At 38.7% G+C, this 56,588-nt stretch carries 54 protein-coding genes, 3 tRNA genes, 1 other RNA gene and 1 pseudogene; 14 read left to right on the top strand and 45 right to left on the bottom strand.

Features of this window, described 5'->3' with window-relative positions:
- The 9 genes and pseudogenes from B4N75_RS02140 to B4N75_RS02100 form a co-directional block, all read right to left on the bottom strand.
- A pseudogene (locus tag B4N75_RS02140) lies at positions 1 to 263 on the bottom strand (2,3-bisphosphoglycerate-independent phosphoglycerate mutase); the annotation flags it as partial.
- Between the two features lie 217 nt (positions 264 to 480).
- Entirely contained in the window at positions 481 to 2,484 is a 2,004-nt protein-coding gene (locus B4N75_RS02135) for an alpha-amylase/4-alpha-glucanotransferase domain-containing protein (protein WP_296666548.1), read from the bottom strand.
- Positions 2,485 to 2,870: 386 nt separating this feature from the next.
- Entirely contained in the window at positions 2,871 to 3,428 is a 558-nt protein-coding gene (locus B4N75_RS02130) for a hypothetical protein (RefSeq protein WP_296022629.1), read from the bottom strand.
- The gene (locus tag B4N75_RS02125) at positions 3,421 to 4,035 is read right to left on the bottom strand and encodes a hypothetical protein (RefSeq protein ID WP_296706487.1); all 615 of its coding nucleotides are present in this window, start codon (positions 4,033 to 4,035) and stop codon (positions 3,421 to 3,423) included. The genes B4N75_RS02130 and B4N75_RS02125 overlap by 8 nt, the downstream gene beginning before the upstream one ends.
- A complete protein-coding gene (locus B4N75_RS02120; protein ID WP_296706486.1) occupies positions 4,028 to 4,501 on the bottom strand; it encodes a hypothetical protein in 474 nt (157 codons plus the stop codon). The genes B4N75_RS02125 and B4N75_RS02120 overlap by 8 nt, the downstream gene beginning before the upstream one ends.
- Complete coding sequence (locus B4N75_RS02115) at positions 4,494 to 5,558, bottom strand: RnfABCDGE type electron transport complex subunit D (protein WP_296668667.1); 1,065 nt, start codon at positions 5,556 to 5,558, stop codon at positions 4,494 to 4,496. Before B4N75_RS02115 ends, B4N75_RS02120 begins: the two co-directional genes overlap by 8 nt.
- A complete protein-coding gene (locus B4N75_RS02110) occupies positions 5,548 to 6,840 on the bottom strand; it encodes a hypothetical protein (protein ID WP_296668665.1) in 1,293 nt (430 codons plus the stop codon). The genes B4N75_RS02115 and B4N75_RS02110 overlap by 11 nt, the downstream gene beginning before the upstream one ends.
- Positions 6,824 to 8,263: a hypothetical protein gene (locus B4N75_RS02105; protein WP_296706484.1), complete on the bottom strand. Its 1,440-nt coding sequence runs from the start codon at positions 8,261 to 8,263 to the stop codon at positions 6,824 to 6,826. The genes B4N75_RS02110 and B4N75_RS02105 overlap by 17 nt, the downstream gene beginning before the upstream one ends.
- 6 nt (positions 8,264 to 8,269) lie before the next feature.
- Positions 8,270 to 8,758: a divergent PAP2 family protein gene (locus tag B4N75_RS02100; RefSeq protein WP_296022623.1), complete on the bottom strand. Its 489-nt coding sequence runs from the start codon at positions 8,756 to 8,758 to the stop codon at positions 8,270 to 8,272.
- A 129-nt stretch (positions 8,759 to 8,887) separates the two neighbouring features.
- On the opposite strand from B4N75_RS02100, the gene B4N75_RS02095 reads away from it, so the two are divergent.
- Together B4N75_RS02095 and B4N75_RS02090 are read left to right on the top strand one after the other, a co-directional pair.
- Complete coding sequence (locus B4N75_RS02095; RefSeq protein ID WP_296668662.1) at positions 8,888 to 9,877, top strand: RluA family pseudouridine synthase; 990 nt, start codon at positions 8,888 to 8,890, stop codon at positions 9,875 to 9,877.
- A 1-nt stretch (position 9,878) separates the two neighbouring features.
- Complete coding sequence (locus B4N75_RS02090) at positions 9,879 to 10,805, top strand: hypothetical protein (protein ID WP_296022621.1); 927 nt, start codon at positions 9,879 to 9,881, stop codon at positions 10,803 to 10,805.
- Between the two features lie 70 nt (positions 10,806 to 10,875).
- Here B4N75_RS02090 and pcnB read toward each other — a convergent pair whose 3' ends face one another.
- Complete coding sequence (pcnB, locus tag B4N75_RS02085) at positions 10,876 to 12,012, bottom strand: polynucleotide adenylyltransferase PcnB (protein WP_296668661.1); 1,137 nt, start codon at positions 12,010 to 12,012, stop codon at positions 10,876 to 10,878.
- A 103-nt stretch (positions 12,013 to 12,115) separates the two neighbouring features.
- Between pcnB and rfbA the strand changes: the two genes are divergently transcribed.
- The 4 genes from rfbA to rfbB all read left to right on the top strand — a co-directional run bounded on the left by rfbA (position 12,116) and on the right by rfbB (position 15,807).
- Positions 12,116 to 12,991: a glucose-1-phosphate thymidylyltransferase RfbA gene (rfbA, locus tag B4N75_RS02080; RefSeq protein WP_296706482.1), complete on the top strand. Its 876-nt coding sequence runs from the start codon at positions 12,116 to 12,118 to the stop codon at positions 12,989 to 12,991.
- Positions 12,991 to 13,578, top strand: a complete 588-nt coding sequence (gene rfbC, locus B4N75_RS02075; protein WP_296668659.1) for a dTDP-4-dehydrorhamnose 3,5-epimerase — start codon at positions 12,991 to 12,993, stop codon at positions 13,576 to 13,578. The genes rfbA and rfbC overlap by 1 nt, the downstream gene beginning before the upstream one ends.
- 1 nt (position 13,579) lies before the next feature.
- A complete protein-coding gene (gene rfbD / locus B4N75_RS02070) occupies positions 13,580 to 14,470 on the top strand; it encodes a dTDP-4-dehydrorhamnose reductase (protein WP_296706480.1) in 891 nt (296 codons plus the stop codon).
- A gap of 200 nt (positions 14,471 to 14,670) precedes the next feature.
- Positions 14,671 to 15,807 (top strand): dTDP-glucose 4,6-dehydratase, encoded by a 1,137-nt coding sequence (rfbB, locus tag B4N75_RS02065; RefSeq protein ID WP_296706478.1) that lies wholly within the window; start codon positions 14,671 to 14,673, stop codon positions 15,805 to 15,807.
- 82 nt (positions 15,808 to 15,889) lie between these two features.
- Here the strand turns inward: rfbB and B4N75_RS02060 are convergent, their stop codons facing one another.
- From B4N75_RS02060 to rpiB, 3 genes are read right to left on the bottom strand one after another with little or no spacing between them, the layout of a single operon-like run.
- On the bottom strand, positions 15,890 to 16,756 hold the full coding sequence (locus tag B4N75_RS02060) for a phosphoribosylaminoimidazolesuccinocarboxamide synthase (protein ID WP_296668654.1): 867 nt from the start codon (positions 16,754 to 16,756) through the stop codon (positions 15,890 to 15,892).
- Between the two features lie 60 nt (positions 16,757 to 16,816).
- Positions 16,817 to 17,920: a mannose-1-phosphate guanylyltransferase gene (locus B4N75_RS02055; protein WP_296022614.1), complete on the bottom strand. Its 1,104-nt coding sequence runs from the start codon at positions 17,918 to 17,920 to the stop codon at positions 16,817 to 16,819.
- Positions 17,921 to 17,931: 11 nt separating this feature from the next.
- The gene (gene rpiB / locus B4N75_RS02050; RefSeq protein WP_296022613.1) at positions 17,932 to 18,366 is read right to left on the bottom strand and encodes a ribose 5-phosphate isomerase B; all 435 of its coding nucleotides are present in this window, start codon (positions 18,364 to 18,366) and stop codon (positions 17,932 to 17,934) included.
- Positions 18,367 to 18,609: 243 nt separating this feature from the next.
- On the opposite strand from rpiB, the gene B4N75_RS02045 reads away from it, so the two are divergent.
- The 5 genes from B4N75_RS02045 to B4N75_RS02025 all read left to right on the top strand — a co-directional run bounded on the left by B4N75_RS02045 (position 18,610) and on the right by B4N75_RS02025 (position 22,169).
- On the top strand, positions 18,610 to 18,822 hold the full coding sequence (locus tag B4N75_RS02045; protein ID WP_273065793.1) for a FeoA family protein: 213 nt from the start codon (positions 18,610 to 18,612) through the stop codon (positions 18,820 to 18,822).
- Between the two features lie 165 nt (positions 18,823 to 18,987).
- Entirely contained in the window at positions 18,988 to 19,209 is a 222-nt protein-coding gene (locus B4N75_RS02040) for a FeoA family protein (RefSeq protein WP_288516532.1), read from the top strand.
- Positions 19,210 to 19,231: 22 nt separating this feature from the next.
- Entirely contained in the window at positions 19,232 to 21,520 is a 2,289-nt protein-coding gene (gene feoB, locus B4N75_RS02035) for a ferrous iron transport protein B (RefSeq protein ID WP_296022612.1), read from the top strand.
- A gap of 125 nt (positions 21,521 to 21,645) precedes the next feature.
- On the top strand, positions 21,646 to 21,819 hold the full coding sequence (locus B4N75_RS02030; protein ID WP_296022611.1) for a hypothetical protein: 174 nt from the start codon (positions 21,646 to 21,648) through the stop codon (positions 21,817 to 21,819).
- Entirely contained in the window at positions 21,816 to 22,169 is a 354-nt protein-coding gene (locus B4N75_RS02025) for a heavy-metal-associated domain-containing protein (protein WP_296668652.1), read from the top strand. The genes B4N75_RS02030 and B4N75_RS02025 overlap by 4 nt, the downstream gene beginning before the upstream one ends.
- A 47-nt stretch (positions 22,170 to 22,216) precedes the next feature.
- On the opposite strand, the gene dnaB is transcribed toward B4N75_RS02025, so the two are convergent.
- The 5 genes from dnaB to rpsF all read right to left on the bottom strand — a co-directional run bounded on the left by dnaB (position 22,217) and on the right by rpsF (position 25,531).
- Positions 22,217 to 23,548, bottom strand: coding sequence for a replicative DNA helicase (gene dnaB, locus B4N75_RS02020; RefSeq protein ID WP_296022609.1), 1,332 nt, complete (start codon positions 23,546 to 23,548; stop codon positions 22,217 to 22,219).
- A 196-nt stretch (positions 23,549 to 23,744) separates the two neighbouring features.
- Entirely contained in the window at positions 23,745 to 24,278 is a 534-nt protein-coding gene (rplI, locus tag B4N75_RS02015) for a 50S ribosomal protein L9 (protein ID WP_296668649.1), read from the bottom strand.
- A 70-nt stretch (positions 24,279 to 24,348) separates the two neighbouring features.
- Entirely contained in the window at positions 24,349 to 24,669 is a 321-nt protein-coding gene (gene rpsR / locus B4N75_RS02010) for a 30S ribosomal protein S18 (protein WP_078930088.1), read from the bottom strand.
- Between the two features lie 37 nt (positions 24,670 to 24,706).
- Entirely contained in the window at positions 24,707 to 25,198 is a 492-nt protein-coding gene (locus B4N75_RS02005) for a single-stranded DNA-binding protein (RefSeq protein WP_296022607.1), read from the bottom strand.
- A gap of 51 nt (positions 25,199 to 25,249) precedes the next feature.
- Positions 25,250 to 25,531, bottom strand: a complete 282-nt coding sequence (gene rpsF / locus B4N75_RS02000) for a 30S ribosomal protein S6 (protein ID WP_296022606.1) — start codon at positions 25,529 to 25,531, stop codon at positions 25,250 to 25,252.
- Between the two features lie 311 nt (positions 25,532 to 25,842).
- Between rpsF and B4N75_RS01995 the strand changes: the two genes are divergently transcribed.
- Positions 25,843 to 25,926: transfer RNA gene (locus B4N75_RS01995), tRNA-Leu, on the top strand.
- 112 nt (positions 25,927 to 26,038) lie between these two features.
- Here the strand turns inward: B4N75_RS01995 and rodA are convergent.
- From rodA to B4N75_RS01915, 16 genes are all read right to left on the bottom strand, one after another.
- Positions 26,039 to 27,349 carry a rod shape-determining protein RodA gene (gene rodA / locus B4N75_RS01990; RefSeq protein WP_296668645.1) on the bottom strand — a complete coding sequence of 437 codons (1,311 nt, stop codon included), beginning with the start codon at positions 27,347 to 27,349 and terminating at the stop codon, positions 26,039 to 26,041.
- 4 nt (positions 27,350 to 27,353) lie between these two features.
- On the bottom strand, positions 27,354 to 29,252 hold the full coding sequence (mrdA, locus tag B4N75_RS01985; protein ID WP_296668643.1) for a penicillin-binding protein 2: 1,899 nt from the start codon (positions 29,250 to 29,252) through the stop codon (positions 27,354 to 27,356).
- Entirely contained in the window at positions 29,252 to 29,758 is a 507-nt protein-coding gene (mreD, locus tag B4N75_RS01980) for a rod shape-determining protein MreD (protein WP_296668642.1), read from the bottom strand. The genes mrdA and mreD overlap by 1 nt, the downstream gene beginning before the upstream one ends.
- Positions 29,759 to 30,628, bottom strand: coding sequence for a rod shape-determining protein MreC (mreC, locus tag B4N75_RS01975; protein ID WP_296706476.1), 870 nt, complete (start codon positions 30,626 to 30,628; stop codon positions 29,759 to 29,761).
- A 6-nt stretch (positions 30,629 to 30,634) separates the two neighbouring features.
- The gene (locus B4N75_RS01970) at positions 30,635 to 31,675 is read right to left on the bottom strand and encodes a rod shape-determining protein (protein ID WP_296022601.1); all 1,041 of its coding nucleotides are present in this window, start codon (positions 31,673 to 31,675) and stop codon (positions 30,635 to 30,637) included.
- Positions 31,676 to 31,735: 60 nt separating this feature from the next.
- Complete coding sequence (locus tag B4N75_RS01965; protein WP_296668638.1) at positions 31,736 to 32,692, bottom strand: tetratricopeptide repeat protein; 957 nt, start codon at positions 32,690 to 32,692, stop codon at positions 31,736 to 31,738.
- A 28-nt stretch (positions 32,693 to 32,720) separates the two neighbouring features.
- Positions 32,721 to 33,129: RNase P RNA component class A (rnpB, locus tag B4N75_RS01960), an RNA gene on the bottom strand.
- Positions 33,130 to 33,148: 19 nt separating this feature from the next.
- On the bottom strand, positions 33,149 to 34,018 hold the full coding sequence (locus tag B4N75_RS01955; RefSeq protein ID WP_296022599.1) for a zinc ribbon domain-containing protein: 870 nt from the start codon (positions 34,016 to 34,018) through the stop codon (positions 33,149 to 33,151).
- Between the two features lie 69 nt (positions 34,019 to 34,087).
- Entirely contained in the window at positions 34,088 to 35,845 is a 1,758-nt protein-coding gene (rpoD, locus tag B4N75_RS01950) for an RNA polymerase sigma factor RpoD (protein WP_296022598.1), read from the bottom strand.
- Positions 35,846 to 35,876: 31 nt separating this feature from the next.
- Positions 35,877 to 37,697, bottom strand: a complete 1,821-nt coding sequence (gene dnaG, locus B4N75_RS01945) for a DNA primase (RefSeq protein ID WP_296668635.1) — start codon at positions 37,695 to 37,697, stop codon at positions 35,877 to 35,879.
- Positions 37,697 to 38,752, bottom strand: a complete 1,056-nt coding sequence (gene mltG, locus B4N75_RS01940; protein ID WP_296706473.1) for an endolytic transglycosylase MltG — start codon at positions 38,750 to 38,752, stop codon at positions 37,697 to 37,699. The genes dnaG and mltG overlap by 1 nt, the downstream gene beginning before the upstream one ends.
- Positions 38,753 to 38,770: 18 nt before the next feature.
- The gene (locus tag B4N75_RS01935; RefSeq protein WP_296022595.1) at positions 38,771 to 38,998 is read right to left on the bottom strand and encodes a hypothetical protein; all 228 of its coding nucleotides are present in this window, start codon (positions 38,996 to 38,998) and stop codon (positions 38,771 to 38,773) included.
- A 70-nt stretch (positions 38,999 to 39,068) separates the two neighbouring features.
- Positions 39,069 to 39,150, bottom strand: a tRNA-Tyr gene (locus B4N75_RS01930).
- Positions 39,151 to 39,164: 14 nt separating this feature from the next.
- A tRNA-Thr gene (locus B4N75_RS01925) sits at positions 39,165 to 39,237 on the bottom strand.
- Between the two features lie 111 nt (positions 39,238 to 39,348).
- Entirely contained in the window at positions 39,349 to 39,750 is a 402-nt protein-coding gene (gene aroH, locus B4N75_RS01920) for a chorismate mutase (protein ID WP_296706472.1), read from the bottom strand.
- A 61-nt stretch (positions 39,751 to 39,811) separates the two neighbouring features.
- Positions 39,812 to 40,630, bottom strand: coding sequence for a hypothetical protein (locus tag B4N75_RS01915; RefSeq protein WP_296668629.1), 819 nt, complete (start codon positions 40,628 to 40,630; stop codon positions 39,812 to 39,814).
- Between the two features lie 75 nt (positions 40,631 to 40,705).
- On the opposite strand from B4N75_RS01915, the gene B4N75_RS01910 reads away from it, so the two are divergent.
- Both B4N75_RS01910 and B4N75_RS01905 read left to right on the top strand, forming a co-directional pair.
- Entirely contained in the window at positions 40,706 to 41,125 is a 420-nt protein-coding gene (locus B4N75_RS01910; RefSeq protein WP_296668627.1) for a hypothetical protein, read from the top strand.
- A 9-nt stretch (positions 41,126 to 41,134) separates the two neighbouring features.
- The gene (locus B4N75_RS01905) at positions 41,135 to 42,544 is read left to right on the top strand and encodes a CCA tRNA nucleotidyltransferase (protein ID WP_296668625.1); all 1,410 of its coding nucleotides are present in this window, start codon (positions 41,135 to 41,137) and stop codon (positions 42,542 to 42,544) included.
- Here B4N75_RS01905 and B4N75_RS01900 read toward each other — a convergent pair.
- The 11 genes from B4N75_RS01900 to prfB all read right to left on the bottom strand — a co-directional run bounded on the left by B4N75_RS01900 (position 42,537) and on the right by prfB (position 56,438).
- On the bottom strand, positions 42,537 to 43,835 hold the full coding sequence (locus B4N75_RS01900; RefSeq protein ID WP_296022590.1) for a valine--pyruvate transaminase: 1,299 nt from the start codon (positions 43,833 to 43,835) through the stop codon (positions 42,537 to 42,539). The genes B4N75_RS01905 and B4N75_RS01900 overlap by 8 nt on opposite strands.
- 188 nt (positions 43,836 to 44,023) lie before the next feature.
- Entirely contained in the window at positions 44,024 to 46,603 is a 2,580-nt protein-coding gene (locus B4N75_RS01895) for an ATP-dependent Clp protease ATP-binding subunit (RefSeq protein ID WP_296706469.1), read from the bottom strand.
- On the bottom strand, positions 46,600 to 47,724 hold the full coding sequence (locus B4N75_RS01890) for a hypothetical protein (RefSeq protein WP_296668622.1): 1,125 nt from the start codon (positions 47,722 to 47,724) through the stop codon (positions 46,600 to 46,602). Before B4N75_RS01890 ends, B4N75_RS01895 begins: the two co-directional genes overlap by 4 nt.
- Positions 47,717 to 48,220, bottom strand: a complete 504-nt coding sequence (locus B4N75_RS01885; protein WP_296022588.1) for a UvrB/UvrC motif-containing protein — start codon at positions 48,218 to 48,220, stop codon at positions 47,717 to 47,719. The genes B4N75_RS01890 and B4N75_RS01885 overlap by 8 nt, the downstream gene beginning before the upstream one ends.
- A 53-nt stretch (positions 48,221 to 48,273) precedes the next feature.
- Positions 48,274 to 49,587, bottom strand: coding sequence for an ABC transporter permease (locus tag B4N75_RS01880; RefSeq protein ID WP_296022587.1), 1,314 nt, complete (start codon positions 49,585 to 49,587; stop codon positions 48,274 to 48,276).
- Between the two features lie 25 nt (positions 49,588 to 49,612).
- A complete protein-coding gene (locus B4N75_RS01875; RefSeq protein WP_296668617.1) occupies positions 49,613 to 50,293 on the bottom strand; it encodes an ABC transporter ATP-binding protein in 681 nt (226 codons plus the stop codon).
- Positions 50,286 to 51,602 (bottom strand): ABC transporter permease, encoded by a 1,317-nt coding sequence (locus B4N75_RS01870; RefSeq protein WP_296022585.1) that lies wholly within the window; start codon positions 51,600 to 51,602, stop codon positions 50,286 to 50,288. Before B4N75_RS01870 ends, B4N75_RS01875 begins: the two co-directional genes overlap by 8 nt.
- Positions 51,586 to 52,689, bottom strand: coding sequence for a hypothetical protein (locus B4N75_RS01865; RefSeq protein WP_296668613.1), 1,104 nt, complete (start codon positions 52,687 to 52,689; stop codon positions 51,586 to 51,588). Before B4N75_RS01865 ends, B4N75_RS01870 begins: the two co-directional genes overlap by 17 nt.
- A gap of 78 nt (positions 52,690 to 52,767) precedes the next feature.
- Positions 52,768 to 53,637, bottom strand: coding sequence for a signal recognition particle-docking protein FtsY (ftsY, locus tag B4N75_RS01860; RefSeq protein ID WP_296668611.1), 870 nt, complete (start codon positions 53,635 to 53,637; stop codon positions 52,768 to 52,770).
- A gap of 31 nt (positions 53,638 to 53,668) precedes the next feature.
- Positions 53,669 to 55,264, bottom strand: a complete 1,596-nt coding sequence (locus B4N75_RS01855) for a hypothetical protein (protein ID WP_296706466.1) — start codon at positions 55,262 to 55,264, stop codon at positions 53,669 to 53,671.
- 39 nt (positions 55,265 to 55,303) lie between these two features.
- Positions 55,304 to 56,438, bottom strand: a protein-coding gene (prfB, locus tag B4N75_RS01850; protein ID WP_296668607.1) for a peptide chain release factor 2 whose coding sequence is annotated in 2 segments (ribosomal slippage) — positions 55,304 to 56,368 and positions 56,370 to 56,438 — 1,134 coding nt in all. Because the reading frame shifts where the segments join, the coding sequence is not laid out codon by codon here.
- Positions 56,439 to 56,588 lie beyond the last annotated feature (150 nt).

The following is a 56,588-nucleotide window of genomic DNA, read 5'->3' as shown; positions in this document are numbered from 1 at the left end:
CCGCAACCAATTGCATTGTGCCCAACCTCGCTGTTTCCCATATCATCATCGCTCGGAAGTCCAACCGCAGTTCCATGAGCCTTAAGTTTTGTGTGCGGGCAATTAGCCGTAAACCAGTCCAAATACTTCATTTTAGAAGCCTTTACAGCATCGCCTTCAACATATTTTCCGTAACCAACACCGTCCATAATAACCAGAACAACCGGTCCTCGGCGTCCTTTCCAATTTGGATTCTTTTCCAAAGCATGCATTGTATCTGCCATTTTTTACTCCAAAAAGTATTCTATATACAAAATAATACTTTTTTTTACGATTTTTTACAATAATTTGTAAATCTAAAAGAAAAACATAACAGATAAATAAAAAAAACTGCTTTACTTACAGATTTGAAAAAATAATATACTTATTATAATATAAGTTCTGTCTACCAATATAAAATTTCAAACACATTTTCAGAATACACGACCACACACTTTCCTCTTAATTTTTCTTTGTCCGACGTTTTTTGGGAGTGATTATTGTGAAGTTTATTGTTTTTTCTATTTCCATTCCGCCGGCAAGATCAAATTCCCAGAAAAGTGAAGCCGTAAATGTATTTTCTGCAACTTGTGCCGTTTTTGAATTTAAATTTGGTCTTTTAAAAAGCAAAGGCTGGCAGCTTATTCCCGCTTCTTCGTTTGGTTCATAAACAAAAGAAATATTGCTTGACGTATCTGTAATCTGAACAAACGAAATGTCTCTTTTTACAACCGATTCATCAACTGTTTCGTAAGAAATTCCGTTACCGTCAGAAATCAAATCCAATTTGTATGAATTTTTATTGGCTTGAGAAAAATCTGTCTGGGCAAAATTTGATTCAACTACAAAATTCCCGCTAAAAGCAATCGGCCCTTCATTTTTTAAAATATATTGAACCATAAATCCATTGGAATTTATGAGATAACGCTTTCTTAGGCTGATTGGAATATCCAGATTTGAATATGTCCCTTCACCTTTTAGCTTTATTTCTTTTTTAGTTCCGTTAAATTCGGCTTCTCTAAAAAGTGTCTTTGAAAAAACTCCGCATCCAGCCGCCGAAAGACCTTTTTTATAATCAGAAAATTCTTCTTTGCTAAAAACATGTTCAACAAAAAGTCCGCGCTCATAGTTATCATTCACTTTGTCGAATTTCTCAATCCGGCTTAAATTGTCAGCGTAATTTTCAAGATTGTGAATTACGTTGAGTTCTGTAACCTGTCCGGCTCGTGCGCTAATGCAGGCTGTGTATTTATCCATTGAGCACAGATATTCGTTGTGCCCGTCCGCATTGTAGTCAAAAGATGTTACTGATTCCTTAAAAGGAACAGCTTCGCGAATGAATTTTTCTGCTTCCGTAAGATTTTTGTAAGCGGCTTGACGCATTCTTTTGTCAGGAAACACTCCTTCTGGAGAACACAAAAATGCCTCTCCTGTCTGCGCTTTCCAAAGCGATTTTCTGGCTGCCATTTTTCTAGCTTTGTCGCCATGACAGTTTGAAACAAGCAGTGAAATATAAAGCTCCCGGTTGTAAAGTGCGAGGCATCTTGGATATGTAATTAAAAAATTGTTTATAGAAACAGGAAGTTCCGATTTTTCTCCGGAAATTTCGTAAGGCTTTAACGCCCATTTTGCAACATCATCCCGAATGCCAATTCCTGTAAATGATGGAATAAATTCTTCTGCACGATGAATGTATTCTGTTGGAAGGCAAACTCTGACTTTTCCGGCAAATTCCCGACTTATCGACTTGTATAAATTTTCAATCCAGTTGCTTTTTAATAAAATTTCCGCGCTGTCAAATTCAAAATTTACAGAAATTACCCTTTCCTGTGCATAATAATTGTATTCATCATTCTTTGTCGAATTTTCAATTTTGTCTACGAGTTCTTTTAAATATTGTTCCGGCGAAATATTCTTTTTGATTACATTCTGCAAATTTCTGTAAACAGGCAGAACTTTTATTATTTTTCCCTGTTCGCCTAAAATTTGAGGAAGAAAATGCCGGCTTTTTTCGGGAAAAACTGAAAAATCAAGTTGAACCCATTCCATTCCGCAATTTTGAAAGCACGGAATAAGCGAGCGATCCCAAACAGAACTTAAAACAGAAATTCCGCGCGGACGTTTTCCTGTAATTCTTCTAAGTTCAACTGTCAAAAGTTCAATCTGCCCTGCTCTGTCGACCGGAGATAAAAGCGGAAAAACGGGATTGTAATAACCGCCTCCTAAAAGTTCAATTTGCTTTCTGGCAACGAGCTCATGCAGAATCTGAAGAAACTCTGGATGTTCTTTTTCAAACCATTCAAGCTGCAAACCTGTAAACGAAAATGAAAATTTTGCGGTTTGATTTTGATATAAAAATGCTATAAGTTTTTTGTAGATTTTTTGATATTGCTGTTCAAAGGTCAGAGAAGTTGAAAGAACTGTCGAATTTGCGGTCAACGACAGACATAAATTTAAGACTTTCACATCTCCTCCCATAAAAAGTCAAAATTAAAACTTCAGTTTTAGGATTAACTTTTCAAGTTGTTCCGCAACGAAGTGAGAAACAACAGATGATAAGAAAGTTTGCAACGCAAACTCTTAAAGATAAAAACAGATGCCATTTTTGGCTGTTTTTATAATGCCTCCATTTTAAACTCCGCATTAGCGACGAGCCAGCCACCGGATTGGCGAGAATCACAGTTTGTAAAAGCAACGCTTGAGCAAACTGTAATGATAAAAATTACACGGAAGCAATTTTATCGTGCTTCCTTAATTACAGCCACTTTAATTTTATGAAAAAAAAGGTTCTTACAGTGTACAACAAAACCACTAAAAAAAGAAACATTTTTTTTTATTTTTTTCAAAAACCTTTATAAAATTAGCCCGAGATTAAGCCAGGAAGCATTAAAACCGTAAATTGCTATAAAAAGAACGGCAGTTCCAAGAAGAAGCATAAAAAACGGTTTTTCACCAGCATCTTTTCGATAAATTTTAAATCGAGTTCTTAAGGCAAAGACGAATAAAATGAGAAGGTAAAAAGAAAGAACTCCAGAAACACAGATTAAAATTGTGCTTAAGAAAGAGAAGCCTTCTGTCAAACTCATCAAGACAATCATAAATGGAACGATATAGTCTTCCGTAAAATCAAAAAAACTTGTTTTTATAAGCCGGTGAATGCCGTATGAAATTGCGGCAAAAAAAATCGTCATAAAAAAAGGATATATTTCGCTTATGCCAAGTCTGGCAAAAACATATTCGTCCAACAGATAAGCAACTGATGAAACAGAAACTGTAATAAAAAGCGATTTTAAGACATCTTTTAAATAACAGCGAGGAGTTTTTCTTATGGTAAGAATTTTTTTTAATCCGACACCATAATAAAGTGCTATTGAGCCAAAAAAAAGATAAAAGAAAATGATTTCAAGCATTTTTTTCTCCTGCAAAAACGCCATTTATTTTTAGGCTGGCAAAAAAAACAAGAACTGTCAAAACCATACAGCCCGGAATTGTCGCAAAAAAGGACATAAATGAATTTCCTGCAAAAAATGGAATTTCAGGTATTTTTATTACTAAGAGCGACTGCCATTTTGGAAGCGTTATTGTTCCGAATCCTAAAGTGTCTCTTAAAACAAAAATTATAAAGCAAAATGCAGAAATGCTGAGCGATTTTTTTAATTTATCAAGGCAGCTTTCTTTTATTGATTTTTTTATTCTAAGATTAAAAACCGTTATTACAACAGCGGAAACCGCAGGCAAATAAAAAGAAAAGCCGATTGTAAGGGCTGCAACAGGGCAAAAAATGACAAGCAGCTGCTTATATAAAATTGTCAAAGCAACAAGTTCAAGAGAACAAATTCCAAGACGCAGAAATTTTACATTTAATAGATTTATTGCATAAAGCATCAGCGTCAGAAGAACTACAGAGACATTAAAATGAAGCAGCGCAAAAACTCCGTATGCAATTCTTCCTGGAAAAGAAAGAACTATTGCAAGTGTTGTCCCAATGTAAATAAGAAATTTTTTATAATCAGTCATCAAAAAGTCCTGCCTTTTGTAAAATTTTCGGCAACAAAGATTTCCAATAGCGTATATGGATTTCCTGGAAATCTGGGGTCATTGTCTGTTTTAAATTTCCATTTTCAATAGCAAATCCTGCAAATTCCGCCTCATATTCAGAGCACAGAAAAACCGTTGGCGCAGGTCCCGAAATTGTAGAAATCCGCATTATTACGGCATAATAACGGCTTGAATCGTTGTTTTTTTTACAATTAAAAACTGCCGCTCCAGGTGAAAGCTGCGATTTTAATTCGACAAAGTCTCCCGTTTTATATGTGTTTTCGGAATATTTTTCGAGAGTCTGCTCCACACTAACCTTTAGACCGTTTTTCCAGAAACTTCTTGCAAGGAAAATCATTGTAATTAGAATTGCGCAGGTTATGATAAATGCTCCTGCCAGAATACTGACTTTTATTAAAATTATTTTGTTTTTTTCGCTAAGCATTTGTTCCTTCCTCAAATTCTTTTACGCGTTCAAGAAGAATTTTTTTAACTTTTTTGATTTCGGCAATTTTTTCAATATGCTGGATAAAAAGGCTTAAAACATTCATCAAAAGAACTGTAAAAACAGCTCCTGCTGGAGAAGTTCCGGCTCCAATTATCAAATATGCAAGAACTCCGGCAAAAAAAGCATAAAATGCCTTTCCTAAAAGAGACATTGGAATTGTTCCGGCAAACTGAAGCAAATAAATCGAAGAAAAAAGGAGTCCGCTAGTGCAAAATGCAAGAAGAAGGTCGCCATGTCCGCTAAATCCAAAGAAGTATGGACCTAAAAATACTAGAATACCATAGGTTAGTAAAAAAAGTCCGGGAATCATCGCCTTTACAATATCCATCGAAATTAAAACAATCGAAGAAATCAGCGTTATAAAATTGAATCTGAATGCAGGAATTAAAGAGCCGGTGTCCCAAAAAAGAGAAATATAACCGTCTGGAATTGAAAATCCAAAAAGCGAAAAAATCGTCCTGTTAAAAAACGATGTAATTTTTGAATCAAGGGCAAGCATTGGGAATGTGCCGTTTTGAATAAGTTCCAGAGATGGATTTCTTGCAAATATAATTTCATGCGTGAGCTGCCAGTCTGGAAAGAGCGAAGTTCCCAAAATCCAGCAGATGCAGACAGAAAGACAAGGAAGATTTATCCAGCAGTCTGCAAAGCTTCCGATAAAATATCTTGAACAGACAAATACAAAAAAAACTGTAAAAAAAACAGCATAAATAGGAAATGCTGAAGGTAAAAAAAGTCCAGCTAAAATTCCTTGAATAATTGAATTGAGAAAACTGTAGGAATCTTTTCTTTTTCCGTATGTTTTTTCAAAAACTTCTGCCAAAAGTGTCGCTGCGACAGCCGCCAGAATTACAAAAAGGTTTGCCCAGCTTTTTGTTATAAAAAGCATAAAAACATGGCAAGCTAAGAATGTGAGTAAAAAAATTGCATTTGTTTTTTCAGAAAAATTCAAATATGAAAAAGGATGCAATGTAATTTTTATTTTATTTTTCATTTATTTTTCCTTTTTTTAAGAGCGCAATTGTCTGGCTTAGCGGAATTCTTGATGGGCAGACAGAATTACACAAAGAACATTCTGTGCACAAAATTGCAGTTTTTTCGATTAACTGCAATTCGCTGTTGTTGTGGTCTCTATTTTTAAAGCATCTGTAAAGAGTTTCTGGCGAAAGTCCTACAGGACAGCAGCTTAGACAGTTTCCACAACGAATGCAGCTTTGTTCTGTCTGGTTATAAAGTTGTCTGAAAGGAATAAATGCCACCGATTTTATATCTTTTGAAATTGGAATATCTATATCCGAAACAGAATTTCCTGTAATTTTTCCATTTATTATAATTTTTCCAGGTTCTCTTTTAAAACCGCCGGCCTGTTCTGCAAGTTGTCGCAAACTTGTTCCTGTTTTTACACTTATTACGGCTCCGGCGTTAAGGCAGTCTCCAGTAACTTGAATTTCTGCTGTAATTTCTGGTTTTTCCAAAACAACTGCATTGTAAACATTCAGTGCCGTAACAGAATCTATGAATAAATCGCGGTTTCCTGTATTCTTAAAAATCGAATTTTTGAGCATTTTTTTTGCTGCATTGACAATCTCGTGTATAAAACCATTTGGATATTTTTTTGCATCAATCGAAACAACTGCTGTTTCTGTTTCAAAACTGTCAGCAAAATTCTGTGGAATTGATTTATTGCTGTCAAAGGCAAAAAGAATTCCTTTTGCTTCCATTGCTTTTGCAGTAATTGCTACGCCGGTCTTTATTTTTTCAAAATAATGCTCAGTAACAAAACTGTCAGTAATTCTTGAGGGATCTTCAGAGTAAAGCCGAACTACGAGAAAACGGTCTTTTGTTTTATCAAGATTTTTTATCTGAGCATTGAGCGGCTCAGGAGAAGAAAAAGTGTTTAAAACTCCTCCCTCTTTCATTAAAAAAATCAGTGTTGAAGAATCTTTTGACTTCCATTCTTTTTCGATGATTTTTTTTCCAGTAAAAGAAAAAACTCCTTCGAGCCGGATTTTTGCGGCATAACCTTCATTTCCGTCTGCAAATTTTGAATAAACGATATTTATAACAGTTCCAGGAATCGAAGAATGAATGCAGGTATCCTGAGATTTTGCAATAACCTGCCCTTCTTTTACCGTGTCTCCGGCTTTTACGAGAATTTCAATTTCATCTTGGCTGCTTTTTTTTAGAGGAATTACAACTGTTTCTGGAATAAATCCGCTTACAGTTTTAGTAATTAATCCAGTATCTTCTGAAACGAATTTATAAATTGGCCTCATTTTTTTTATTTCCCACAAAATAATATAAAAAGAGAATCAATGGAATAAATGCAAAAAAGCTCAATACTAGAGGAACTGCTTTTTCTGAACTTGTTCCTGCGCTTTTTGTGTATCCATAAGATGTATTTTTCCCCTGCAAAAGCAGAACTTTTTCAAGGGCAGGATAATCGCTTTTGTTTATCTTATCATAAATCGAGTGAACAAAGGAAGAATCATAGGTCAAAACTTTATTTTGAGATGAAAAAATCTTCTCTTTTCCAGAGGAATTGTCTTTTCCAATAAAAAAATCTGGAATAACGATGCTCTCGCCAAAAGAATTTTGAATTTCAGTCGAAGAAGAATTCAATTTTCTGAACGGAAAAGAAACTGTAAACCAGCTCCAGTCAACAAAATCTTCAAGATTTGGAAGCATTTCAGCATCTTTTGAACTTTTTGAGTTTGAAGAAAGAGGAGCCGGAAGAAAAGGTCTTTGATCAGAGAACGAAGCCTGAGAAATTCCTGAAAAAATCGACGAAAATGCAAAAAGAAACGCTATAAAGACAAAAACAATTCCAAGCAAAAAAGAATTTGATGAGGTGACGGTTTTTACGTCTGAAGATTTTTTGATGTAAACAAAATTAAACTGAAGGTTTCCATTTTTTTTGCAGAAAAATGAATAAAATTCTTCAAAAACCTTAAGTCCGAGCCAACCGCCTGCAAAAGAAACTGCAAATAAAAATGAACTTAAAACCGACGAAAAAGCAAGCGCAGTAAAAGAAAAAACAATCATTGGCATTATAAAAACAGCGTTTTTCGAATCTTTAAAAAAACCGTCTCTGCCGTAAATTTTTACGAGAAGAAAATTTGCAAAAAGTGAAAGAAAAATTGCTCCGCAGACTGTGTACAAAGGTCTTGTAATCGACAAAACAAGAAGCTCCAGAGAGACTATAAGAAATTTAAATTTCTGTTTAGAAAAATAAAAGAGAACAGCGAAAAAAATAAAAGCTAAAAAAGGACAAATCCACGGAAAAACGGCTCCCCCGTCACATGACGCAAAGGTTTGTGAAAATCCGTTTATTTCGTAAACTGCATTTTTCAGAGCGGAAGTGTTTTTTTCTGGAACATAAAATACAAAATATGTAGAAGATTTGTCTCTAAAAAATCCGTTCTTTCTGTAAATATATGAATTTTTCGGCTGAACTTGGATAGGTGAAAATTCTGAATAGACAGGGCTTTTCTGGTTCACCCTGCTCACGACATTTTTGCAGCCGTTTTTTTCAAGAATTGAACAGATATTTTGTTCAGAAAGTTTTTCGGACTTTACATAAAGAAGCCGCCAGCCTTTCCAAAGCTGGCTTTCTGGAACAGCGCGAAAACAGATTACAAAAAAAAAGGTCAATGCAAATAAAGCAGAAGAAGCCAGAAGTTTTGTCGAAATTTTCATTGCAGCCTACAAAACTAAAAAACCGATACCGACAAAAAAACCAAGAATACAGCCAACGATAACTTCCATCGGAGAATGTCCTTGAACTTCTTTTAGATTTTTGTATTCCTGGACAAGTCCCTGATCTTTTAAAAGATTTCCGATTCTGTTAATCATATTTGCCTGAATTCCATTTGCTCTTCTTACACCGACAGCATCGCGGATTGTAACCATAAAAAAACAGAAAGAAAGAACAAACAGTCCGGAATTGAATCCTTCCGTAATTCCAATGCAAGTACAAAGGCAGGCGACAAGGGCGCTATGGCTTGAAGGCATTCCTCCGGTTCGCCATATCAGAAGTTCAACAAGCTCTTTTATGCTGTGGACTTTTCCAGCAAAAAGTTTTATGAGTGTTTTTAAAAACTGAGCAAGAAACCAACTGGAAACACAGGCAAGAAATATCGGAGAAGACAAAAGAGTTTGAAACTGTACCCATACACCTTTAAACATACTCATTATTTTATCGGTATGCGCATTTTTGTCTAGTTATTTAAGCATTTTATGCAGACATTTTATATTGAGCTTGTACAAGCTTTGTTTGTCAAAATTGAAATTTTTATAGGTTCTGTTTATAGTTTATAAGTTATGGAATTTATTCGCTTAAAAACTGGAAAAGATGATGAAGGAAGAAGACTCGACAGAATTGCAAAAAAACTTCTCTCAGAAGAAAATCTTTCGCAGCTTTATAAGGCTCTCAGAAACGGATTGATAAAGGTCAATGAAAAAAAACAGAAAGGCGAATATAGAATTCAAAAAGGCGATGAAATAAAAATAGCCTCGTTTTTAGCGGAAACCGCGCTTCTAACAGACAAAAAAAATCAAAAAAAAATCACTTCTCTTCCAGAAGGATGGATAGTGCTTCGTACTCAAGAACTTCTTTTTTTAAACAAGCCTTACGATCTTCCTGTTCAAAAGTCAAAAGCCGGCGAACTGGCTCTCAATGTTTTTGTCCAAGAAGATTACGATTTTTTTAATTCTAAAAATGCTCAAAAGAGTCTTTCATTTAGAACAGGTCCTTTGCATCGTCTTGACAGAAGAACTACAGGGCTTATTGCTTTTAGCCAAAATCTCGAAGGTGCGCAGGAGTTTTCTAAGGCAATTCAGGAACACAAAATAAAAAAAACTTATATTGCAATCATTGAAGGCGCTTTGGGAAAAACAGAAATATGGACAGAAAAAATCAGCAGAAATGAAAAAGACTTAAATAGTTCAAAATTTCATACAGTTTCTGTAAATTCCGATTCAAAAAATTCAAAGGAAAGCTATACAACGGTAATTCCGGTTGCGTACGGAGAATATAAAGGCATTCAGGTTACTTTCGTAAAATTCGTAATTTCTACAGGAAGAACTCATCAAATTCGCGCAACGAGTGCTTACCACGCGCATCCTCTGCTTGGAGATACAGTTTACGGAGCAAAACAGATTTCAGAAAAACAAAATCTTTTTCTCCATTCTTATTCTTTGGAATTTCAGGAAAATCTATTCAACCTTCCGAAAAAAATAGTTTGTCCTCCAGGAGAAAATTTCGTTTCAGTTTTAAAATCCTCCTTGATAAACTTGCCTTGTGAATTATAATATGGGTATGAATATTGGAGAAATTCTTAATTTTAAACAAAAGCCTCTTCAAGTTTTTGCATTTTTCGGTCCATCTGGCACAGGAAAAAGTTTTCGCGCAAAGCTTGTCGCTCAAAAATATCATATAAAGGCGATAATTGATGACGGGCTTTTGATTTATGAAGACAATATTCTTGCCGGGCATTCCGCAAAACTTGAAAAAAGTTATATGGGGGCAGTTCGCGTTGCGCTTTTCGATGACAAAAAGCACAGAGACAGCGTAGCTCTTGCAATTCAGAAAAAACAGATAAAAAAAATTCTGCTGCTCGGCACAAGCGAAAAGATGGTCAATAAGATTGCAATGCGCCTTCAAATTCCTCTTCCGGAAAAATATATAAGAATCGAAGACATTGCCACTCCTCAGCAAATTGAAGAAGCCCGTATAAGCCGGCAGATTGAAGGAAAGCATGTAATTCCAGTCCGCTCGTACGAGGTAAAAGAAGCTGGAAATTATTCAAGAATTTTTGTTTCAAAAGTAAAAGTCAGCCTTTCAAAAAGAAAGTTTTTCCGTCATTTTTTCAAAACAGAAGAAAAGAAAACTACGGTCGAAGTAAATGCAAAGCTTTTTGAAAAATCTGTAGTCCGCCCGGCCTTCTCAGTTACTGCAAGAAAAAATATTTCTCAGGCTCATCTTGCAGGCCTTGCAGGAGATGCAGTTAAGAAATTTAACAGCTTAATCCGCTTAAAAAGTTTGAACATAAAGGCGGACAAGACAGGATACCGTTTTTTTGTGACGATAGATGTTCCTTTTGGAGAACCGCTTACAGAATTGAGTAAAAATTTAAAAAATTACGTGACTTCGTCAATCGAAAAAAATGCGGGAATTCTCCTTGAGGATATTTCGATTATTGTAGACCATATTTTGGTTTCGGATTTAAAGACTGCATAAAAAAACACCTTAAAAAACGCAATTAGCGTCTGTATTTCAAGGTGTTTTTTCTTGGATTTATTTTTTTTATTTATCTTATCTCGGCAATTTTTTCTTCTGCCGGAAGAAATTTTACAGTTTTTCGAACTTTAAATGCGCTTTTTGGGATTTTTATTGCGACTCCGAGTGTTTTTAAAGCCAGACGAATTGCGTATTCAAGTTCTGTGCGCTGTGGATTTATTGGAAGAACAAAATTTCTTACCTGAGCCCAAGTTTTTAAATAAAGTTCGCCAGTTGCCGTTTTTCCAGAAATTTCTTTTTTCCAGTCTGTAAGCGTATCGACAAAATCAATAATCAGATAGAACAGTTTTTGTCCGAGCCTTACAGTTTTGTCTTTTTGAACTATTTTGTCCATTTCTGCAAGGTGCTTCATATAGCTTTGTTCAAATTTTTTTGACTGATACATCATGCTGCTTGCGTTCGGCTGAAGGTACATATAAAGATCAGTCTTAAGGCAGGCTGCTATAATTTCAGATGAATGGCCAGAATTCAAAATTTTCAGCATTTCTTCTGTCAAACGGCTTGGACTTACAGGAAGCAAGAGATGCGCACTTTTCCTGATTTTGTGTTTTAATGCAAAGCCCATTTTGCAGCTGCAGGTCGAACTGTATTTTACTGCGCGCAACATTCTGACAGGATCTTCTTCAAAAATTCTGTTCAAAGGAATTACAGGTCTTAAAATATGATTTTTTATATCCTGCACTCCGCCGACATAATCGATAATCTGCTCTTTTGAAGGATCATAATAAAGAGCGTTTAGAGTAAAATCACGGCGCTGAACATCTTCTTCAATCGAACCAAAACTGTTTCCTACACTTCCGTCAACTGTCGAGCGGAAAGTTGAAACTTCAAAAATCTTTTCCCCGAAAAAAACATGGACAAGTCTGAATCTCTTTCCAATAATCCGGGAATTTCTAAAAAGTTTTTTAATTTTGCTTGGAGTTGCATTTGTAACAATGTCAAAATCTTTTGGAGTTTTTCCAGTAAGCAAATCTCTTACTGCCCCTCCGACGATGTAAGTGTTAAAGCCACATTCTTTTAAATGAAAAACAACTCTAAGGCAGTCTGCGTCAATTTTGTCTAAAGAAATTTTATGTTCTTTTTTTGTATAAATAGCGGCGGTTTTTACAGGCCGTCCACGTCCGTCTTTGGAATATCTGTATAACACAATGCTCCTATTCTAACGAATTGATTTATTATGCTCAATAATGGTAGAATAATAGTATAGGACTTGTATTGTTCTTGAAATTGAAAACTATGGGAGTTTTTTTATGAAGGGTATAATTCTTGCAGGAGGAAGCGGAACCCGTCTTTATCCGCTCACAAGGGCTGTTAGCAAGCAGATTCTTCCAGTTTATGACAAACCTATGATTTACTATCCGCTAAGCTGTCTTATGCTTGCAGGAATCCGCGAAGTTTTGATAATTTCAACTCCACGCGATTTGCCGGTTTTTAAGGAGCTTTTTGGCGATGGATGCCAGCTCGGAATGAAATTTGAATACGCGGTTCAGGACAAACCGAGAGGTCTTGCAGATGCTTTTATTGTTGGAAAAGAATTCATCGGAAGCGACAGCGTTGCTCTTGTTCTCGGCGATAACATTTTTTACGGCCAGCGCTTTTCAGAAAGCCTTTTAAATGCTCGCAAACGAGTGGAAACAGAAGGCGGAGCGACAATTTTCGGTTATTTTGTAAAAGATCCGACAGCCTACGGAGTTGTTGAATTTGACAAAAACGGAAAAGCTCTCGGAATTGAAGAAAAACCCGCAAAACCAAAATCAAACTATGCAGTTCCTGGACTTTATTTTTATGACAACAGCGTTGTAAAAATTGCAGAAAATGTAAAGCCTTCTGCCCGTGGTGAAATCGAAATCACTTCTGTTAATAATGAATATTTGGTTCAGCAAAAACTCAACGTAGAAATTCTGGGACGCGGTTTTGCCTGGCTTGATACAGGAACATACGAAGGCCTTTCAGAAGCCGGAAATTTCATCGAAACAATTCAAAAACGTCAGGGAATGTATGTTGCTTGTATAGAAGAAATTGCATTTAACAACGGCTGGATTACAAAAGATGCGCTTCTTGAAATTGCAAAAGGCTTTAAAACCGATTACGGCTCTTATTTAAAATATATTGCGGAGAATTTTTAATGTCTTTTGAGTTCAATAAATGCCCAATTGAAGGATTATGGGAAATTCAGCCAAAAATTTTTGGAGATGCCCGTGGTTACTTTGCAGAAACATATTCAGAAAAAGACTTTTTTGAAGCCGGTCTTACAATGAAGTTCGTTCAGGACAATCAGAGCGCTAGCAAAGGAGGCGTTTTGCGCGGGCTGCATTTTCAGACAAAGCATCCTCAAGGAAAACTCGTTCGTGCGCTTGAAGGAAAAGTTTACGATGTTGCTGTAGATTTACGAAACGGCTCTCCTGCTTTTGGAAAATCTTACGGAGTTGTTCTTGATTCTCAGAAAAACAATATGTTTTACATTCCGGAAGGTTTTGCGCACGGTTTTTATGTAATTAGCGATTTTGCAGTTTTTACATATAAATGTACGGATTTTTATCATCCGGAAGATGAAGCTGGTCTTATGTGGAACGACAAGACTATTAGCATTGACTGGCATTCAATCTGTGGAGATGTAGAGCCTCTTTTGAGCGAAAAAGACAAAAAACATCCAGCCTTTGATTTTTCAAAAAAATATTTTGATATGAGCGCCCATTGGATTGGAGAAAACTGAGATGATTTGGGTTCTAGGTTGCAGGGGAATGCTCGGTTCTCAGCTTTGTGAGCTTTTTCAAAAGAATAAAATTGCTTATGCAGGAACAGGCAGCGAAGTCGATGTCGCAGATTTTTCTGAGCTTGAAAATTTTGCGAATAAACTTGAGATAAGTTCTGGTTCTAAAATCGATTTTATCGTAAATTGTTCTGCTTATACGGCTGTTGACAAGGCAGAAGACGAAAAAGAATCTGCTCAAAAAATTAATTCGGCAGGACCTCTTAATTTGGCGCGGATTGCTGAAAAAAAAGACGCTGCAATTATTCACATAAGCACAGATTACGTTTTTGACGGAAATGCTGTTCAGCCAATTTTGGAAACTGAAAAAAAATCTCCGGCCAGCGTTTATGGAAAAACAAAAGCCAGTGGCGAAGACAATATAATTTCATCAACTCAAAGGTATTATATTCTTCGTACAGCGTGGCTCTACGGTTTTTATGGAAAGAATTTTGTATACACAATGACAAAAGCCATGAACAGCAGGGAAAGCGTCAGAGTTGTCTGCGACCAAAAAGGAACTCCGACAAACTGTTCGACTTTAGCTCAAGTCATTTTTGAAATTTGCAACAAAAAAACTGTTCCATACGGAATTTACAACGTGACCGATGCCGGCCAGACCACCTGGTTTGATTTTTGCAGAGAAATTTATTCACTTGGAACAAAATACGGACGAATTTCAAATAACTGCGCAATCAACAGCTGCACGACAGACGATTATCCTGTAAAGGCAAAGCGTCCTGCTTACAGCGTGCTTGATACTTCAAAAATCCAGTCAGCTTTGAACATAAAACTTCCAGATTGGAAACTTTCTCTCGAAGATTTTATAAAAGATGAAAGGTTTAGTGTAAAATAGTCAAATTTTTTTATTTTATGCTTTTTATTATGCACGAGGAGATAAGATAAAAACAGCCGAAAATGTCGTCTGTTTTTATCCTAAAAAGTTTGCGTTGCAAACTTTCTTATCATCGGTTGTTTCTCAGTTCGTTGCGAAACAACTTAAAAAGTCAATCCTAAAACTGAAGTTTTAATCTTGACTTTTTATGGGAGAAAAATATGAGAAAACTTAAGAATGTGCTTGTTACAGGCGGAGCCGGCTTTATCGGTTCAAACTTTATTCATTATCTTTTTGGAAAATCAACAAGCGGCGAGAAGGCCTTTGAAGATGCAAATTTTTCAGGAAGAATAATCAACGTTGACTGCCTTACTTACGCAGGAAATGGAGAAACTCTAGAAGACATTGACAAAACTTTTGGTTCAGGCGAAAAAGATCCTTCAAAACGCCGTTATTTTTTTGAAAAAGTAAACATCTGTGATAGAAGCGAGATCGAAAGAATTTTTAAGCAGTATGATATTGATACAGTTGTTCATTTTGCGGCAGAAAGCCATGTAGACCGCTCGATTTTGGGACCTGAAACTTTTATAAAAACGAACATATTCGGTACTTATACTCTTTTGGATGTTGCCCGCAGCTACTGGGGAGTAAGTCTCGACAATCCTCGCGACGATGTTCTGTTCCACCATATTTCTACTGATGAAGTTTACGGTTCTTTGGGACCTACGGGATATTTTACAGAAAAAACTGCTTATGATCCCCGTTCACCTTATTCTTCAAGCAAAGCTTCGAGCGACCATCTTGTAATGGCGTATTATCACACTTACGGGCTTCCAATTACTCTTTCAAACTGTACAAACAATTACGGTCCGTATCAGTTCCCGGAAAAACTTATTCCGCTGATGATTTTAAATATGCAGGAAAAGAAAAATCTTCCTGTCTATGGCGAAGGAAAAAATATCCGCGACTGGATTTATGTTGAAGATCACAACCGCGCAGTTTGGCTCATTTTGAATAATGGAAAAACAGGCGAAAAATACAATATCGGCGGCGAAAATGAATGGCAGAATATTACGCTTCTCGACAAGCTTATCGAGCTTACAGCTAAAGAAACCGACATGAGCGAATCTGACATAAAAAACACCATTACTCACGTAAAAGACAGACCTGGACATGACCAGCGTTATGCAATCGATTGTACAAAAATAAAAACTGAACTCGGCTGGGAAAGAAAAATGTCTTTTGAGCAGGGACTTTTGCTGACTGTAAAATGGAACCTGAACAATAAAGCTTGGATTAACCATATTCTTTCAGGAGAATATCTTAACTGGGTAGAAAAAAACTATTCAAAAAGATAAATCTGAATAAAACAAAAGGCTGTCTTATGGAAACAACTTCATAAAGACAGCCTTTTTTATTCTTTAATCTGATTTGAAAAAGTTACAGGTCTTTTCCAGTGATTTTTTTTACACATTCGTGATAGAGCTTTGAAGTTTCTGCAACAACTTCTGCTGGAACGCTTTTTATCGTCGGATCACCGGCAAGGTTGTTTTCTTTGAGCCAGTCGCGGATAAACTGCTTGTCGTAGCTTGCAGGACTTGTTCCTGCTTTGTAAGTTTCTGCATTCCAGAAGCGGCTTGAATCTGGAGTCAAAACTTCATCGCCAAGAACAAGCTCTCCGTTCTCGTCAAGACCGAATTCAAATTTTGTGTCTGCAATTATGATCCCGTTTTTGAGCGCATGTTCATAACATTTTTTGTAAATTGCAAGTGCTGTTTTTTCGATTTTGCTTCCAAGGTCTTTTCCGGGAAACTTTTCATCAAGATCTTTTTTCATGTAATCGATTGTCACGTTTATATCGTGGCCTTCGGCGGCTTTTGTTGATGGAGTTACAATCGGCTCGTCAAGTTTTTCTGCCTGTTTGTACTCTTTGTCAAAACTGTGGCCAAGAAATGGTTCGCCCTTTTTGTAGGCCTCGTACATAGAACCGAACATGTAGCCGCGGACAATTACTTCGTAAGGAATCATCTTGAGTTTTTTTACGAGGATTGTGCGTCCTTCAAATTCCGGGCTATTGAATTCTTTCGGCATATCCTTTAAATCTGAAGAAATCATATGGTTTTTTACAATATCTTTTGTAAAGTCAAACCAAAAGTTAGAAAGAGCATTTAATACCTTGCCCTTGTCTGTAATCATTGTAGGAAGAATTACATCAAATGCTGAAATTCTGTCCGTTGTAACGATAACCATACGGCCGTCTTCAAGATCGTAAACTTCACGAACTTTTCCACTGATAATCTTTTTCATATCTTACCTCATTTTATATGAATAAATATTTTCTAAAATTGAACCGCAATTTTTGCGCAGCTACTGCTCAATTGCCTTTACTGCCGAGCGAACAAGCGAACTTTCGCCTTTTTTCATGACGAGAAGCTTTCCGTTTTTTGCAACGACAATTAAGTCCTTAACTCCGCATAAGCTTACTGGAATATCTGAATAAACAAAATTGTTTGCACATTCAACCTGAACGACTTTGTTGTTCAAAGGATTTGTGCAAAGTTCACTGAAAGTGTCCCAGCTGCCAACGTCTGTCCACTTGAATGTAGCTTTTACGACCGCTGCATTCTCAGATTTTTCGGCAATAGCCTTGTCAACGGCAATTGATGGAACGTCTTGATAAGTGATTTCCATTTCCGGCCAGTTTTTTATTACATAAACTCCATTAACCTGCTTTAGAGAAGGTTTTTTGCCTTTTGTAACGGCTTCAAAGGCATTGCTTATTTTTGGAGTGCACGAAAGCATTTCGTTCAGGAACATTTTTCCTTCAAAGGCAAACATTCCCGAATTCCAAAAATAATTGCCCGACTCAAAATATTGTTTTGCGGTTTCTTCGTCAGGTTTTTCTTTAAAATTTTCGATTTTAAAAGTGTGGTTTTCGCCAGTTAAGTCTTTTCCGGCCTTTATGTAGCCGTAACCTGTCGCTGGCTGTGTTGGCGCAATTGCAAAGCAGACAAATTTGCCTTTTTCGGCTGCGTTGGCCGCATTTTTACAGTCTTTTGCAAACTGGCTTACTGGAGTGATTACGTGATCGCTTGTAAGCACAAGAAAAGTGTGGGAAGAATCTGGTTCAAGTTTGTTTATTAAACTTACACCAAGCATGATTGCCGCTGAAGTGTGCTTTGGCGCAGGTTCTGCCAGGACTATTGATTCTGCAAGAAGTTTTCTTGCGTCCATTTCTTCTGAACGATCTGCCAGTTTTTTTATCTGCAGAGTACATTCATTTTCAATATCTTTCCTGGTAACGACTACGATTTTCCCAGAAATTTTTAATGCGAGCGCGCGTATTAAACTTTCCTGCAAAAAAGAAATATTGTCGTTTAAGGCCATAAATTGTTTTGGATGAGTTGGACTAGAAGCCGGCCACAAACGTTCTCCAAAACCACCGGCCATGATAATAACATCTGTAATCATTTTAGCCTTCGTTATTTGTCAAAAAGGTCGATTCTTCTTTGGTGACGGCCGCCTTCAAATTCTGTTTCGAGAAATTTATCGGCAATCATTTCCGCCATTTCGTAGGCGATGATTCTTGCGCCCATGCACAGCACATTTGCATTGTTGTGGCGGCGTGTGTATTCTGCCATTACAAGGTCAGTGCACAAAGCTGCACGGATTCCTTTGTGCTTGTTAGAAGCCATGCTCATTCCGATTCCTGTTCCGCAGATTAAAATTCCGCAGTAAGCCTGATTTGAATCGACTAAGTCGCCTACTTTTTCTGCAAAAACCGGATAGTCGACGCTGTCTCCAGTGTCAGTTCCAACATTGATTACTTCAAATCCTTTTGATTTTAAATGTTCGATTAAGCGGGCCTTGTACAAATAGCCTGCATGGTCGGCACCGATTGCTATAGTTTTAGACATTGTTCATTCCTGTAAAATGAAATTTGATTGAATTATGACGAAAACTTTAGCATAAATTGCGTTTTTTGTCAGCAGAGCAATGTTCTTGTAGTGTCAGAATGAATGAAAAAAAATATCTAAAAAAAAGGAAAATATATTGACAAAAAAACATAAAACTTATTATTGTTAGCAATGGTTAATAAGAGTTAGTGTTTATTATTTAGATTACAATCTTGCTAACTATTCTTAGCCGGAGGTTTTATTATGCCGTTGCTTTTTGCTTCAATCGGAGATGAAGTTTCTGTTGCCTCGATCACTGGCACTCAGGCTGTAAAACAGCATTTGGCTGACATGGGATTTTCTGAAGGCTCGAAGATTACAGTGATTCAGAAAATTGCAACCGGTTTGATTGTTAAGGTCAAGGAAGTCAGGCTTGCGATTGACAAAAGTATGGCTGCAAAAATTCTGATTAAATAGCAGAAGATGCGGCAGGGATAGGAGTGGACGCAAAGCGTGTGCGGAGCACCGCAGGCGCGTTAGACGCCGTAGCCACGGATAGCCCGGTTTTTTTGCAAGGCAAAAAGCCGCCCGAAAAAAATCGGAAATAGATATTTTCTCATTGAATTTTTATAGGAGGAAAAAATGAGTACTTTAAGAGACGCCGAGGTTGGTTCTACCGTGACAGTTACAAAACTTGACGGTGAAGGAGCCTTAAAACGCCGCCTTATGGACATGGGTTTTACGAAAGGCTGTAAAGTTTTTGTAAGAAAAGTTGCTCCGCTTGGAGATCCTGTGGAAGTTACAATCCGCGGATATGAACTTTCTGTGCGCAAAGACGATGCGCAAAATATTGAAGTTGAATAAAAATCAAAATAAGGATAGTAAAATGAGTACTAAAATTGCACTTGCAGGAAATCCAAACTGCGGAAAAACGACAATGTTTAATTCCCTTACTGGAACTGTTCAGTATGTTGGAAACTGGCCTGGAGTAACTGTTGAAAAAAAAGAAGGAAAGGTAAAAGGCAAAAGCGATTTGATTGTGACTGACCTTCCGGGAATATATTCGCTTTCGCCATACACAAATGAAGAAGTAGTTTCGCGCGATTATCTGGCTTCAAGCGAGCCTGCTGCCGTAATCGATATTGTTGATTCGACAAATATTGAAAGAAACCTTTATCTTACAACTCAGATTATGGAGCTTGGAAAACCTGTCGTAATGGCGCTCAACATGGTTGATGCCCTAAAAAAGTCAGGAGATAAGATTGATGCGGCAAAACTTTCTGAAAAACTTGGCTGTCCAGTAATCGAAACTGTTGCGCTCCATGGAAAAGGTGTAAAAGAAATAATTGCCGCCGCTCAAAAAGCCGCTTCTGAAAAAACTAAGCCGGCGGTAATTCGGTTTTCTTCTGAGGTTGAAAAGGCGATCGGTGCAATTGAAGAGATCCTGCCTTCAGAAATTGAAGAATCTACGCGCAGATGGACGGCAATAAAAGTTCTTGAAAGGGACAGCGTGATTCTTTCAAAACTAAAACTTGACGAAGAGTCAAAAATCAAGGCTGAAAACGAAACTTGCGCCTTGGAAAAGTCTCATGACGATGATATTGAATCAATCATTACAAATGAAAGATACGAGAGCATAAATGCGATTTTGAAAGGCGTCCTTGTAAAATCTGGAAAAACAATGACTGCTTCTGACAAGATCGACCGCATTGTTACAAACAGAATTCTCGGAATTCCGATTTTCCTTGCTGTAATGTGGTTTGTTTATTGGGTTGCAGTTTCTACTGTCGGCACGATGGGAACTGACTGGGCAAATGATGTTTTGTTTGGCGAATGGATTCAGGGCGGCGCTCAGACTTTGCTTGAAAACGCTGGTGCAAACCCTGTCCTTATCGACTGTGTCGTTAACGGGATTCTTGGTGGACTTGGCGCTGTTCTTGGTTTTGTTCCTCAGATGGCGGTTTTGTTCATCTTGCTTTCGATTCTTGAAGACGTTGGCTACATGGTTCGGATTGCGTTCGTAATGGACAGGGTTTTTAGAAAATTCGGGCTTTCTGGAAAATCATTCATTCCGCTTCTTATAAGTTCTGGCTGTGGAATTCCTGGAATTATGGCAAGCCGTACAATCGAAAACGAAAATGACCGCCGAATGACAATTATGACTACGACCTGGATTCCTTGCGGCGCAAAACTTCCTGTAATCGCAATGATTGCAGCAATTATTGCGACTAAATTTACCAATTCTGACGGTTCGTGGGTTGGTCCTGCTATGTATGGAATTGGAATTTTAAGCGTTCTGCTCGCTTCTATTATCCTTAAAAAGACAAAATATTTTCATGGTCCTGCTGCGCCTTTTATTATGGAACTTCCTCAGTATCATATTCCGCAGTTAAAGACTGTTCTTTTGCATACTTGGGAGAGATTATGGTCTTTCATAAAAAAAGCCGGAACAATTCTCTTCCTCGCCTGCCTTGTAATGTGGTTCCTTTCAAGCTACGGCTGGTCTGTAAAAACTGAAGAAAGCGAAAATGAGACTGTTGCGCAGCAATCTGCCGAAAAGCCGGTTTTTGGCCTTGTTGAAGATGCAAATGATTCAATTATGGCAAAAGTCGGAGGAGTCCTTCGCTATGCGTTTATTCCGCTTGGTTTTGGAAATGAAGAAGGCGGATGGCAGTGCGCCGCTTCTGTAATTTCAGGTTTTTCTGCAAAGGAAGGAATTGTTACAACGATGGGCGTTCTTGCTGGAGCAAGTGATGAAGATACTGAAGCTCTTGCAGGCGCAGGAAACGTTTCTGATGTAATTTCTGGCGATGAAGTTGAAGCTGAGGAAAGCGAAGATGGAAATGCAAAAAATGCGGTTGATGCAATTGCAAAATGGTTCCCGACAGGACTTGTCGCATTCTGCTTCCTTTTGTTCAATTTGCTTGATTCTCCTTGTCTTGCTGCAATTTCTACAATGGCAAATGAGCTTCGCAATCGAAAATGGTTCTGGTTTGCAATTTTATTCCAGAATGCCTTCGCCTACATTGTAACTTTGATTGTTTATCAGCTTGGCAATCTTTTTACAACAGGTCATTTTGGCGCAGGAACTGTCTTTGCGATAATTTTTGTTCTTATGTTCCTGTATGGACTTTTCAGAAAAAATCCGTATGCTGAAATGGACAAAAAAAATTAAAATAAGTAAAGGCAATTTCTGAAAAATTTTGGAGACTGCCTTAAAAATATCTGTCCGAAGAAAAACTTGCCGATTTGTAAAGCAAAAAAAAGCGGACAGATATTTTAACTTTTGCGGAGAAAAAAATGATTGCAAATATTTTTATTGTTTTGTTCATTGCTTTTTGGATTGTTTTTGTTGTTCATTCGATTATCAAATCAAAAAAAATAGAAAAAAAATCAGGAATTCCTGCTGGATGCTATTCTTGCAAGGCTTTTAAAGACGGCAGATGCAAAAGCTGCTGCGGAGAAAACAAATGATTGCAAATGCGATCCTGATAATTTTATTGATTTTACTCGCATGTCTAGGACTAAAGTCTTTTATAAAACGGCTCAATGGAGAAAGCTGCTGTAGCAGCGGAAATTCCGAAATAAAAATAAATCCTTTAGACAAAAATAAATCACACTATCCTTATGCGACGCTCATAAAAATTGATGGAATGAAGTGTAAAAACTGCGCAAGCCACATTCAAAACAAGCTTAACGAGTCTGGATTCTATGCAAAAGTAAATTTTAAGAAAAAATCTGCAAAAATTCTGTCAAAAGAAAAATTAAACGGCAACAAAAAAATAGAGGAAATAATAACTTCTCTCGGTTATTCTGTGATTTAAAAGAAAATTTGCCTCTAACTAATTTCGAATTGTTTTCAAATTCCTTTTTATTCTTCCGTAGCTTTATTTTCAAATTTGGTATATGAGCTCAAGAACAGAAGGTTTACATCTCCGATTGGACCGTTACGCTGTTTTGCAATAATCAGTTTTGCGTCCTGAACAGGATCTATTTCGCCCTCTTCCGTCTTTTTCCGTTCACGGTGAATAAACATTACAACATCGGCATCTTGTTCGATTGAGCCTGAGCCTCTCAGCTGCGCAAGTGTCGGTTCGGAACCTTCGGCGTCGCGGGCAACCTGACATAAGGCAACGACAGGAATGTCAAGCTCTCTGGCAAGACTTTTTAGTGATTTTGAAATTTCTGAAACTTGCTCGTAAACAGGAGCGGCTGAATTTTGCGTTGAAATAAGACCGATGTAGTCAATAAAAATAATTTTTACACCTTTTGACTGCACCATTCGCCTTGCCATTGCTCGCAAATCCAAAAGCTGCATATTCGGAGTGTCGACGATATAAAGTGGAGAATCAAAAACCCGTCCTGCGGCATCATTTATTTTTTGCAAATCATCAAGCTTCATTATTCCCGACCGAATTTTGTGTCCTGGAATTCTGCTTACCTGTGAAAGAAGGCGCTGGCCAATCTGCTCGAACGACATTTCAAGAGAGAAAAAGCCGCAAGGAATTTTCTGGTCGATAGCAATATTTTCCATCATAGAAAGTGCCATAGCCGTTTTACCCATAGAAGGACGTGCGCCGATGATGCTCAGTTCAGACTTCTGAAAACCGCTTGTCATGCTGTCAAGCCTTGTAAAACCGCATGGAATTCCAGAATAAGTGTCGTGGTTGTGATAATGCTGATGAATTATTTCAGATGTTCTTTGGACAACTTCGTGCATATCGTGAATTTGAATCGTCTGTCCCATATCAGTAAGGGCGAAAATCTTTTTTTCCGCTTCTTCAAGAATTGAACGGCTTTCACGCGATTCATCAAACGCAGAAGCCTTGATTTCTGAAGAAATTTTTATGAGGCTTCGGCGAGTTGCTCTGTCCAAAACGACATGTGCATAATAATCGATGTTTGCGGCGGAAGGAACTTCATTTGTAAGGGATGCAATATAAGCTCCACCGCCAGCTTTTTCAAGCTCATTGTTTTTAGAAAGCTCGTTTGTGAGAGTAAGAATGTCTCCGGTTATTCCGCTTCCAAAAAGTTTTATGAGCGTGCTGTAAATAATCTGATTTTGAAGTGAATAGAAATGTTCTGGGAGCAAAAATGTTACAACATCCTGAATCGAAGTCCAGTCAAGAAGCATTGCTCCCAAAGTTGCAACTTCCGCTTCAAGATTGTGCGGCGGAACCGAGTCTTTTAATCGTTCGTCCATTATTTGCTCCTGTAAAAATGTGCTTTTCTTTTTGAAGTATAGCGTCGTTGCATTTTTTATCTTTTTATGAAAAATTATGAAAAATCAACGGCATTTTAATCTTTTTTTTATATTTAAAAATCAACAAAAAAAGCCGGAAAATTTTCCGGCCTTTTATTCAAACTGTCTGAACTTTTCAGATTTTGAAAGTAAAAAACTATTCAGCCTTTTCTTCTGCTGGAACTTCAGCAGTTTCTGCAGGTGTTTCCTTTTTAGAAGAAACTTCCTGTGGTTTGCTGTCTGTAGTCTGTCCTTTTACAGAAATTTTTACTTCAGCGTTTGTAGATTCGTAAAGGTGAATCAATGCTGTGTAGTGTCCTACGCTCTTAATTGTAACACCCTGAATTTCAATGCGTTTGCGCTCAATGTCGAAACCATTTTTGTTTAAGAAGTCAGCAACTGTCTGGCTTGTAACGGCACCGTAAAGCTTTCCGTTTGCAGCTGCAGGAACAGTAAGGTCAACGAGTGTCGCTTCAAGCTTGTCTTTTGCGCTTGCTGCATCCTTTCTTTTAGCTTCTTTGCGGGCTTCGATTTCTGCTTTGCGTCCTTCAAAATATGCTACAGTATCAGCATTGTACGGAACAGCAAACATGTGTGGGAAAAGGAAGTTGCGTGCATAACCGTTAGCAACATTTTTAACATCTCCCATTTCTCCGAGATGTTTAACATCTTCATTAAGAATTACTTTCATTTTTTCAAGCTCCTCTTGATATTAAAAAACGGCGTCACCAGGAGTTGGATCGTCGTTTTATTATTTTTTATTATTCTGCAACGAATGGAAGCAGACAAATTGCACGAGCACGTTTGATTGCAAGCGCAACTTCACGCTGATGTTTAGCGCAAGTTCCTGTAATGCGGCGAGGAAGAATCTTACCGCGCTCTGTTGTAAAGCGTTTAAGACCGTCTGCATCTTTGTAATCTATTTTTGCTTTATTAGCACAGAAACGGCAAACCTTCTTGCGGAAGAACTTTTTACCTCTGCGAGCGCCTTTCTCTTCGCCTTCGCGACCGTCTGAAGCGCCCTGTGTATCTGTTACATTTACTTTCTGTTCAACTTCGTTAGTTGTTACTTCGTCTGACATATTAAGTCTCCTAAAAATTGATTTTAATGATTAAACATTAAAATGGGATATCTTCTGAATATCCGCCGCCATTTCCACCAAAAGAAGGACTTTCTGCAGGTGGCTGATAAGACTGCTGCTGTGCAAAACCATTATTTTGCTGGAATTTCGGAGTGTACCCCCCTGACGACTGAGTGCCGCCGTTATCCGATCTTCCGCCAAGAAGCATTACACTGTCAGCAACAATGCCTACCTTGCTGAATTTCTGACCGTCTTTTTCCCAACGATCCTGACGCAAATATCCTTCTACGGCAATCTGCTTGCCTTTTGTAAGGTATGGCTTAAGGTTTTCCGCAGTTTTACCCCAGATTGTTACATCGAAAAAGTTTGCTTCATCAACCCACTGTTCACCCTGTTTACGGCTACGGTTTACCGCAATGCTGATATTAGCGCGTGCCTGACCGTTTGGAGTATAAGCAAAATCACGCTGATCATTTCCCAAGTCACGGACAAGACGTCCAACAAGGACTACTCGGTTAATATCTGTCATAAAATGCCTCCAGGTTGTTATTTACAGTGTTTATTAGATGAAAATAACTTTCTAGTCTTCGATTTTTACAAAAAGCCACTTCAAAAGGCTATGTGTTAATTTGAACTGAGTTTCGATTTCTGTAATTTTCGCAGGATTTGCGCTAACTGTAAAAAGAACGAAACGACCGCGTTTCTGTTTTTCGATAACATAAGTCAAGTCACGGTCACCGTAAGACTCTTCTTTGTCGATTTTTGCACCGAAATTGGCAAGCACTGAGCGAACTGCATCAGAAGCTGCCTTAAATTTGTCTTCTTCTGTAGAGAAAACAGTCATAAGTTCATACTTTCTCATCTTGTATGTTCTCCTTATGGTCAAATGGAAACTTCGTACGAAGTCTCAAGGGGTTGCTAAAAATATAACTTTTTTTTGCAGTCTGGTCAATACAAAAAAAATGTAAACAATTCTGGGCCATTTTTGCTGCGCAAAAAACGGGCTTTTCAGGGCTACGGCTTTCGCCTCCGACCAAAGGCTGACCTTTGTTTTCGCTTCGCTCACCCTTGCAATCCCTTGTCCAAAATATGCCTAAAACACAAAAAACAAAAGCGGATAATTGACACGATAAAAAGTTTTTTGCATAATATAAAAACCATATCGTGTTTATTGCCCGGGTGGCGGAATTGGCAGACGCGCTAGGTTCAGGTCCTAGTGAGAGCAATCTCATAGGGGTTCAAGTCCCCTCCCGGGCATATTCTTTTTTATAATCCGTTGTAAAAAGCTCTGCAAAAGTTATCTGATTTTTTTTGAGCCCTGACATTTCTGTGTAGGGTTTTTGCTCTGCTATAAATCAATTTTTTAGTTTTATAGTTCGAATTTATGTCCTTTTATGCTCATTACGAGTCCGATGCAGATCATTGCGGTCCAAAGGGATGAGCCTCCGTAAGACAAAAAAAGCAGGGGAATTCCTGTAATTGGCATAATTCCCATTACCATTCCTACATTTATAATAAAATGAAAGAAAAACATTGCAAGAATTCCTGAAATTATAAAATATCCGAATTCGTTATTTGTTGCTCTCATAATGTAAACCATTCGAATGAGAATTCCAAAATATAAAATGAAAACTGCCATGCAGCCTGCAAAACCAAATTCTTCTGCCAAAATGCTAAAAATAAAGTCCGTGCTCTGTTCTGGCAAAAAACGGTAATGGCTTTGTGTTCCGCGTAAAAATCCTTGTCCAAATAAGTTTCCTGAGCCAATTGCTATTTTTGACTGAATTATATTCCATCCGGCTCCTCTTGGGTCAGAGTCCGGATCTATAAAAACAATCAATCTTTTTATCTGGTAATCTTTTAGAACCTTTCCTGCAACTTTTGAAAGTATCAGAGCCGCACAGAACATTCCCGCATAATACGCGATCCAGTAAAAATACTTATTTTCAGGAAAGAAAAATTTGCCTGTTACTCCAATCATGCAGATTGCAAGCGACGCAATGATAACAAGAATACTTAGTTTTCCATTTGTAAGGACGCTGATTAGTTTGTAATTTATGTGAGCAATTTCAGTCTGATAAATCGGAAGAACGGTAAAAATTATTGTCAAAAGTCCGCCTGCAAATATAAAAAAAATATAGCGAAGCGGAAGCCCTGCGGCAAAGCACATTATCAAAAAAATCGGAATGTAAACCATTGCAGTTCCAAGGTCTGGCTGCAAAAGAATCAGCCCTGTCGGAAGAAGAAAAATTCCTAGAGAAACAAAAAATCTTCTTCTAGGCGATTCTGATTTTGAATTTGTAAGATATAATGCCAAAAACATAATATAGATGATTTTGCAAAATTCTGAAGGCTGAATTCCAAACGAGGCAAAACCAATCCAGGAGCGTGCGCCATTTACATAGCGTCCAAAAATTCTTGTATAGATTAAAAGAATTGCAAAACCAGCGTAAAGATACGGTACATAGCGAATAACTCTTCTATAATCAGTTATTGCTGTAAAAATCAAAAGAACGATTCCAATTCCAGCCCAGATAATCTGTTTTACATATTCTTTTGAAACTAAAAAGCCCTCAGAATTGATCGCAGATGAATAGATGAACATAATTCCAAGTGAAACTAGAAAAAGTACGCAGATAAAGAGAAAATAATCAAATATCTGAAAAAATCTTGTCTTCATTCTATTATTCCTGTCTGTTCTTTGTCTTTACCAAATATCTAAAACCTAAAGTATCGATTGCCTCATCAAAAGTCTGGTTTGCCAGAATTCCCTGAAAAATGATGTTCGTGCAATACGGAGCCCACCATTCCCAGTCATTTACGGCTTCGACAAGTACAGAGACAACATATTGCTCTTCAACTGGCGCATCGTAAGGGCCGTAAGCGACCATCCAGGAATGCCAGTGGTTTTTTTGAGCGCCGTTAACTTCAGCGGTTCCAGTTTTTCCTGCAAGCTGAAAACGCCTGTTGTTCATAGGATATTGGGCAGTTCCATCGGTAATCATATACCGCATATCTTTTTGAACTTCTTTCCATACTGCATTGTCAATATTCGATTCCCTTAAAATTTCAGGCTTTATTATTTCGATTGTTTCGTTTGTAGAAGGATCACGCACTTCTTTTAAGAGATGGGGTTTATAAATTTTCCCCTCATTGCAAACCATTGCAACCATATTTGCCACGTGCATCGGAGTAACGAGAGTGTATCCCTGTCCGATTGACATATTCATAGTATCACCGTCTTTCCATGTTTCATGATAACGGCGCTCTTTCCACTGGCTTGTTGGAACAAAACCTGTAGACTGTGCCGGAAGGTCTATACCCAAACTTTCTCCAAAACCAAATTCTTTTGAATAAGAAGCAATTTTATCTACGCCAAGGTTATCCCTTCCGACAATCCAAAAATAAACATCGCATGACTGGGCAAGCGCATTTTTTAAATCTAGGTAGCCGTGTCCAGGATATTTTATGTGGCAGGTAAAAGTTCTGTTTCCATGGACAATTCGTCCAGGGCACTCAATTTTTTTTTCTGGAGGAATCGCTTTTTCTGCCAGAATTGCAGTTGTCATAATTATTTTAAAAGTAGAAGCAGGAGGATAAACTGCATTTACCGCACGGTTCAAAAGAGGATTATTCGGACTTGTCGCAAGTTTTGTATATTCATTGGCAGCATCATCAGAATTAAAAAGATTTTGGTCATAAAAAGGATAACTTACCATTGCCAGGACTTCTCCATTTGAAGGCCGTAAAACAACTGCCGCACCTACTCTTTTTCCAAGCGCCTGTTCTGCAAGTTTTTGAATGCGCGAATCAATCGTCAAAACAAGATTTTTGCCAGGTTCTGGAGGTTGAATTACTGGAATATCGGAAATAATATGTCCGCGCGCATCTACAGTACGGCTTTCAAGACCGTTTTTTCCCTGGAGATAGTGGTCATATTGCTTTTCAATTCCAGTTTTTCCAATAATCGAATTCGCCTTATAGCCGTGATTATACATAACATTGAATTCATCTTTTGTAATATCTCCGACATAACCGATTACATGGCTTATAGAACCTGTTTCAACGTAGTTTCTCATTGGTTTTGAACGCCAGCTTACTCCTGGAAGGTCGGTAATATTTTCTGCGATATTAGAAATTGTATTAAAAGGCACATTTACGCGAATTTCAATCGCCTTATAGGAATTTCTCATTCGTGCAGGAATTTTTTTATCGATATAGCTTTTTGGAATATCAAGGTATTTTGCAAGTTTTGAAACGACAGTGTCATAATAATCGGAAGGAATTTCAGCAGGAATTAGGTCAACCGCAAAAGAATCTGTGTTAATAACCAAAGGAAGAGAAGCGTTTCTATCAAAAATTTCGCCGCGTTGTGCAGAAATTGTCTTTATCTGGCTTGAAATAGTTCTTGAACGCTGTCTGTAAGCCTTTCCTTCAACAACCTGAAGGCTGAAAAGTTTTACCGTATAAATAAAAAAAGTTAAAGCAAGTCCTAGAAGAAGAATGATGATGCGGATATTTTTTTTTGAGGCAGCAAGACTTTTTTCATAGCTGGAAAACAAGTCGTTATTAAAATCGTCCATTAACGAACCTTCTCTAAATCAAGGAGAATTCCATTTTTGAAAATATTTAAAAACTTAAAAACAAAAGGAGCCAAAATAGAATTAAAAAGGAGTTCAAAACCGAACGAAATTGAAAAAATGCTGTAGCTAACGTTAACGTTCGGATAAAAGACAGCGATTAACCATAAAACAAAGGCTTTAAACAACGTAGAAAAGGCGCCGAGTATAAACGGAAAAAACATTCCGTTTATATTCAAAGTTTTGCTGAAAAGCCCTGCAGCATAGCCAAAAACTGTGCGGAGCAGACAGTTATAGCCAAAAGGAACAGCACAGAAAAAATCAAGAAAAAGACCGCTTGCAAAACCTGAGCATGCGCCAAAAAGTCGGCCATTGTTCAGGCTAAAATAAAGGGAGCAAAGCAAAATAAAATCAGGAATTGCCGGCAAAATTAAAATATTTGAAAGCACGGCGCTTTCAAGCAGGGCGAATCCCAGAAAAAAAAGACAGGCAAAACCAAAAGATTTCATTTACTGGCGCCTCCTTTCCAGCAGCGGATTTGGTTCTTTTAAATCTGTCACAATGACAGTTTCAAGACGTGCAAAATCAACGACAGGAGTAATTTCTATATTAAGAGACGAATCGTATTCAACTACCATAATATTTGTAATCGTGCCGACAGGAATATCAGCAACATAATTATCAGTTTCGCCGGAAGTAACTACAATATCACCAAAATTAAGTTCAGGAAGAACCCTCTTTTTTATATATTTCATTTGCAGCGGCGAATTTGCATTTCCGCTTCCATTTACCAGTCCAATATCACGCGTATTTTGAATTCTTGAAGAAACAACGCATTTTGAATCATAAACTGGCATTACAAGGCTTGTTTCCAATCCTACGGTAACAATTTTTCCGACAAGACCTGTCGTTCCATTCTGAACCGCAATAACCGACATTCCTTTTTTTATGCCGCTGCGGCTGCCCTTGTTTATTGTAATTCCCGAATAGATATTGTCTGGATTTCGTCCGATTATCTGGGCAGGAAAATTTTTCTGTTCGATATGAGTGGCAAATTGAAGCTGTTCTCTCAGACGCTCATTTTCCTTTCGAATTTCAGTATTGTTTCTCTGTAAAAATTCATAATTTTTAAGTTTTTCTTTTAATTCCTGATTTTCTGCTTTAAGGCTTTTGAGTTCTGCAACTGCCGTAAAAACTCCGGTCACACCGTCGCAAACCGAGTAAACTGCTTTTTGCAGTGAAGTTACCACAGAAAAACCAACTCTCTGAAAATTTACTACAAAACCGCCGCCACTAAAAGCAAGCGCTAATCCAGACAGAAAGAGAAGAATCAAGAATATAAATTCTGCGAAACTAAAAGAAAATGAACGCCGTGCCATTTTTACTTAGTCGTTAATATCGCTGTAAACCATGCGGCCGCTTGACACGTCGTTAAATACATCAAAGGCCTGGCCTGCGCCCTGAGCAACACATTCAAGAGGCTTTTCAACAAGAATTACAGGAACTCCTGTTTCTTTTGAAATAAGTTTTGAAAGACCTTTGAGCATGCTTCCACCGCCAGTCATTACGATTCCGCGCTCGATAATATCGGCTGCAAGTTCTGGAGGCGTTTTTCCCAAAGTTCGTTTTACTTCATCCACAACTTTTTTTACAGGTTCTTTAAGGGCTTCGCGGATTTCAAGAGAGTCGATTTCAAGAAGGCGTGGAAGATGAGTGATAGCATCTGTTCCGCGAACCTGCATTTTTTCGTTTGTAGTGCCGTCAGTTTCTGCGTTTCCAATTTGAATTTTAATTTTTTCGGCTGTCTGCTGTCCAATGTTCAAATTTGAAACCTGAAGAATGTGCTTTACAATGGCTTCGTCAAATTTATCTCCACCGACACGGATTGAACTTGTTACAACCATTCCTCCCAAAGAAATTACAGAAACCTCTGTCGTTCCGCCGCCAATGTCGCAAACCATATGTCCTGCAGGCTCATCAATAGGAATTTTTGCACCGATTGCCGCAGCCAGGGATTCTTCAATTACATCGACTTCTTTTGCTCCGGCTTTAAGGGCTGCTTCGATTACTGCGCGACGTTCAACCTGAGTAATGCAAGAAGGAATCCCGATTTTCATACGAGTTGATTTGAACAACTGATGACGAGGAACAACCTTTGCAACAAAATAGCGGATCATTTTCTCGGCGCTGTCAATGTCAGCAATTACACCGTCTGCAAGAGGTCTGATTGCAATTATGTTTTTTGGAGTTTTCCAGAGCATGCGTTTAGCCTCAGCGCCAACTGCAACGACCCGCTTAGTTCCTTTTTCTACGGCAATAACTGAAGGCTCATCAACTACAATCCCTTTTCCACGTACATAAATCAGCGTGTTGCAAGTTCCCAGGTCAATACCAACATCTGTTGAAAAACGGTCAAAAAAACCCATTTTATTCCTCCCAGCCCCATTTTTTTCATATTTATGTGCATTTTAAATTTTTTTTTACACTTATTTATATTCAGCTAGTTTTTTTAATGATTCAGGATGATTAACCTGTGCTTTCAAGGCTTTTCGCCAGTAAGAACGAGCTTTTATAATATCACCCATATTCTCATATATTACACCAAGACCGCAAAGAGCGTCAGCAGAATTTTCATTTTTTTTGAGAATTGAATCAAATTCTTTTTTAGCTTCAGCAAATTTCTTTTGTCCTGTGTAGATTTTTCCAAGCAAAAGATGAGCCTTATCTGTTATTTTCTCTTCCTTGCATTCTTTTGAAATTCTAAACAGATACTGCTCTGCCGCCGCGGCCTGTCCTGCATTATAATACTGTTCTGCAATTGAAAGAAGAAGCAAGTCGCTTTCCCGAGTCAAAAGCGCTTGAGTAAAAGCAGAAATGCTTTCCATCGTCATGCCAAGAGAAGCATAGCTTAAGCCCAGGTATTCAGGAATATCATCCGCCAGATAACCGTCTTTCAGGGCACGGTTCAAATAAAGAATTGCAAGGTCTGCATAGTAATGATAGTTTGATGCCGAATCTTTGTAAAAATAAGCCTTTCCGAGCATATATTCAAGTTGCGGAATAAGCGAAGATTTTGCATTATGAAGGGCAAGCCGCAAACTGATTATCGACTCGTCGAGGAAAGTCTGGGTTTCTGAAGGCTCAACCGCTGCATTGGCAAGATAAAATGCAGAATATCCGCGGTACGTCAAAGCCTTGTTGTTAAAAGCATTGTCTCTTAAAATCGCGCCGCTTATATCATAAACTTTTTGATAATTAAAATTTTTCCATTCTTTTGATAAGTGTGTTATTGAATTTCCTTTATAAACGTGAATATCAATTAGACGGCAGATAAAAAAAGTAACGGCAGATAAAAAAAGCATACAGCAAAATAAAATAATGCTGTTGCGAAGCACATGGCTTTTTCTTTTTACTGTTCCACCTGGCAAAATATTGAATTTCATTTTCCCACCGCTATGCTTTTTAAATAAAAAAACAGAAAAGAAAATAAGCCGGGTTCTGTTCTGTCCTGCAAAATTAAAAATCTTACCGGACTCATAACCATCTATCCGAAACTTTTGTCGCCAAAAGCCTTTAGCAGTCTACCCGTGGCTTAAAGGCCGGAAACCAAAACCACTGCTTGACTTTGCTCCAAATGAGGTTTGTCCTGCCATAAATGTTGCCATTTATGCGGTGAGCTCTTACCTCACCTTTGCACCCTTGCCTTTATTAAGGCGGTTTATTTTCTGTGACACTTTCTGTCGGAAGACGGGTTATACATAAAAATGCAACTGCCGTTTTCCGCCCTGTTATTACCAGGCATCTTTTCCGGTGGAGCCCGGACTTTCCTCACCTGCAAAATTTATCATTAAAAATTGCGGGCACGATTATTTCTTTTCTGTATAATTTTTTTATTTTTATTAGTCGTCAAAAGAAATTGATTTTTCATCTCCGTCATCAAGAGAATCATCATCAGTTCCGTCTGATTCTTCGTCATACTCATCATTGAACTCGTCATCAAAATCAGCAAGTGTTCCTGTTTCGTCCATTGAAAGGAAGTCTTCCGCCTCTTCGCCTTCTGCAATTTCCTGATAGAAAAGGATACGGCTGCAATATGGACAGAAAAGAATTTTTTCGCCTTCGTGAACTTCGTTGGCAAACTGCGCTGGAAGAATCATGTGGCAACCTGTGCAGACACCGTTCTTTACAGCAACGATACCTTCACGGTTACGCTGTATAATTCTCTGGAATTTGTAGACAATTTCGCTATCCAATCCAGGAGTAATTTCGTTTTCCTGAGCTTCAAGTTCTTTTATCTGATTTTGATATGACTGAACTTCGCTTTCAAGGGCGGCCTTGTTTGAATTAAGCTCAGCTTCCTGAGCTTTTATCATTTCCTCGTCCATTCGGAGTTTTTCGTTAAGCTCTTCGCGCTCTTTGTCTTTTTTCTGGAGCTCGCTGCGGATTCCAGATTCCTTTGCAGATGCTTCGTTGATCTGTTTTTCAAGCGCTTCATATTCACGGTGAGTAGAAATGCTGTCCATTCCTTTTTCGCCAGCTTCACGAGATTTTTCTGCTTCTTCAAGCTCAAGCTGGAGCTGACTTGCTTCAGCCTTTACTTTCTCATAAACTGCGCTTGTTTCCAGAAATTCTTTTCTTAAACGAACGAGAAGCTCATCCTGTGTAAAAAGCTGTTTTGGAGAATCTTCAATTTTAGCCATAAGGCTGTATTTTTCTGCAAGAACATCCTGCAGAGCCTTAAGCTTATCAAAAACTTCTGTCATTGCCATTTAATATCCCCTAGGTAAGTATTCGAAAAATTATATAGAATTAACTTTTTTTTGTCTATCAATCGCTTTTTACGATTCGATGTAATCGCGAAGACCGCTGGCACGGCGCGGATGTCGAAGCCTGCGGAGAGCCTTTGCTTCAATCTGACGGATTCGTTCACGGGTTACGTTAAAGTACAGCCCTACTTCTTCCAAAGTCAAGCTGTAGCCATCGTCAAGTCCAAATCTCATTTTAAGAACTTCCTGTTCACGTTCAGGCAAAGAAGAAAGAACTTCGTGCAACTGATTCTGAAGCATCTTGTATGCAGTCTGATTCGCAGGATTTTCAACTTCCTTGTCCTCGATAAAATCTCCGAGCTGGCTGTCTTCTTCTTCGCCGATTGGAGTTTCGAGAGAAATTGGTTCTCTTGCAACATTTTTAACCTGTTTTACACGCGCGACAGGCCAGCCAAGCTGCTGCGCGATTTCTTCATCGTTTGGCTCACGTCCCAGTTTTTGCATAAGCTGGCGGCTTTCGCGGACAACTTTATTTATCTGCTCAATCATGTGGACTGGAACACGGATTGTTCTAGCCTGATCGGAAATTGAACGGGTAATCGCCTGACGTATCCACCATGTTGCGTAAGTCGAGAATTTGTAACCTTTGCGATATTCAAATTTTTCAACAGCCTTGATAAGACCGATATTTCCTTCCTGGACAAGATCAAAGAACTGCAATCCGCGGTTTGTATATTTTTTTGCAATAGAAACAACAAGGCGGAGGTTTGCATTGATGAGCTTATTCTTTGCCTTTTCCATCATGCGTTTTCCTCGGTTGATTTCCTTTGCCTTTGTAAGAATTTCTTCCACGCTGTTTTCAAAATCGTATTCCATGCGGCGGAGTTTTCTGTCTATTTTCTGGATCTGCGTATAAACATCGCGAATTTCATCGCTTGACATTCCAAGCTCTTTTTCGAGTTTTAACGCTTCTGAATGAATTGCGAGTTTACGGCCAAGGCTGCGAAGTTCTGAAGGGCTTGAGATTCTCAGTTCCTTCATTTTCTTTTCTTGGCTGCGGCGGTAATCTTCAATTTTATCAGTTGCTTCTTCAAATTTTCCACTGAATTTTTCAATTTCCTCAGATTGAATTTCTATTTTTTTGAGTTCTGGCAAAATTTTTGCACTCAATTCAACAAGCTGAGAATTGTCAAAAATATCTGCTGATTGCTCTGCTTCAAAAAGTGTTTTTTTCAAAGCCATATACTGTTTCATTTCTGGCAAAACAGGTTTTATCCATTCTGAATAGCAAGACTTTAAGCGGCGCTTTTCTGCCATTTCTTCGTTGATTTCTTTTCTTGCTTTTCCAGGTTCATGCGGATCAATTCTAGTAAAAGCCTTCTGGGCAACAACAAAAAATTCAGGAATCATCATTCCGGAATCTTTTATAACACCTTTTATGATGTTTTCTCCGTCTTCCATTTCTTTTGAATATTTTACTTCCTCTTCTGCTGTAAGAAGCTTTTCTTTACCGATTTCGCGCAGATAAAGGCGAATCGGGTCGTCAACGCTAGAATCTTTATCTCCGTTTACAATATGAGATTCATCGTCAGATTCTTCACTTTCTCCGTCTTCATCAAGACTTTCGTCACTGTCTTCGTCTTCATCGAGATTGTCTTCTTCCATAACCTGAATATTATTCTGGGTTAAAAGCTGAAGCACATTTTCCATTTTTGGAGAATTAACAAAGTCCTGGCCGAGAATTTCGTTGATTTCGTCCCAAGAAATTATCTGTTTATCTTTCGCATATTCAAGAAGTTTTACAACTACGGGATCGAGTTCCTGATCCATTTTTTGCCTCTTTTTTAATTGAATTTATATTCTAATTTTTTTTAGAACAAACGAGCCTGTCAATATTCATTTTTTCTTTCATTAAAGAATTAAATTCTTTTATCTGCTCAGGTGTAGAAGGATTTTTTAGAACTTTTAGCCGCTCGATTATATAATCCATCTGACGTTTTAAATTTTTTCCTTTAATTATTTCAATTCCGTCTCTGATAATTTTTTCCGTATTTTGAGAATATTCTCCGGACATTACACCTTCGGTAATCAGTCGCGTTAATTTCGGATCTTTACAGTGTTCGCAAATTGAACTGAAAGAAAGGTTTTTCTGCTGGTAGCAATCCTCCAGAATAATGAATAATTGTTTAGCTTCAGATGATTCAAAGACATCTTCGTTTATTTCCCGCCGCATCAGCTCAAACTGATTAGTATCGGCGATTACTGCGAGCAAAACTCTTAATTCCATTCCTTTCCGGATGTTTTCATCGGTTTCGCTGTTTTGTAAATCTGTCCGTTTTTCTAAACGGCTGCGGGCACTTTCCCGATTATTGTAATCTCTGAGAACAGCTTGACTCGACAGGTTAAGTTTTTGACAAAGCTGCTCCAAGCTAGTTTCTTTCTGAATGTCAGTTTGAAGTGAATCTACATATTGGAAAAAAGCCATCGAAATTCGAGCTTTTCCGTCTGGCGTATCAGCCGGATATTCATTCATCAAAGATTCAAACAGATAGTCAGAATCTAATATAGCGTTATTGACATCTATCGTCAAGGTTTCTGCACCGTATTTGAGTAAAATTTCAGAAGGATCTTTTCCACCGGTCAGTTTTATTACTTTTACAGCGATTCCAGCCTTTCTGCATGCAATAATTGCTTTTCTTGTAGCGCTCTGTCCGGCCCCGTCGGAGTCAAACGAAAGGTAAACTGTAGAAACGCCATTTTCACGGCTGTAAGCATATCTCTTTAGTTTTTGAATATGTTCTTCTGTAAAAGATGTTCCGCATGAAGCAACGGCATTTGTTATTCCTGCCTGATGGTACGCAATGCAGTCCATCGGGCCTTCGCAGATTATCGCAAAACCTTTTTCGCCCATTGAGCGTTTTGCAAGGTTCAAGGCAAAAAGAGTGTTTTTTTTTGAATAGATTGCCGTTTCAGGCGAATTTATGTATTTTCTCTGAGATTCATCTGACGGAGGAATTACGCGCCCGCTCAAAGCTACGCAATCTCCCCGTTCATCAAAAATTGGAATCATAAAACGGTCGGAAAAAAGACTCATATCCTTGTAATTTTTAGAAAAAAGCCCTGACGAAGAAAGCAGTTCTTCGCTGAAATTCTTTGAATGAAGGAATTTTTTTAGCCAGTAACGGTCGGCAGGAGCATAGCCAAATTTAAATTTTTCTATTATTTCGTCTGTGATTCCACGAGTTTTTATGTACGAAAGCGCCTTTTTGCCAGAATCGGTCTGAGTAAGAAGATAGTTAAAAGTTCCTGCAAGCCTGTTGTAAAGGGATTTTAAGTCGTCTTTTGTGTGATCAACCTTGTATTCTGCATTTCCGTTTTCTGAATATTGAAGCGCAACTCCGAATTTTTTTGCAAGAAGCTCGACTGCTTCCGGAAACGAGATTTTTTCAATTTCCTGAATAAATTTTATTGCCGAAGGTCCGCCGGCATGGCAGCCAAAACAGTAATACGCATTTTTTTCAGGAATAACATGAAAAGAAGCGGTTTTTTCGCCATGAAAAGGACAGCATCCCCAGAAATCCGAGCCGCGTTTATCAAGCTTTACATATTCTCCAACTACAGAAACAATATCTGCCGCTCTTTTTACCGCTTCAATTGATTCTTGAGTAATAAATCCAGCCATTATTTTGATGATGCCGCCTTTTTTGTTTTAAATTGAATTCCAGCCTTTGAATGAGAGCTGAAGCTTTTTGAGAAAGTATGAGTTCCGTTCATCTCGTCATTAAGCGTAAAATAATAATAATCGGTTTTTGGAGGGGTTGCGGCGGCTTTTAAAGCGACGGTTCCAGGATTGGAGATCGGAGACGGAGGAAGTCCTGCCCATTTGTAAGTGTTGTAAGGTGAATCAATCTTTAAGTCATCGTAAGTAATTACATCTGGATGCGGTCTTCCTAGAATTTCTGTGATTATATATTCAATTGTTGCGCAGGAATAAAGGCCGATATTCTGTTCAATTCTGTTTTTAAAGACAGAAGCAATCAAAGGTGCTTCCCTTGCGACGCGATATTCACGCTCAACGACAGAAGCAAGGACAATCGTGCTGTAATATTCTGAAACGTTTTTTCCTGAATATTCGGGAATAGATTCAATTTTTTTGAAAAAATTATTTACCATCATTTCAACAACTTCTTCAGCCTTCATTCCCGGTGTGAAAAAATAGGTATCTGGAAAAAGAAATCCTTCTAAGGTTGCGGCTGGAATTTGATATTTTTTTAAAAGCGAATAATTTCTCGATGCAAGAATAAAGTCCTGTTTTTTGCAGACGCCTTCTTCGTCAAGAATTTCCGCGATTTTAGAAACAGTCAGCCCTTCCGGCAATACAGTTTTTATGTATTCTTGATGGCCGGATTCAAGCTCGGAAAGAATTTGAGAAACTGTCATATTCGGACTCAGTTCGTAAACTCCGGATTTTAAAAGATACGGAGTTTTTCGTCCAAAAACAACCGGAAATTTTGAAGATGCATAAAAAAAGTTTTCAGAACGAATAAGATTCGATTTTTTTAAAATCGAAGCAATTTTTCTTGTGCTTGTCCCTGAAGGAATTTCAATACGAATTTTTTCAGACTTTTTTGAAATCGACACGGGAACATAAAGTTCTGTAAGAAAAAAAACTAAGACAAAAAGAAAAAAAATCGAAACAGAGGCAGCTGCGCAACGAGCGAATGTTTTTTTATTCATAATCACTCCAGCGAAAAATCAGTCTTCGGCGCTAAAAAATTTTTCAACTTCGTCAATCGACATAAGGCTGTAAATATACAGCTCAACTTTTCTGGAAAAATTTTCAAGTCCGGATGGAATTTGCGGCTGATTTTTTCTTAAAAATCTGGCAAGAAGTTTTACTTCCCTGCCACTAAAATTATATTCAAATGAACCGGAATTTTCAGGAGGAATTTTATTTTCAGAATTGTTTTCTGACAAAGACATTTTATTTTCCTGTGCAAGGACAAAAAATACAATAAAAAAGCCTTAAGATTTAACTTAAGGCTCAAAATTCTGGGGAGTGAAGGATTCGAACCTACGAAGCACTAGGCAGCAGATTTACAGTCTGTCCCCTTTGACCACTCGGGAAACTCCCCTTTAATAAAAAAAAAGCTGCCTGAAGGACTCGGACCCTCGACCCCGAGATTACAAATCACGTGCTCTACCAACTGAGCTAAGGCAGCATTTTTATTTTTTTTCGCTTGAGTTACTTAGTTACCCCTGCGATGTGTTTATATATTAGCAAACTGAAAAAAAACTGTCAATAGTCTTTTTATAATTTTTTTAAAAGTTTTTTAAATTTTTTTTGCAAAGTCCGGACGGAGCTTTTCTCCGCCGTTTATATAAACAGGTTTTATCTTTGAGTTTGAACCGAGATACGCAGTAACGAGGATGCGGATCATTTTTTCAGGGCTGCCTTCAATTTCTGGTTCCTGGCTGCAAAACAAAGGTACATTAGAAACGTCAATGCCGCAGTTTTCTCCGCGCCTCAACGCCGCGGCAGGATTCATTGCTGTTAAGTCATTTGTCGAAGTAAATTGAATAGAAACGATATTTTCTGGCAAAACCTTATTTTCTGAAAAAAGTTTTGAGCACATTTCGACGACATTTTTTGCAATTGATTCTTTAGTATTTTCGCAGCCAGTTGCGCCGCGAATTCCAAAAAGCCTTAATTTCTTGCTAAAAAACAAATTCATTTTTAATTATCCTTATACGTAGAAACAAACGGTGGTTCGTCTGTTTTTGCCTGCGTTTTTTTTATTTTAAATCATTCAGCGCTTTCAATACTTCTGACGCGCTTGCATTTGAAAGAAGCGAATTGAGTTCCGGATACTGCTTAAGCATTTCGCCGATTTTTGAAAGTTTTTTTACTGAATTTTCATTTTCGATGATTTTTTGAGCATGCTGTTTTGCGTATTCGGCCAGATTTGCATCAATTTCAGACTGAAGCTTTTTATAAGATTCTTTTGCCAGGTTATAGAGATTTAAGTCAGGGACAGAAGCCTTTTTTATAAGAATTTCATCGACTGTCACAGAATCATATTTGTTGTTCAGATTAAGATTTTCGATAATTTCCGGCACATTGTAAGAAGCGATCACTGTGTTTTCATTCATTTTTATAATGTACTGGCTCAATTCCTGTGAAATTTTTGCAGAAATTTTTTGAAGATATTCTTCAAGCGACTTTTGCCCTGTTAAATTCTGCGCAGCCACAAGTTTTATAAGATTTTCCGGTTTTACAGAAAGAAAAATTTCAAAGTCAAATGAATAGGAAAAATCAGGCTCGCCCTTAACAAGGCTTGAATAAATTTTTCCTGAAGGCAGTTCTCCTGAAAACGACTGCTCAAAGACACAGGATTTTTTTTCAAAAACATAAATTTCAGCGTTTTTTGGGATGACTTTTTCCCATCGCCAGCAAAATTTTTCATTTTCTATGATTTTTTGATACACGCCGGAAGTTTTTGACGTCATTACACCGTATTTCCCGACAGGAACCCTAAAACTTACAAAACCGAGATAAAAAACAAATCCCGCAAATAAAAGAATTATTATAAAGCTTATAAAACCCTTTTTCATACCAGCCCTTTTTCTGTATAATTTATTTTATAGATTAGAGATGATTTTATAACGAAACCAAAGCAGTTAGCAAGCATGGAAAAAGAACTGTCAGACAATAAAAAACTCCGAAAAGCTCAGCCGAAATGGAAAAATCTCAGATATTTTACAGTTTTCCGCAGATTGCCGCTGCTTCTTTCTCTTACGCGCCGCGCATTTATTTTTTTTAGCTGCGTCCTTGTTTCTCAGATTGTGCTCTTTTTTTCGGGAAATATTCAGAATTTTCTTGATGAGAATTTAAATCTCATTCTTTTTTCTATATGCTGCGCTTCAATCGGGACAGGATTTTTTGCCCTTGCAGCCTGCCTTGAGTGCATTTTTTACATTATTTCGACTAAAAAAATCTATTTTTATGTTCACCTTATAATTTTTATTGTATTTTTTATTCTGGCGGTTTTTATCTGCCTTGCTTCAAATTCGATAGAAATTCTTTCGGGCGGACTTGTGAAAAAGTGAGATTAAAATATGAAAAAAATTCAGATTCCCTATGAACTCAAAAAAATGAATTCGATTTTTAAAGAAGCTGGTTTTGAAGCGTTTTTAGTTGGTGGCGCTGTGCGCGACATTCTTCTTAACAAAAGCGCGAGCGACTGGGATTTGACGACAAATGCACATCCGCAAGATGTAATAAAACTTTTTCGTCACGTAATTCCGACAGGAATAAAGCATGGTACTGTAACAGTTCATTTTATGAAAAAAGAAATCGAAGTTACAACATACAGAGCCGACCAGGGATATTCTGACGGACGGCATCCTGACAAGGTGGTCTTTGCTGAGTCGATTGATGACGATTTGAGCCGCAGGGATTTTACAATGAACGCAATCGCGGCAAGCCTTGACGACGGACATTTGGTCGATCCGTTTGGCGGCCAGCTTGACATAAAAAACAGAACAATCAGAACAGTCGGAAATCCGCATGAACGCTTTATGGAAGACGGCCTGCGTCCTGTGCGGGCGCTTAGGTTTGCAAGCCAGCTGGATTTTTGCATAGAAACCTCTACATTTTTAGAAATTTCCAATTGCGAAGTTCAGAAAAAAATCAATTCAATTTCGATGGAACGTTTCCGCGACGAATTTTTGAAGATTTTAAAAAGTCCTCTTCCGTCTGTCGGCCTAAAACTTATGGAACAGACAGGAATTTTAAAGCTTTTTATTCCGGAGCTTGCAGAAGGCCGCGGTGTTACGCAGGCAGACGCGCGGGGGTTTCATCAGTTTGATGTTCTTGATCACAATATTTTTTCGTGCGATGGCGCTCCAAAAGACAATTATATTGTCAGAATTGCAGCCCTTTTTCATGATGTAGGAAAAGTAAGGGCAAGAACTGTAAGTTTTGAAGAAAATCCTGTGACGAAAGAAAAAATTGAAATAATTCATTTTTGGAAACACGAAATTTATTCGGCGGAAATTGCGGAAAAAGTCCTTGCAAGGTTAAAATTTTCAAATGCCGAAATCGAAAGAGTCTGCCACCTGATTCGCGAGCATATGTTTTATTATGAGCCGGAATGGAAAGATTCTTCTGTGCGCCGTTTTTTGGTTAGAGTGGGAAAAGGCTATCTTGACGACCTTTTTGAACTCAGGCTTGCCGACAACTATGGCAAAAATTGCGAAAAGGCAGAACCCGGCGACCCCGTAATTCAAAACATTCTTGAACTAAAAGAGCGGATTAAAAAAATCGAGGATGAACACTCGGCTTTGAGCTTGAAAGATCTAAAAGTGAACGGAAAAGACCTTATTGAAAGAGGAATTCAGCCTGGAAAAAAACTTGGCTTGATTTTAAATGAACTTTTCCAGGCCGTTCTTGATGATCCGTCAATGAACGACCGTGAAAAACTTCTGGCTGTTGCCGAAAAGCTCAACGAAAAGACGTCTATTTAGAAAATTTCCGGTAAGTTTCGGCGATTATCCTGATGCCTTCATCAACTTCATCCTCGTCTCCTGCGTAATTTATGCGAAGACATTTATTGAAGTGAGGATGTTCGCAGACTGGCGGAAGTCCGTGCTCTGTGTCGTCTCCAAAGAAAAAATACTCTCCCGGAACAACGATTACGCCTTTCTTTTTTAATTCAGAATAGAACTGCATTGTAGGAATTGAAAGCCCTTTTAAAAGCAGCCACTGAAAAATGGAGCCTTCGCTTTTGTGAACGGCATAGTCTGTTCCGGCAAAATATTTGTGGAAAGCCTGAGCTGCCTTTTTTGCCTTGTTTTCATAATACGGGCGGACAAAATTCTTTGCTTTTTCAACAAGGGCGCCTGTTTTTATGAGATTTTCTGCCAAAGCCTGTCCAAAAGACCCAGAAGCAAGGGCTGCGATTGCGTTCATGTTTCCGATTGCCGTTACGATTTCGGCAGGAGCGATTATAATTCCAGTACGAAGCGAAGGCAGGCCAATCTTGCTCAAACTCATGCTCAAAACAACATTGTCGTCATAATACGGGCTTGCATCGCTTGTAAAAATAATGTTCGGCCATGGAAGTCCGTATGCGTTGTCGATTATGAGCGGAATTGAATATTGCTTCGCAATTTTAGAAAGCCTGGTAATTTCAGAATCTGTAAGAACATTTCCTGAGGGATTTGTCGGCCGTGTTACGCAGATTGCTCCAACCTGAGAGTTTTTTTTCATATATTCTTCAAGAAGCTCAAAATTTACATGGTACTTAAAAGTATGATCGGCCTCTTCTTTCCATGTTGACGGAATTGAAACAAACATTTCTTTTTCGATTCCCTGATCCGCGTAACCGATATATTCCGGAGCAAGCGGAAATACAATTTTTTTTCTATTTTTAGAACCGTCAGAGCTGAAAGTTCCTGCCAAAAGGTTAAAAAGATAAAAACAGGCGCTCTGGCTTCCGTTGGAAATCGCAACATTTTCCGGTCCTATTTTCCAGCCGTAAGTTTTAGAAAGATATTCGGCGACTGTTTCGATAAAGGACATTCTTCCCTGAGGACTGTCATAAAGCCCGATAAGTTTTTCAAATTCATCGCCGTTGTTCATTATTTTTTGCATTTCCTGCCTGTACATTGCAGAAATTTCCGGAATCATAGCGGGATTTCCGCCGCCAAGCCTGTATGGTTTTACGTTTTTTGGAAGCGGCCTGCCTATGTCGTCCATCAATTGCAGTATTCCTGACTGGCTGCAAAGTTTTTTACCAAAATCACTGAAATTCATTTTTATTTCCATAAAAAAGTCAAGGTTAAAACTTCAGTTTTAGAATTGACTTTTTAAGTTGTTTCGCAACTAAAGTGAGAAACAAAAGATGATAAGAAAGTTTGCAACGCAAACTTTTAAAGATAAAAACAGACGCCATTTTCGGCTGTTTTTATCTTACATTCCTTTTTTTTTATTCTGCACAAAAATTATTGTGCTCCTACTTTTTGTTTTATTTTTTTTATTTCTAGTTTTTTCTGCGGGTTTTCAATTTTTACAATAAGCTTATCTTTTGAAAAATCCACAGTTATTTTCTTGTTTTCTGTAGCCTTTCCTTCCAAAATGAGTATCGAAAGCTGCTCTTCAATTTCGCTTTGGATAAGACGGCGCATTGGACGTGCTCCGAGGTTTGCATCGTAGCCGTGTTCTACAAGGTAGTTTCTGGCCTTTGGCTTTATCGTAAGCGTCAAATTTTTGTCAGAAAGCCGGGTTTCAAGCTCCTCAATCTGAAGATCGAGAATTTTCGAAATTTGCTCTTTGTTCAGCGCATCAAAAACAACAACATCGTCAACACGATTCAGAAGCTCAGGGCGCATAATTCGTTTTAATTCTTCAAGGGCGTTCGCCTTAATCTCGTTATATGGCAAAATTCCGTCTGGAGATGAATTAAATCCAAGCCTGTGCTCAGAATTTATCTGTCTAGCGCCTGCGTTTCCTGTCATAATAATAACCGTGTTTCTGAAATTTACCGTGTGTCCAAGATTGTCGCTCAGCTCTCCTTCTTCGAGAAGCTGCAGCAGAAGGTTAAAAATATCCGGATGAGCTTTTTCAATTTCGTCGAGAAGAACAACGCTGTACGGTTGACGCCGAACCTTTTCCGTTAAAATTCCACCTTCGTCAAAGCCGGCATATCCTGGAGGCGCTCCAACTAAACGGCTTGCATTGTGCTTTTCCATATAGTCCGACATATCGATTCTGATAAGCGCGTCTTTTGAGCCGAACAGAAATTCTGCCAAAGATTTTGCGAGCTGAGTTTTTCCGACGCCTGTAGGTCCAAGAAAAATGAATGAACCCAAAGGCCTGTCTGGAGAACTTACGCCTGCCCTGCTTCTGCGGATTGCAGAACTTAAGACTTTTATCGCTTCGTCCTGTCCGATTACATTTTTGTGAAGATGATCCTCCATTTTTAAAAGACGGCCGGCTTCGTTTGAGTCTAGCTGCTCAAGAGGAATTCCTGTTATCGAAGCAATTATTTTGCAAATGTCGTCAACAGCAACGTGTTTTTTTAGACCGCAGGAGTTGCTCTGCCAGAGCTCTGAAAATTCTTCTAGTTTAAGCCTTAAATTCTTTACTTTATCACGGACTTCCGCTGCCTTTTCGTAATTTTGTTTTGCGACAAGTTCTTTTTTTTCGGTAGACAATTCATCAATCGCCTTTTCAAGCTCAGCAAGTTCTACAGGCCTGCTTTCTCCTGAAATTTTTTTTGCGCTTCCGGCTTCATCAAGAATATCAATCGCCTTGTCCGGCAAAAATCTTTCAGGAATATAACGCTCGGAAAATTTTACAATTGCAGGAATTACGCCATCGTCATAAACAACGCCATGAAAATCTTCGTATTTTTGCTTTAATCCGTTCAGAATTTCAATCGTATCAGATACAGAAGGCTCATCAACTTTTACAATCTGAAACCTGCGCTCGAGGGCTGAATCTTTTTCAAAGTATTTGCGGTATTCTTTTGTCGTAGTTGCGCCGACAATTTGAATTTCGCCGCGGCTCAATGCCGGTTTTAAAATATTCGAAGCGTCCATTCCTCCTTCAGAACCGCCAGCGCCGATTATTGAATGAAGCTCGTCGATAAAAAGAATGATATTTCCATCCTCTTTTATTTCTTTCATGATTCTTTTCATTCTTTCCTCAAAATCACCGCGGAATTTAGTTCCAGCAACTACAGCGACCATATCCAAAGCCAAAAGCCGCTTTTTTATGAGATTGAAAGGAACTTCTCCTTTTGCAATTTTTGCAGCAAGACCTTCGATAACAGCAGTTTTTCCGACTCCAGGCTCTCCTACAAGGACAGGATTGTTTTTTGTGCGGCGGCTTAAAATCTGAACAAGCCTTTCAACTTCTTTTTTTCTTCCAACAACAGGATCAAGTTTATTTTCCCGCGACAGCTGCGTTAAATCCCGTGCAAATTCTGCAAGAAAAGAACCGTTTTTTTGACCGCGTTTTTGAGCGTTCTGGGCAGAACCGAAAGCAAACTGGGAAATTGTTTCTTTTTTTGCATCATCTACAAGACGCTGCAATGTGCTTCCCAGAGTGTCTCCGTTCATTTGTGCGCTTGAATGAAAATGAAACTGGACAACCCTTGCCGCTTCGCGAATATCGTTTATGTTAAGTTCAGCGCGTGCAAAAAAATTGCTGGCAACGCTGTTTTCTTCGCGAGATGACGCAATCATAAAATGCTCTGTTCCAATATAATCATTTCTAAGCGAATTTGATTCGAGGGCGGCAATGTCCATGACAGTACGGAGCCTGCGCGAAGGCGGAAGCTCTGAAAGACTTGCGGCGCCTGGACGAGGAACAACCGCCTGCTCAACCGCCAATTGCAATGTTAAGACGTTTATCCTCAAATCCTGAAGCATTATATATCCAAGTCCGTCGGCGGACTTTAAAAGCGCAAGAAGAATATGTTCAGGCATAAGCTCGCTTGAGCCGCATTTTCTGCCTTCTTCCTGGGCCGCAATAAAAACTTTTTGAAGTCGTGGAGAAATTCTTTTCATATTCATCATTTTATCAATTCCAATTTTTCAAATGTATCCTGAATAACCAGGGCTCGAAGCCGTTCTGTCTGTTTTTCTGTATTGTCAGAAATATCAGGCGGAAAGTTAAAATTTCCGCTCTTGAGCACAGTCTTTAAATGCGATTCCTGCACGCGATATATAAGCGGAGTTAAGGAAATATCATCAACTCCTTTTAACAGTCCGATGTCTTTTCCAAGCTTTATGTCGGAAATAATCATCAGGGCCTCTCTCAAATCAATCAAAAGCGAAAACTTTGCAACGGAAAATCCCTTTACGATTCTGTCGGTTATTTCCGTAGCCCGTTTTTTTATTATTGATTCGCGGCATTTTCGCTCAAGTTCGACAGTTTGCTTTAAAACAGCGGTAAAATTTATAAGCTGCTCAAGTTCGCTTCCAGTTCCAGCTTGATTTGAACTTAACTGATAAAAATTTCCAATTCCTGCTCCTGCCTTTACAAAAGAAGAAAAAGCAGGGCCTGCAATAACGCCCTTGGAAACAATTGACTCAAAAAACGGGCCTATTTCGCCCAAAAATGCCATTGCCGGCAGATGGACACGCGCAGAAAGTTTCATTCCGCTTCCGCAATCCTTTATATTTGCCGTAAGGTAGCCAAAATCGTAGCTAGCCGCAAACTGAAGGCTTTTTTGCAAAAGCTCATCAACTTCCAGACAATTTTTAAAAGCTGTATCGCAGTCAAGCCCCGAACAAAAGCAGCTTATGCGGACATGGTCTTCATCGTTAATCGTGCAGACAAGACCGGAATTTGCTTTTTTTCCGTTTATGCGCATTACAAGACCGCCGCCCGGAGAATTCAAGGTCGAAGGCTGAATAAGCCCCCTTTCAATCAAAAGTCCTGCGTTCAAAGGATCAATTCCTGCAACGGCAAGCGCCTGATACGAATCCGATTTTTCGCTTTTTAAAAACGCGTCAAAAATCAAAGTCTGGACACGAACCGAATCGTCAGACTTAAAATGACCGGGAAAAGGAAAATCAGCCAGATTTCTTGCCAAACGGACTCTTGTTGAACAGACAACGTCGGACAAAAGTCCTGGAATCGAATACCACTCTCCGCAACCAGAAACATTCTCAGAAATATTTTTCTCACTCATCGTCGTTTCCATTTACCGGGGATTTTTCCAGAGCCCTTAAATAATCGCGGTAGACAGCTGCTTTTTCGTAATCCTCGTTTTTGAGAGATTCTTCAAGTTTTCCCTGAAGCGCAATTCTGTCAGTTAAAACGGAACGGAAAGTAGCAAGCCTTTTTGGCATTCTTCCTGAATAAGAACCTTTTATGCCCTCTTTTCCTAGAAGCTCCCTGATTTCATTTTTAAAAATTGAATAACATTCAGGGCAGCCGGCTTTTTTTGACGACTTGATCAAGGCAAGCTTAGTGCCGCAGACAGGACAGGCTTTTTTGTCTGCTTCCGAAATCTGCCTGGAAATGCTGGTCAGTTCCTTGAATATCGAAGTTATGGATTTTGGATCGCCTGTAATTCCGGATTTTGCGGCACATTCACGGCAAAGGTTTATGTGCTTTTTTCCTCCGTCACCGTTCAATTCTATAAAAACTACGGCATCCTGCTTTTTACAAAAATCACAAATCATTAAAAATACACCAAAGCCTAAGTATAATTCAAAAATAAAAAAAAAGGAATTGCCTATATTTTCTTTAGACTTTCAATCGGTTTTTCCTGGCCTGCTTTTATTGCAGGAATTGCGCTTGCCAAAAGCGAAAGAACAAGAGTTCCGCAGGCAATTATTGTAATCTGGACTAAGGGAATTGAAAGCGGAATATTTTGGAGATAGAACGCAGGATCAAGGATGTGAAGACGCGAAACAGCCGAAACATCGTGCCCCGAAACAAGAAAAGCCGCTTTTTTTACAAAAGTAAGGATATTTTCAATCCAGCCAAGAATCAAATCAAAATTTACTGCGCATAGGAGCCCTGCAGGAATTCCTGCAAGAATTCCCATAAAACCCGTCGACATGCCTGTGATTAAAAAAGAAAAGGTTATGCCAGAAGGAGAAGCGCCAAGACTTTTTAGAATCGCAATTTCCTTTTTCCGTTCCATCACGAGCATGACAAGCGCGCTTGAAATATTTACCGAAGCAACAAGGACAATCAAAAGCATGATAAAAAGAAGCATAATCTGGGTTGATGAAAAATTTTCGTATTGAGAAGCATTTATCTCATCCCATCTGTAAACGCGCGTAAAAGCAGGAGCAAGATTTTCAATTTTTGAAGAAATTTTATCAAGCTCAATAGAAAAAGCATCTTTAGTTTCAATTCCAATCATCGTCTGGCTTGAGCGAAGCGGAAGAATCGAAAAACCTGTATTCAGAGGAATAAAAACCCACAGCGCGTCAAGTTCCTGATAGCCGCTCGAAACTATTGCTGAAATTCTGAATTTCGTGATTTTCGGAACAATTTTATTGGAAGGGAGAATTCTCGTCGTAATAAGCCTGAACTCATCCCCTGCGTGCAAATCAAGGCTTTCGGCAATTTTTTTTCCGATTACGGCATTTTTCCCTTCTTCAAGGCGAATATCCGGCGCTTTTTTTATTCCAGAAACACTCTCTACAATTTCAAAAAGCGCAGAAAAGGCGGTGTTTTTTGAAAAAATATCATTTTCGACTGCGCGGATTGCAGCTCCTGTCCGGATTTTTTTTCCGGCGGCAAGTCCAATTGACTGAATTTCTGGAAAGACATTTGTCACTCCGTCAATTTTGTTCATTTTTTCAGACAGTTTGATAAGGTTTTGAGGCGACTGGGATTCTTCAATGTCAGGATGAAGAATAACGCTTAAATGGGAGCTTGAAAGGCCGATCATCCTGCTGGTCATTCCCTTTATCATTCCGTTGGAAACTGTCAGAATCATGACAAGAGGAACAAGGCTTATTGCAATGCATAAAAACGCTCCTGTAAGGCTTCTGCGGGCATTTGACTTTTTGCCGGTTCTAGGAAAAAGCATTCTGTAAGCATATAAGATGGACGCGCTACTTTTCATTGAGCATTCCGTCCTTTATTGAATAAATTTTGTCGCCCTTTGAAGCCAGTGCCATGTCATGAGTTACAAGGACCAGTGTCTTTTTATATTTTTCCGCCATTGAAAAAAGCAGTTCTCCAATCATAACGGCATTTGCAGGATCAAGGTTTCCTGTAGGCTCGTCGGCAAGTATTAGCTTTGGATCGTTTATAAGGGCACGCGCAACTGCAACTCTCTGTCTCTCGCCGCCGGAAAGCTGGGAAGGAAGATGGGAAGCCCTTTCCAAAAGGCCGACGTCCGCAAGCAGCGATTTTGCCTTTTCTACAGCAACATTTTTTTTCATTCCTGCCATGTAAGCCGGCAAAAATACGTTTTCGAGAGCTGTAAAATCTTTTAAAAGATAATGGAACTGAAAAATCAGGCCGAGATAAGCTGAGCGGTATTCGGAAATGCGTTTTTCATCAAGAGAAGTAATTTCGTAAGGGCCGACCTTTACGCTTCCAGAAGTCGCTTTGTCCAGGCCGCCGACAATATTGAGAAATGTGCTTTTTCCGCTTCCGCTTTCCCCGATTATAACGACTTTAGAGCCTTCTTCTATCCGAAGGTCAAGATTTTTTAAAATCGTAAGGCTCTCGCTTTCTGTTTTATAAGTTTTTTCAAGTCCGTTTATTTCAACAGCAAAATTATTCATCTCTCATCACCTCAGAAACTGTAAGATTAAGAACTTCACGGCTTGCCTTTGCGCTTGCAAAAAGCGCCGAAAAAATGCCAAAAAGCGTAATAAAAAAGACCTCGCCTGCAAAAATTCTCGGAGGAATATTCGCATAAATCATGTACATAGGATTTTCCCTCAAAAAAATGGCGTTTTCCGGCGAAAAAAGATTGAGAAAAAACAGCTGAATGCAGTATACGATTTTAGACATAATAATAAAGATCCCGGACATTTTTACGCTCAGAAGAAGCCCGAGCACAAGTCCGGGAACCGCTCCCTTTAAGCCTGTCAAAAATCCCTGCATGATAAAAATTGCCTGAATTGTATTTTTTTGACCGCCAAATGCCATTAAAACTGAAATTTCCTCCCGCCTTTCAAAGACGCGGCGTCTCATTCCGTTGAAAATATTAACTGCAACGACAACAAAAATTATCAGGACAAGAAGAAAAATCATATTTTTTTCGATTTTTAGAGTTCCAAAGAACGAGCGGTTAAATTCTTTCCAGGATTCGCATTTTGCTCCGGCAAATTTTTCTTCAATCTGACTGGAAATTTTTGAATCAAGGCTGGTATTAAAAAGTTTAATTCCGTATAAAAGCTCAGAATCTTTTCCAAAATATTTAATTCCGTCTTCAATGTTTACGAAAGCATAAGAAGCGTTTATGTCTGCATAGCCGCAACGAAAAATCCCTTTTACGGTAAAAACCCGCTCGGAAGAAATAAGGCTTACATCGCTTCCGCCAGAAAGCGCAAAAAGCTCAACTGTATTTCCTGGGCGAACGCCAAGCCTTCTGGCGAGCTCAGAGCCAAGCACAATAGAGCCGCTTTCCGACAAGTCAAATTTTCCGCTCCACATTTTTGCCTCTTTCTTAAAACCCGTATCAATTTCCGGCAAATTTGAAGGAACTGCGCGGATAAGGGCCGCCGACTGATTTCCGTTTTTTCCGGTCATAAGAGATTGCGCTTCCATAAAAGCAGAAACTGAACGAATTTCTGGAGATTTCTGACAGTCCATCATAAAATCCACAGAAGAATTTTCATCAATGTTTTTAACACGGATATGGTAAGAGCTGATTTCCATAATTGAATCGATAAAACTCATCTGAAAGCCGTTCATGACAGAAATTACGGTGATTAAGGTCATCACACCGAAGCAAATTCCAAGAGAAGCAAGTACCGAATTGACTTTTGAGCTTCCCTTTCTGTCAACAAGGCTGAATCTTCTCGAAACAAACAATACCCACCTTAAAGAATTGAAAAAATTAGCGGCTTTATTTTTTATTTTCATTTTTTAATCTCCGCAGCGCTCTGCCGTCAAGGTAAGTTGTTTCAGAAATTTTTTCTCCGGTTATGTATTTTTCCACGACAGAAAAACCTCCGTCAAAGAAAAAAGTTTTTGTAAAATCAGTTGAATTCTCGTAAACCGTCTGAATCCGCAGTTTTCCGTCTTCGTAAAAATAAGTGTCCGGAGTCTGCTCAAAAACATATTCAAAACGTGTAATATGCTCTTTTTTTTCTGTTTTTTTGTTTTTCGAAGGAAAATATTCAGTTAAAATAATTTTTTTAATCCGGCCTTTTTCGTCATATTCCCATTTTTTATCGCTGTCTTTTACGCAAACGCTTTTTGTTTCTGGATTTTCTTCTTCAAGGTGAATTTTTGTTTCGACCTCTATTTTTCCGTCATCCCTATAGGTTTTTAAAACCCTTGTCTTTTTTGAAAAATTTTCGGCTTCGGTTTTAAGAAGCTTTCCGTCGTCAGAATAAAAATAATTTGTCTCGGAATCAGCTGAGAATTTTTCAAAGTTTTGCGGCGAACTGAAAGTTTCTTTTTTTACAAGATGAAAATTTGAATCAAAAGTGCGCCTGACCGCAGTTTTTTCATCGGCATTCAGAAGAACTGTAAATCCATCTTTTTCAAAAATGCTTGTTTTTTCGTTTCCATAAGATGCTTTTCTCAATTTTCCGTCATGAAGGCGGTTTAAAACAGCTTCAGTTTCGGCATTTTTTTTCTCGCCGCCGCTTTTTCCGTCAAGAACCGAAAGCAAATCAAAATTTTCCGAAGCGCCGTCTCCGGCTTCCTCTTCATCTTCAAATTTTTTTATTGCCTGAGAACTTATTTCGCCGGCCTTTTCTGGAAAAAAGACTTCGTAAAGATAAGAAAAAGTTGAATTTTTCCAGACCGGAAGAAGCAAAAACTGAACGGACTGCCTTGAAATCTCAAAAATTTCGCCGTCAGCCTGCTGCAAAATAACGTTTTTTGCAATTTCAAAAAGGAAAGTTCTAAATTCCTCGTTTAACTCAAGTTCGTCCTGTTTTTTTTGCGCATCTTTTTTGTCAAAACCGGAATTTTCTGTCTTTTCGTTTTGCGCAGGCAAAAAATCTTGCTCAGCGGACAGAGGAAAATGAGAAAAGATCAAATAAAAGTTCAATATGACGGCAAAAAAATACTTCATTTAGCGGCCGAGAAATTCCTTGATATAAGATTTTTTTTCAAAAGGATGAATATCGGAATATTTTTCTCCTGTGCAGACAAACCAGACAGGAATATTAAGCTCTTTTCCGATTGCAAAAATCATTCCGCCTTTTGCAGTTGAATCGTATTTTGTGATTATGACAGCATCAACCCCGACAGCGTCATTGAATACTTCAGCCTGGCGAACGGCATTTTGCCCTGTGGTTCCGTCAATTACGAGAATCTTTTTGCAGCAGCCTTCGTCGGCTTTCTGGCATGCGATTCTGTCGATTTTCTGCAATTCCCGGACAAGATTTTCTTTGTTGTGAAGGCGTCCGGCCGTATCCGCAAGCACAACGGCTCCTCCGCTAGACCGTGCTGCTTGAGCCGCGTCAAAGACAACGGCAGAGGGATCGCTTCCGTGCTGATGCGAAACAACCCGAATTCCAAGTTTTTGGCCGTGCATTTCCAGCTGCTCTTCTGCGGCGGCGCGGAAAGTATCTGCGGCGGCTAAAATCACTTTTTTGCCGTTATTTTTTAGAAAGCCTGCAAGTTTCGCGGCTGTCGTTGTTTTTCCAACTCCGTTTACGCCCAAAAGCATAAAAATGCTGGTTTTTGAGTCGTCAATTTCAAAATCGGCGCGGTTTACAAAACCGCAAAGCATTCTTTCAAGCTCGTCCAAAATGGCATTCTGCTCATAAATTTTATTTTGGCGGCAAAATTTTTCCAGACTGCCAGTAAGCTCAAATGCGAGTTTTGCGCCAATATCGCCCTCGACAAGCAAATCCGTAAGCTCCTCAAAAAAATCCTCATCAATTTTGCCCTTGGAAAAAAGCCCTTTTAATTTTTGCGCAAACGTAATTTTTGACATTTTTCGACTCCAATATAATTATAAATAATTTTTACTTTTTTTGAACTGCGCGCGCAGGAAGAACTTCATTCGCCGCAAAAAGATAGCGAACCATTTCAAAAGCAAACCATGCGCCTGCCGTGCACGAAACTCCGATAGAATAGTACGAATATTTCTGCCATTTTTCTACTTCGTCAAAATTCGCCCGGCCGGCTGCATAAGAATTATTCACCGCCGTAAAATTTCCGACCGTAAAAAAAGTTGGAACTAAAGAACAGATTAAGACCGAATACGCCGTGTACATCCGCCGCCTTTGCCGGTCGATATGCTTTTCCCTGTCATAAGGTTTTGCGTTTACAGAAAGAGTATTTCCGTCCTGAGCGAGTTTTTCTGAAATATAGATGAATGCGCTTTCTCCCTCCGAATTTTCAAAAATTCCCAAAACCGGGCGTCCGTTCACAGTCGATGAGGCAAAACGGTTCTCTTCATCGACAGGAGAAGAATCGAGCGCGTTAAAGTAAAAAACGCCTTTTGCCATTTTTTTTAGGCAAAGCTCAAGGTTTCCCATTGCAAGAGGCCTTAAAGTCGTTTTTACAGTAAAAAAATCTTCGCCGGCAAAAGCGTAATTTACGGTCTGCTTTTCAAAACCGTTTGCGGAAACAGTAATTGAATGAACTCCAGCGTTTACAATAACCTCCTCCTTTGAAGGAACAATTACTCCGTCAACGCTGACAATTCCGCTCTTTGCAGCCTGTTCAGGTTCAATTTCAATTTTTATTTTTACAGGAACTGAATTTGCAATTTCCGGCATTAAATTTCGCGCAATGTTCTGAGAAATCAAAACAAGGTCGTTTGCATTTCCAACTTCAGTAATTTCTGAAGAAGAATCTGCTCCAGGAAAAAAATAAAGTTTTACCGAAACAGAAACATATTCACCGTAAAGCGCGATTTTTCCAGTAAGAAGCGCATTGATTTTTGCGGCAGAAATTTCGCTGTTAAAGGAAAAGCTTTTTTCTCCAAATTCCATGGCTTTTTCCGAAGGAGAGAAAAGCGAAGACGGATCATTTTTATAAAGAACAACAGTTTCATTTATTTTTTTAGCCTCGCCGTCCTTTTTTTTCATAAAAGCAAAAGGAAGCTTTCCGAAAAAATTGTCATCGCGCTTTTTTTCATCAAAAATTTCACCATTTTCCAATGCAATCTGGCGTGAATATTTTTCTTTTGTTTTTTGCACGGCCGAAAGATTTTCGTCAATTTTCTTTTCAATCTCTGAAATTTTTTCTTCTTCTTCCCGAATCGCTTTTTTTAATTCCCGCGGGGTTGTCTTTGCAAGAACCAGAGAATCGCGGGTTTTGTTTTCTTTTGAGAGCTGCAAAAAAAGGGAAAGCCGTTCCGTCTGAAGAGCGTAAAGCTCGCGGTCAAGCTGTTCCTGGGAAGAAACGGAGCGGATTGAATTTTCAGCAATCTGCTCAAGAATCAGCTGCGGCAAGACCGAAGCAATCTTTGCATTCGAAGAATTTTCAACTCCTTTTTGAGAAAAGGTGAACTTCTGCCCTGCCAAAACCCAATCATCCGCAAAAGCAAAAAACGGGCAGCAAAAAACGAGAATAAAAACTGAATTTTTAAAAAACTTTATGAGCTTATCCACGGCAAAATCCACGGCATGAACCTGAAAAAAGCGCAGTTCCTACATATTTTCGTCAGAATCGTCAGTGCCAGCCGGAAGACCTTTCCATTGAGCCTGCAAAAACGCGTCGATAAACTGGTCAATATCACCGTCCATTACAGACTGAATATTTCCACATTCGTATTTTGTGCGGTGATCTTTTACCATTGTGTACGGCTGGAAAACATAAGTGCGGATCTGATTTCCCCAGGAAATGTCTTTTTTTTCTGCGCCGAATTTGGCATTTTCTTTTTCTTTCTGCTCTTTGTAATATTGATAGAGTTTTGCCTTCAAAATGCTCATTGCCGTTGCGCGGTTCATAAGCTGAGAGCGTTCAGAATCGCATGTTACGACAATACCTGTTGGAATGTGCGTGAAGCGGACTGCAGAATCTGTTTTGTTTACGTGCTGGCCGCCTTTTCCTCCGGAGCGGTATGTGTCAACGCGCAAATCTTCCGGACGAATATCAACCTTAATCGTATCATCGAGAATCGGGAAAATAAAAACTGAGCTGAACGAAGTGTGCCTTCTTGCATTTGCATCAAACGGAGAAATGCGGATAAGACGGTGTACACCAGCTTCGCCTTTTAATTTTCCATAAACGTAGTCGCCGGTAATCTGAATTGTAGTCGATTTTATTCCGCCTTCATCTTCCTGAAGATCGACAGTTTCCATTTTAAAACCGTTGCGTTCCGCCCACCGAATATACATCCGGCTAAGCATATAAGCCCAGTCGCAGGCTTCTGTTCCGCCCGCTCCTGAGTGAATAGTCAAGAAGCAGCCGTTTTTGTCTACTTCGCCGGAAAGAAGGTTTAAAATCGAAAGCTCCTCAAATTTTTTCTGGGCAGATTCAAGAAGAGGCTTTAATTCTTCTTCGACACTCTGATCTTTTTCTTCAATTCCAAGGTCGTAAAGAGTCTCAAGCTCTTCTGCCTGTGCAATAAGCTCACGCCAAGGCTCGACACGGCCTTTTAAGTATTTTAGCTCGTTCATGGTGCGCTGCGCGTTTTCGGTATCGTTCCAAAAACCAGGAGCGGCGGTCATGGCTTCGGTGTCTTTTATTTTTTTATCGATCGCAGCGTGGTCAAAGACGCCCCCAGACACTGTCAATGTCATTTTTAAGCTTGTCTATAGGTTCCTTTAATTCTTCAAGCATTTTAATCTCCAAAAGCAGTTCAATTTTTTCCAGACAAAACTGCCCAAAATACATAACTTAATAGAAAATTTAACTTTTAAAGAATAAACAAAAGGCTTTTTCTTGTCAAACTGGCTTCAATGATGAATCCAAATTCAATTCAAAAAACGT

The sequence above is a fragment of the Treponema sp. UBA7570 genome, assembly GCA_002477955.1.
Taxonomy (GTDB): Bacteria; Spirochaetota; Spirochaetia; order Treponematales; family Treponemataceae; genus Treponema_D.
Note: the sequence above shows the minus strand (reverse complement) of the source record. Positions and strands in the feature narration are given on the sequence as shown.

Bases quoted from the DNA above. Each gene is read 5' to 3' on its own strand.
- B4N75_RS02130 (WP_296022629.1), bottom strand. From the start codon at position 3,428: ATGCTTGAAATCATTTTCTTTTATCTTTTTTTTGGCTCAATAGCACTT.
- B4N75_RS02125 (WP_296706487.1), bottom strand. From the start codon at position 4,035: ATGACTGATTATAAAAAATTTCTTATTTACATTGGGACAACACTTGCA.
- B4N75_RS02120 (WP_296706486.1), bottom strand. From the start codon at position 4,501: ATGCTTAGCGAAAAAAACAAAATAATTTTAATAAAAGTCAGTATTCTG.
- B4N75_RS02115 (WP_296668667.1), bottom strand. From the start codon at position 5,558: ATGAAAAATAAAATAAAAATTACATTGCATCCTTTTTCATATTTGAAT.
- B4N75_RS02110 (WP_296668665.1), bottom strand. From the start codon at position 6,840: ATGAGGCCAATTTATAAATTCGTTTCAGAAGATACTGGATTAATTACT.
- B4N75_RS02105 (WP_296706484.1), bottom strand. From the start codon at position 8,263: ATGAAAATTTCGACAAAACTTCTGGCTTCTTCTGCTTTATTTGCATTG.
- B4N75_RS02100 (WP_296022623.1), bottom strand. From the start codon at position 8,758: ATGAGTATGTTTAAAGGTGTATGGGTACAGTTTCAAACTCTTTTGTCT.
- B4N75_RS02095 (WP_296668662.1), top strand. From the start codon at position 8,888: ATGGAATTTATTCGCTTAAAAACTGGAAAAGATGATGAAGGAAGAAGA.
- B4N75_RS02090 (WP_296022621.1), top strand. From the start codon at position 9,879: ATGGGTATGAATATTGGAGAAATTCTTAATTTTAAACAAAAGCCTCTT.
- rfbA (WP_296706482.1), top strand. From the start codon at position 12,116: ATGAAGGGTATAATTCTTGCAGGAGGAAGCGGAACCCGTCTTTATCCG.
- rfbC (WP_296668659.1), top strand. From the start codon at position 12,991: ATGTCTTTTGAGTTCAATAAATGCCCAATTGAAGGATTATGGGAAATT.
- rfbD (WP_296706480.1), top strand. From the start codon at position 13,580: ATGATTTGGGTTCTAGGTTGCAGGGGAATGCTCGGTTCTCAGCTTTGT.
- rfbB (WP_296706478.1), top strand. From the start codon at position 14,671: ATGAGAAAACTTAAGAATGTGCTTGTTACAGGCGGAGCCGGCTTTATC.
- B4N75_RS02060 (WP_296668654.1), bottom strand. From the start codon at position 16,756: ATGAAAAAGATTATCAGTGGAAAAGTTCGTGAAGTTTACGATCTTGAA.
- B4N75_RS02055 (WP_296022614.1), bottom strand. From the start codon at position 17,920: ATGATTACAGATGTTATTATCATGGCCGGTGGTTTTGGAGAACGTTTG.
- rpiB (WP_296022613.1), bottom strand. From the start codon at position 18,366: ATGTCTAAAACTATAGCAATCGGTGCCGACCATGCAGGCTATTTGTAC.
- B4N75_RS02045 (WP_273065793.1), top strand. From the start codon at position 18,610: ATGCCGTTGCTTTTTGCTTCAATCGGAGATGAAGTTTCTGTTGCCTCG.
- B4N75_RS02040 (WP_288516532.1), top strand. From the start codon at position 18,988: ATGAGTACTTTAAGAGACGCCGAGGTTGGTTCTACCGTGACAGTTACA.
- feoB (WP_296022612.1), top strand. From the start codon at position 19,232: ATGAGTACTAAAATTGCACTTGCAGGAAATCCAAACTGCGGAAAAACG.
- B4N75_RS02030 (WP_296022611.1), top strand. From the start codon at position 21,646: ATGATTGCAAATATTTTTATTGTTTTGTTCATTGCTTTTTGGATTGTT.
- B4N75_RS02025 (WP_296668652.1), top strand. From the start codon at position 21,816: ATGATTGCAAATGCGATCCTGATAATTTTATTGATTTTACTCGCATGT.
- dnaB (WP_296022609.1), bottom strand. From the start codon at position 23,548: ATGGACGAACGATTAAAAGACTCGGTTCCGCCGCACAATCTTGAAGCG.
- rplI (WP_296668649.1), bottom strand. From the start codon at position 24,278: ATGAAAGTAATTCTTAATGAAGATGTTAAACATCTCGGAGAAATGGGA.
- rpsR (WP_078930088.1), bottom strand. From the start codon at position 24,669: ATGTCAGACGAAGTAACAACTAACGAAGTTGAACAGAAAGTAAATGTA.
- B4N75_RS02005 (WP_296022607.1), bottom strand. From the start codon at position 25,198: ATGACAGATATTAACCGAGTAGTCCTTGTTGGACGTCTTGTCCGTGAC.
- rpsF (WP_296022606.1), bottom strand. From the start codon at position 25,531: ATGAGAAAGTATGAACTTATGACTGTTTTCTCTACAGAAGAAGACAAA.
- rodA (WP_296668645.1), bottom strand. From the start codon at position 27,349: ATGAAGACAAGATTTTTTCAGATATTTGATTATTTTCTCTTTATCTGC.
- mrdA (WP_296668643.1), bottom strand. From the start codon at position 29,252: ATGGACGATTTTAATAACGACTTGTTTTCCAGCTATGAAAAAAGTCTT.
- mreD (WP_296668642.1), bottom strand. From the start codon at position 29,758: ATGAAATCTTTTGGTTTTGCCTGTCTTTTTTTTCTGGGATTCGCCCTG.
- mreC (WP_296706476.1), bottom strand. From the start codon at position 30,628: ATGGCACGGCGTTCATTTTCTTTTAGTTTCGCAGAATTTATATTCTTG.
- B4N75_RS01970 (WP_296022601.1), bottom strand. From the start codon at position 31,675: ATGGGTTTTTTTGACCGTTTTTCAACAGATGTTGGTATTGACCTGGGA.
- B4N75_RS01965 (WP_296668638.1), bottom strand. From the start codon at position 32,692: ATGAAATTCAATATTTTGCCAGGTGGAACAGTAAAAAGAAAAAGCCAT.
- B4N75_RS01955 (WP_296022599.1), bottom strand. From the start codon at position 34,018: ATGGCAATGACAGAAGTTTTTGATAAGCTTAAGGCTCTGCAGGATGTT.
- rpoD (WP_296022598.1), bottom strand. From the start codon at position 35,845: ATGGATCAGGAACTCGATCCCGTAGTTGTAAAACTTCTTGAATATGCG.
- dnaG (WP_296668635.1), bottom strand. From the start codon at position 37,697: ATGGCTGGATTTATTACTCAAGAATCAATTGAAGCGGTAAAAAGAGCG.
- mltG (WP_296706473.1), bottom strand. From the start codon at position 38,752: ATGAATAAAAAAACATTCGCTCGTTGCGCAGCTGCCTCTGTTTCGATT.
- B4N75_RS01935 (WP_296022595.1), bottom strand. From the start codon at position 38,998: ATGTCTTTGTCAGAAAACAATTCTGAAAATAAAATTCCTCCTGAAAAT.
- aroH (WP_296706472.1), bottom strand. From the start codon at position 39,750: ATGAATTTGTTTTTTAGCAAGAAATTAAGGCTTTTTGGAATTCGCGGC.
- B4N75_RS01915 (WP_296668629.1), bottom strand. From the start codon at position 40,630: ATGAAAAAGGGTTTTATAAGCTTTATAATAATTCTTTTATTTGCGGGA.
- B4N75_RS01910 (WP_296668627.1), top strand. From the start codon at position 40,706: ATGGAAAAAGAACTGTCAGACAATAAAAAACTCCGAAAAGCTCAGCCG.
- B4N75_RS01905 (WP_296668625.1), top strand. From the start codon at position 41,135: ATGAAAAAAATTCAGATTCCCTATGAACTCAAAAAAATGAATTCGATT.
- B4N75_RS01900 (WP_296022590.1), bottom strand. From the start codon at position 43,835: ATGAATTTCAGTGATTTTGGTAAAAAACTTTGCAGCCAGTCAGGAATA.
- B4N75_RS01895 (WP_296706469.1), bottom strand. From the start codon at position 46,603: ATGATGAATATGAAAAGAATTTCTCCACGACTTCAAAAAGTTTTTATT.
- B4N75_RS01890 (WP_296668622.1), bottom strand. From the start codon at position 47,724: ATGAGTGAGAAAAATATTTCTGAGAATGTTTCTGGTTGCGGAGAGTGG.
- B4N75_RS01885 (WP_296022588.1), bottom strand. From the start codon at position 48,220: ATGATTTGTGATTTTTGTAAAAAGCAGGATGCCGTAGTTTTTATAGAA.
- B4N75_RS01880 (WP_296022587.1), bottom strand. From the start codon at position 49,587: ATGCTTTTTCCTAGAACCGGCAAAAAGTCAAATGCCCGCAGAAGCCTT.
- B4N75_RS01875 (WP_296668617.1), bottom strand. From the start codon at position 50,293: ATGAATAATTTTGCTGTTGAAATAAACGGACTTGAAAAAACTTATAAA.
- B4N75_RS01870 (WP_296022585.1), bottom strand. From the start codon at position 51,602: ATGAAAATAAAAAATAAAGCCGCTAATTTTTTCAATTCTTTAAGGTGG.
- ftsY (WP_296668611.1), bottom strand. From the start codon at position 53,637: ATGTCAAAAATTACGTTTGCGCAAAAATTAAAAGGGCTTTTTTCCAAG.